This is a genomic window from Streptomyces sp. NPDC127119 (genome assembly GCF_042677425.1).
In the GTDB taxonomy this organism is placed as follows: Bacteria; Actinomycetota; Actinomycetes; order Streptomycetales; family Streptomycetaceae; genus Streptomyces.
On sequence record NZ_JBHXTO010000086.1, the window covers coordinates 1 to 41,232 of the forward strand.

The 41,232-nt window shown below is 69.1% G+C and carries 36 protein-coding genes and 1 pseudogene; 30 read left to right on the forward strand and 7 right to left on the reverse strand.

The features are described from left to right. Positions 1-163 precede the first annotated feature (163 nt). Positions 164-865, forward strand: coding sequence for an HAD-IA family hydrolase (locus ACFVH5_RS29210; RefSeq protein WP_384808426.1), 702 nt, complete (start codon positions 164-166; stop codon positions 863-865). 434 nt (positions 866-1,299) lie between these two features. After that, positions 1,300-2,907 (forward strand): ABC transporter substrate-binding protein, encoded by a 1,608-nt coding sequence (locus tag ACFVH5_RS29215; RefSeq protein ID WP_385836710.1) that lies wholly within the window; start codon positions 1,300-1,302, stop codon positions 2,905-2,907. 100 nt (positions 2,908-3,007) lie between these two features. Here ACFVH5_RS29215 and ACFVH5_RS29220 read toward each other — a convergent pair whose 3' ends face one another. Together ACFVH5_RS29220 and ACFVH5_RS29225 are read right to left on the reverse strand one after the other, a co-directional pair. Next, the gene (locus ACFVH5_RS29220) at positions 3,008-3,679 is read right to left on the reverse strand and encodes a response regulator transcription factor (RefSeq protein WP_107019862.1); all 672 of its coding nucleotides are present in this window, start codon (positions 3,677-3,679) and stop codon (positions 3,008-3,010) included. Between the two features lie 84 nt (positions 3,680-3,763). Then, a complete protein-coding gene (locus ACFVH5_RS29225; RefSeq protein WP_385836711.1) occupies positions 3,764-4,789 on the reverse strand; it encodes a RecB family exonuclease in 1,026 nt (341 codons plus the stop codon). A 182-nt stretch (positions 4,790-4,971) separates the two neighbouring features. Here ACFVH5_RS29225 and ACFVH5_RS29230 point away from each other — a divergent pair, with 182 nt between their 5' ends. From ACFVH5_RS29230 to ACFVH5_RS29240, 3 genes are all read left to right on the forward strand, one after another. Then, positions 4,972-6,537, forward strand: a complete 1,566-nt coding sequence (locus ACFVH5_RS29230; protein ID WP_385836732.1) for a site-2 protease family protein — start codon at positions 4,972-4,974, stop codon at positions 6,535-6,537. Positions 6,538-6,657: 120 nt separating this feature from the next. After that, positions 6,658-7,563: a tRNA (adenine-N1)-methyltransferase gene (locus tag ACFVH5_RS29235; protein ID WP_385836713.1), complete on the forward strand. Its 906-nt coding sequence runs from the start codon at positions 6,658-6,660 to the stop codon at positions 7,561-7,563. A 189-nt stretch (positions 7,564-7,752) separates the two neighbouring features. Continuing rightward, positions 7,753-8,328 carry a hypothetical protein gene (locus tag ACFVH5_RS29240; protein ID WP_385836714.1) on the forward strand — a complete coding sequence of 192 codons (576 nt, stop codon included), beginning with the start codon at positions 7,753-7,755 and terminating at the stop codon, positions 8,326-8,328. A 93-nt stretch (positions 8,329-8,421) separates the two neighbouring features. On the opposite strand, the gene ACFVH5_RS29245 is transcribed toward ACFVH5_RS29240, so the two are convergent. Then, the gene (locus ACFVH5_RS29245) at positions 8,422-8,727 is read right to left on the reverse strand and encodes a ferredoxin (protein ID WP_107019859.1); all 306 of its coding nucleotides are present in this window, start codon (positions 8,725-8,727) and stop codon (positions 8,422-8,424) included. Between the two features lie 251 nt (positions 8,728-8,978). On the opposite strand from ACFVH5_RS29245, the gene arc reads away from it, so the two are divergent. The 6 genes from arc (at position 8,979) to prcA (ending at position 15,095) form a co-directional block, all read left to right on the forward strand. Further along, positions 8,979-10,745: a proteasome ATPase gene (arc, locus tag ACFVH5_RS29250; RefSeq protein WP_107019858.1), complete on the forward strand. Its 1,767-nt coding sequence runs from the start codon at positions 8,979-8,981 to the stop codon at positions 10,743-10,745. A gap of 234 nt (positions 10,746-10,979) precedes the next feature. After that, a complete protein-coding gene (dop, locus tag ACFVH5_RS29255) occupies positions 10,980-12,491 on the forward strand; it encodes a depupylase/deamidase Dop (RefSeq protein WP_384808420.1) in 1,512 nt (503 codons plus the stop codon). Positions 12,492-12,647: 156 nt separating this feature from the next. Continuing rightward, positions 12,648-12,863 (forward strand): ubiquitin-like protein Pup, encoded by a 216-nt coding sequence (locus tag ACFVH5_RS29260; protein ID WP_107019856.1) that lies wholly within the window; start codon positions 12,648-12,650, stop codon positions 12,861-12,863. A gap of 128 nt (positions 12,864-12,991) precedes the next feature. Then, a complete protein-coding gene (locus tag ACFVH5_RS29265) occupies positions 12,992-13,495 on the forward strand; it encodes an endonuclease VII domain-containing protein (RefSeq protein WP_385836715.1) in 504 nt (167 codons plus the stop codon). Then, positions 13,447-14,292, forward strand: a complete 846-nt coding sequence (gene prcB, locus ACFVH5_RS29270) for a proteasome subunit beta (protein WP_385836716.1) — start codon at positions 13,447-13,449, stop codon at positions 14,290-14,292. The genes ACFVH5_RS29265 and prcB overlap by 49 nt, the downstream gene beginning before the upstream one ends. Positions 14,293-14,348: 56 nt before the next feature. Then, positions 14,349-15,095, forward strand: a complete 747-nt coding sequence (prcA, locus tag ACFVH5_RS29275; RefSeq protein WP_107019853.1) for a proteasome subunit alpha — start codon at positions 14,349-14,351, stop codon at positions 15,093-15,095. Between the two features lie 282 nt (positions 15,096-15,377). Here the strand turns inward: prcA and ACFVH5_RS29280 are convergent, their stop codons facing one another. Continuing rightward, positions 15,378-16,394, reverse strand: a complete 1,017-nt coding sequence (locus ACFVH5_RS29280) for a LacI family DNA-binding transcriptional regulator (RefSeq protein ID WP_385836717.1) — start codon at positions 16,392-16,394, stop codon at positions 15,378-15,380. A 169-nt stretch (positions 16,395-16,563) separates the two neighbouring features. Between ACFVH5_RS29280 and ACFVH5_RS29285 the strand changes: the two are divergent. The 17 genes and pseudogenes from ACFVH5_RS29285 (at position 16,564) to ACFVH5_RS29365 (ending at position 34,190) form a co-directional block, all read left to right on the forward strand. Then, positions 16,564-17,822, forward strand: a pseudogene (locus ACFVH5_RS29285) (MFS transporter). 9 nt (positions 17,823-17,831) lie between these two features. Continuing rightward, positions 17,832-19,193: a Pup--protein ligase gene (gene pafA / locus ACFVH5_RS29290; RefSeq protein ID WP_149512755.1), complete on the forward strand. Its 1,362-nt coding sequence runs from the start codon at positions 17,832-17,834 to the stop codon at positions 19,191-19,193. A 173-nt stretch (positions 19,194-19,366) separates the two neighbouring features. Next, positions 19,367-20,380 carry an FKBP-type peptidyl-prolyl cis-trans isomerase gene (locus ACFVH5_RS29295; RefSeq protein ID WP_385836718.1) on the forward strand — a complete coding sequence of 338 codons (1,014 nt, stop codon included), beginning with the start codon at positions 19,367-19,369 and terminating at the stop codon, positions 20,378-20,380. Positions 20,381-20,431: 51 nt separating this feature from the next. Continuing rightward, a complete protein-coding gene (locus tag ACFVH5_RS29300; protein WP_384808412.1) occupies positions 20,432-20,803 on the forward strand; it encodes an FKBP-type peptidyl-prolyl cis-trans isomerase in 372 nt (123 codons plus the stop codon). Between the two features lie 149 nt (positions 20,804-20,952). After that, positions 20,953-21,906 (forward strand): helix-turn-helix transcriptional regulator, encoded by a 954-nt coding sequence (locus tag ACFVH5_RS29305; RefSeq protein ID WP_385836719.1) that lies wholly within the window; start codon positions 20,953-20,955, stop codon positions 21,904-21,906. A 15-nt stretch (positions 21,907-21,921) separates the two neighbouring features. Further along, entirely contained in the window at positions 21,922-23,055 is a 1,134-nt protein-coding gene (locus ACFVH5_RS29310) for a helix-turn-helix transcriptional regulator (RefSeq protein WP_385836720.1), read from the forward strand. Positions 23,056-23,066: 11 nt separating this feature from the next. Next, positions 23,067-23,354: a hypothetical protein gene (locus tag ACFVH5_RS29315; RefSeq protein WP_385836721.1), complete on the forward strand. Its 288-nt coding sequence runs from the start codon at positions 23,067-23,069 to the stop codon at positions 23,352-23,354. A gap of 9 nt (positions 23,355-23,363) precedes the next feature. Next, on the forward strand, positions 23,364-23,558 hold the full coding sequence (locus tag ACFVH5_RS29320) for a hypothetical protein (protein WP_385836722.1): 195 nt from the start codon (positions 23,364-23,366) through the stop codon (positions 23,556-23,558). Between the two features lie 236 nt (positions 23,559-23,794). After that, a complete protein-coding gene (gene tatA, locus ACFVH5_RS29325; protein WP_107019846.1) occupies positions 23,795-24,079 on the forward strand; it encodes a Sec-independent protein translocase subunit TatA in 285 nt (94 codons plus the stop codon). A gap of 47 nt (positions 24,080-24,126) precedes the next feature. Then, the gene (tatC, locus tag ACFVH5_RS29330; RefSeq protein ID WP_384808399.1) at positions 24,127-25,083 is read left to right on the forward strand and encodes a twin-arginine translocase subunit TatC; all 957 of its coding nucleotides are present in this window, start codon (positions 24,127-24,129) and stop codon (positions 25,081-25,083) included. A 43-nt stretch (positions 25,084-25,126) separates the two neighbouring features. Further along, entirely contained in the window at positions 25,127-26,017 is an 891-nt protein-coding gene (locus ACFVH5_RS29335) for a diacylglycerol kinase (RefSeq protein WP_385836723.1), read from the forward strand. Positions 26,018-26,148: 131 nt separating this feature from the next. Next, positions 26,149-29,010 carry a DEAD/DEAH box helicase gene (locus ACFVH5_RS29340; RefSeq protein ID WP_385836724.1) on the forward strand — a complete coding sequence of 954 codons (2,862 nt, stop codon included), beginning with the start codon at positions 26,149-26,151 and terminating at the stop codon, positions 29,008-29,010. Between the two features lie 425 nt (positions 29,011-29,435). Further along, the gene (locus ACFVH5_RS29345; protein ID WP_385836726.1) at positions 29,436-31,043 is read left to right on the forward strand and encodes a sensor histidine kinase; all 1,608 of its coding nucleotides are present in this window, start codon (positions 29,436-29,438) and stop codon (positions 31,041-31,043) included. Next, a complete protein-coding gene (locus tag ACFVH5_RS29350) occupies positions 31,040-31,447 on the forward strand; it encodes a roadblock/LC7 domain-containing protein (protein WP_107019841.1) in 408 nt (135 codons plus the stop codon). Before ACFVH5_RS29345 ends, ACFVH5_RS29350 begins: the two co-directional genes overlap by 4 nt. Further along, complete coding sequence (locus ACFVH5_RS29355) at positions 31,444-31,884, forward strand: DUF742 domain-containing protein (protein WP_385836727.1); 441 nt, start codon at positions 31,444-31,446, stop codon at positions 31,882-31,884. Before ACFVH5_RS29350 ends, ACFVH5_RS29355 begins: the two co-directional genes overlap by 4 nt. Then, positions 31,865-32,479 (forward strand): ATP/GTP-binding protein, encoded by a 615-nt coding sequence (locus ACFVH5_RS29360; RefSeq protein ID WP_385836728.1) that lies wholly within the window; start codon positions 31,865-31,867, stop codon positions 32,477-32,479. The genes ACFVH5_RS29355 and ACFVH5_RS29360 overlap by 20 nt, the downstream gene beginning before the upstream one ends. Before the next feature lie 226 nt (positions 32,480-32,705). Next, complete coding sequence (locus ACFVH5_RS29365) at positions 32,706-34,190, forward strand: cytochrome P450 (RefSeq protein ID WP_385836729.1); 1,485 nt, start codon at positions 32,706-32,708, stop codon at positions 34,188-34,190. Here the strand turns inward: ACFVH5_RS29365 and ACFVH5_RS29370 are convergent. The 3 genes from ACFVH5_RS29370 to ACFVH5_RS29380 form a co-directional block, all read right to left on the reverse strand. After that, positions 34,184-35,140 carry an RluA family pseudouridine synthase gene (locus ACFVH5_RS29370; protein ID WP_385836730.1) on the reverse strand — a complete coding sequence of 319 codons (957 nt, stop codon included), beginning with the start codon at positions 35,138-35,140 and terminating at the stop codon, positions 34,184-34,186. The two genes, ACFVH5_RS29365 and ACFVH5_RS29370, sit on opposite strands and share 7 nt — an antisense overlap. A 132-nt stretch (positions 35,141-35,272) precedes the next feature. Then, a complete protein-coding gene (locus tag ACFVH5_RS29375) occupies positions 35,273-36,124 on the reverse strand; it encodes a siderophore-interacting protein (RefSeq protein WP_384808388.1) in 852 nt (283 codons plus the stop codon). A gap of 124 nt (positions 36,125-36,248) precedes the next feature. Continuing rightward, complete coding sequence (locus ACFVH5_RS29380; protein ID WP_384808446.1) at positions 36,249-37,196, reverse strand: 5'-3' exonuclease H3TH domain-containing protein; 948 nt, start codon at positions 37,194-37,196, stop codon at positions 36,249-36,251. Positions 37,197-37,491: 295 nt separating this feature from the next. On the opposite strand from ACFVH5_RS29380, the gene ACFVH5_RS29385 reads away from it, so the two are divergent. Further along, the gene (locus tag ACFVH5_RS29385) at positions 37,492-38,580 is read left to right on the forward strand and encodes a glycine betaine/L-proline ABC transporter ATP-binding protein (protein WP_384808387.1); all 1,089 of its coding nucleotides are present in this window, start codon (positions 37,492-37,494) and stop codon (positions 38,578-38,580) included. Then, complete coding sequence (locus ACFVH5_RS29390; RefSeq protein ID WP_385836731.1) at positions 38,573-41,188, forward strand: ABC transporter permease/substrate binding protein; 2,616 nt, start codon at positions 38,573-38,575, stop codon at positions 41,186-41,188. The genes ACFVH5_RS29385 and ACFVH5_RS29390 overlap by 8 nt, the downstream gene beginning before the upstream one ends. The last annotated feature ends 44 nt before the right edge of the window (positions 41,189-41,232 follow it).

Sequence of the window (41,232 nt, forward strand, 5' to 3'; positions counted from 1 at the left end):
CGAGCGGGGCGGCCGAGGCAGTCGCACCCCCCCCCCCCCCCCGACCCGCCCCCCAAAAACCAACGGCCGCCGGCGCCTGGGTTGACTTACTCGGGGGGGTCCGGCGCGGGCGTGACCCCGCTGTGGCTGGGGGCCTTCTCGTCCCTTAAACGGAGGTGCGCCTATGACCAGTACGGTCCCCCCACCAGGCACCCGTACAGCCGAAAGCTCCACCCTCCAGGCAGTTCTCCTCGACATGGACGGAACCCTCGTCGACACGGAGGGCTTCTGGTGGGACGCCGAGGTGGAGGTCTTCGCCCAGCTCGGCCACCGGCTGGACGACGCCTGGCGCCACGTGGTGGTCGGCGGCCCCATGACCCGCAGCGCCGGCTTCCTCATCGAAGCCACCGGCGCGACGATCACCCTCTCCGAACTCACCGTGCTGCTGAACGACGGGTTCGAGAACCGCATCGCCCGCTCCCTCCCGCTGATGCCCGGCGCCGCGAGACTCCTGGCAGAGCTGGCCGCGCACGGCATCCCCACCGCCCTGGTCTCGGCCTCGCACCGCCGCATCATCGACCGCGTCCTGCTCTCGCTCGGCGCGCGGAACTTCACCCTGACCGTCGCGGGCGACGAGGTGGAACGCACCAAGCCGTTCCCCGACCCGTATCTGATCGCGGCGGCCGGGCTCGGCGCGGATCCGGCCAGGTGCGCGGTCATCGAGGACACCGCGACGGGTGTGGCGGCCGCCGAGGCGGCGGGCTGCCAGGTCGTGGCCGTACCCTCCGTGGCACCGATCGCCCCGGCTGCCGGAAGGACCGTCGTACGATCCCTCGAACAGGTCGACCTGCCTTTTCTCCGGGGCCTGATGACGGAAAAGCGCTAATCGTTCACCCACGGTGCACGAGTGAATGCGGAAAAACTGCGTGGTCACTGCATCGAGTTAATTCGATCATCGGCCGCGCGCCTCGGATGGCCGAATTCCGGTACTCTCGCACACAGTTGAAGGTGTGACGTTCGCCACTGCCGAGGGGGTCGACAAGAAGCTCCCGGTGTGTGTGGCGAGCCATTGTGAGGGTCATGTGCGCGCCCTTGTGTCCTGATTCGTGGAAACCTGTACGAATCCTTCCACTGTCGGGTTTTCGGTGAGTCCACAGCCGGTCTCGCAGCGTGATGGGAACTCAACTCCGGTACCTGCGAACCGTCCTGCCGGTCCCGACTAATCTCATCGCGAGAACATCGCCGTAACCCCCGTGTACCCGACCGCAACACCCCGGCATGCCGGGCCCGCGGGATCGACAGCTCTGGAGAACTTCGAGCATGAACCGTAAGCCTTTGGTGCTGCCGGCCGCGATCGGTCTGCTCGCCTCTGTCCTCGCCGCGTGCGGCGGTTCCGACAGTGGAGGCGACGGCGGCGACGCAATCGTCGTCGGTACCACCGACCGGTTCACCGCCTCGAAGGAGGCACCGGCCCCGTTCGACCCGGCCTACGCGTACGACGTCGGCGCCTGGAACGTGCTGCGCCAGACGGTCCAGACCCTGATGGCCATGCCCAACGGCGGCGGCGACCCCACTCCGGAGGCCGCCGAGGAGTGCGGATTCACCGACTCCGGCAACGAGCGGTACGCCTGCACGCTGCGCAAGGACCTCAAGTTCTCCAACGGTGACCCCGTCACCGCCGAGGACGTGAAGTTCTCCATCGACCGCGCGCTGCAGATCAAGGCCGACACGGGCGTCTTCGCCCTGCTGTCGACCGTCGACGCCGTCGAGACCAAGGGCGACCGCGAGGTGATCTTCCACCTCAACAGCGCCGACGCCACCTTCCCGTTCAAGCTGTCCACGCCGGTCGCGGGCATCCTGAACCCCAAGGACTACGCCAAGAACAAGCTGCGGGACGGCTTCGACGTCAGCGGCTCGGGCCCGTACAGCCTCAAGGCCGAGACCAAGGGTGACGACGTCACCAAGGTCGTCTTCACCAAGAACCCGTATTACCAGGGGATCTCGGACGTCAAGAACGACAAGGTCGAGCTGCGGTCCTTCGAGGACACGGACTCCATGGGCGCCGCGATCGACAAGGGCGACATCGACATGATGACCCGCACCATGTCGCCCGAGCAGATCAAGAAGCTGCAGAACGCCAAGGACAGCAAGATCGATGTGATCGAGCAGCCCGGCCTCGAGATCCGCTACATCGGCTTCGACGTCGAGAAGCCGTCCCTGGAGGACAAGGCCGTCCGCCAGGCGATCGCCCACATCGTCAACCGCGGCGAACTGACCTCCAAGGTGTACGGCACCGGCGCCGACCCGCTGTACTCCATGGTCCCGGCCACCGTCACCGGCCACGCCAACTCGTTCTTCAACGAGTACGGCGAGCCCGACGTCACCGCGGCCAAGAACCTCCTCGCCGCGGCGAACGTCACCACGCCGGTGAAGTTCACGATGAACTACACGACGGACCACTACGGACCCGCCACCAAGACCGAGTTCGAGACGCTGCAGAAGCAGCTCAACGACACGGGCCTCTTCGACGTGGACATCAAGGGCGAGAAGTGGGACACCTACCGTCCCAAGCAGCGTGAGGGCAAGTTCGCGGCGTACGGCATGGGCTGGTTCCCCGACTTCCCGGACGCGGAGACCTTCCTCACGCCGTTCCTGGACAAGGACAACACCATCGCGTCGCCGTACGTGAACAAGCGCATCCGGGAGAACCTGATCCCGGAGTCCCGCCGCGAGGCCGACCGCCTCAGCGCCTCGAAGAGCATCGAGGAGATCCAGAGCATCGTCGCCAAGGACGTCCCGCTCCTGCCCCTGTGGCAGGGCAAGCAGTACGTCGCCGTACGGGACGACATCACCGGCGCCGAGTACGCGCTCAACTCGTCGGCCACGCTGCAGCTGTGGGAGCTGGGCCGCGGAGTCGGCAGCGACTGACGACCGGCACATGAGAACGGCCGCCCCCTTCCGGAAGGGGGCGGCCGTTCCTGTTGTGCCGCCGGTACCGTTTTCGGCCATCACCGCGGGCCGCGCACGGTCACTGCGCGCCGGGACGCACCAGACCGCTCTCGTACGCGTACACCGCGGCCTGCACCCGGTCCCGCAGCCCCAGCTTGGTCAGGACGTGGCCCACATGCGTCTTGACCGTGGTCTCGCTGACGAACAGATCGGCGGCGATCTCCGCGTTCGACAACCCGCGGGCCACCAGCTTCAACACCTCGACCTCACGCTCGGTCAGCGTGTGCAGGGTGTCCGGCACCGGCTCGTCGCCCGAGGGCAGATGACCCGCGTACTTGTCGAGCAGCCGACGGGTGATGCTCGGTGCCAGCATCGCCTCGCCCGCCGCCACCACCCGGATCGCCTGCACCAACTCGTTGGCCGGGGCGTCCTTCAGCAGGAAACCGCTGGCGCCGGCCCGCAGGGCCTCCACCACGTACTCGTCGAGATCGAAGGTCGTCAGCACCAGCACCTTCGCCGGACCGTCCCGGCCGGGACCGGTGATCTGACGGGTCGCCTCGACCCCGTCCATCCTCGGCATACGGATGTCCATCAGAACCACATCGGGCTGCAGGGCACGAACCTGATCGATCGCCTGGAGACCGTCACCGGCCTCGCCGACGACCGCGATGTCCTGCTCCGCCTCCAGAATCATCCGGAAGCCGGTGCGCAGCAGCGGCTGGTCGTCGACCAGTAGGACGCGGATGGCCACGTGAGTCTCCTTCGCTAGTCCGGCCCCATTCTGCCCTGCGGCGGTCACCCGCCACGCCCTCGGGGCACGCCGGCCGCCCCACGCTCAGACCGCGTCGGACCCGGGAGCACGCACCGCCAGCGGATACGGCGGGGGAGTACCGCCGAATTCCGGACAGACCGCCCGGTGATCGCACCAGCCGCACAGCTTCGTGGGCCGCGGACGCCAGTCACCGGTCTCCGTCGCGAGCCGGATCGCCTCCCACAACGAGTGCAACTTCCGCTCCACACGCTCCAGATCGGCCGGCACCGGGTCGTACGTGAGCACGTCACCACTGCCCAGATAGACCAGCTGGAGACGGCGCGGGACGACCTGTTTCAGCCGCCACACCACCAGGGCGTAGAACTTCATCTGGAACAGGGCGCCCTCCGCGTACTCCGGACGCGGGGCCTTGCCCGTCTTGTAGTCGACGATCCGCACCTCGCCCGAGGGCGCCACGTCCACCCGGTCGATGATGCCCCGCAGCTTCAGACCCGAGTCGAGCTGCGCCTCCACGAACAGCTCGCGCTCCGCAGGCTCCAGACGGGTCGGGTCCTCCAGAGTGAACCAGCGCTCGACCAGCCGCTCCGCCTCACCGAGCCAGCGCGTCAGCTTCTCGCCGGCCGTCTGCTCGTCGGAGTCCGCGAACAACTCGGCCAGCTCCGGCTTCGCCTCCCGCAGCCGGTCCCACTGACCGGGGATCAGCGACTTGGCGCGCGGCGCCGTCCGCTCGGTGGCCGGGGCGTCGAAGAGCCGCTCCAGCACCGCGTGCACCAGCGTCCCGCGCGTCGCCGCCTCACTCGGCTTCTCGGGCAGCTTGTCGATCACCCGGAAGCGGTACAGCAAAGGACACTGCATGAAGTCCCCGGCCCGCGACGGCGACAACGAGGTCGGAGGCGCGGGATCCCGCACCCGCCCGGACGGCCCGCCCGACCCGGTGACGGCGTCCGCGGGCCGGGGCACCACGGCTCCGGCCGGTCCGGCAGGGGAGGCCGCGGGCGACGCGGCCACGACGTCGGACGGCTGGACCGCATCGCCCGCCGGTACGGCTTCGGAGCCGTCCCGCGCGACGCCGTCGGTGCTGGTTTCCATGACGACAGACCTTACGGCTCGCCACTGACACCGCGACACACGGTGACCTGCGTGCCGTGCGCCCGCCCGGGAAACGGAGGGGGTGCCGGGGCCGAACACGCCGCGACGGCCGCATACCATCGACCACAAGACCTCTCGCGTGCATGATCGCGAGCGGGACACGCGTCGAACGAGGGGACATCGTGGACGAGAGCGGCGGGAGCGGGCAGCCGCGTTCCGGCACCGACGAGGCGGACGAGCTCCGCACGGGTCGGCCGCGACCCGGTGACCCGGCGACCACGACGGCCCGGCCGCCCTCCGACCAGCAGCCGCACGACGCCGCCACCCCGGCCGCACCGGAGAAGGCGGCCGACACGGCCCACCCCGGACCGGCCGACGGCCAGGACGGCGAAGAGCGGCCCCCCGCACCGCCCACCGACACGAGTGACTCAGCCGCTCCCGCTCCCGCCCCGTCTCCCACTCCGGCCCCGGCGGACACGCGAACCGACAGCCACACGCCCGAACCGCCGCACCCCACCCACAGGTCCGAGGCGCACACCCCCGCACCGCCCGGCGGCAAGAAGGGCAGGAAGGGCCCCGCCCCCAAGCGGGCCAAGGAACCCGGCGGCGGCCTCCTCATGGGACGCCCCTTCGGCGTACCCGTGTACGTGGCACCCAGCTGGTTCCTCGTCGCCGCACTCATCACCTGGGTCTTCGGCGGCCAGCTCGAACGCGTCCTGCCCGAACTGGGCATGGCCCGCTACCTCGTCTCCCTGTTCTTCGCGGTCGCCTTCTACGCCTCCGTACTCGTCCACGAACTGGCGCACACGGTCGCCGCCCTGCGCTTCAAGCTGCCCGTACGCCGGATCCAGCTGCAGTTCTTCGGCGGCGTCTCCGAGATCGAGAAGGAGTCCGAGACACCCGGACGCGAGTTCGTCCTCGCCTTCGTCGGCCCCCTGCTCTCCCTCGTCCTCGGCGGCGTCTTCTACCTCGCCCTCCAGACCGTCGAACCCGGCACCGTCCCCGGCGTCCTGCTGGGCGGCCTGATGATCTCCAACCTGATCGTCGCCGCGTTCAACCTCCTCCCCGGCCTGCCCCTCGACGGCGGCCGCATGCTCCGGGCCGTCGTCTGGAAGATCACCGGCAAACCCATGAGCGGCACCATCGCCGCCGCCTGGGTCGGCCGCGCCCTCGCGATCTCCGTACTCATCGGACTGCCCCTGCTCACCCACTCCGGCGGCCTCGGCACCGAAGCCCAGGACATCGGCGGCATGGACACCGTCATGGACGCCCTGCTCGCCGCGATCCTCGCCGGAATCATCTGGACCGGCGCCGGAAACAGCCTCCGCGTCGCCCGACTGCGTGAACACCTGCCCGAGCTGAGGGCCCGCGCCCTCACCCGGCGCGCGGTCCCCGTCGAGACCCACACCCCGCTCTCCGAAGCACTGCGCCGCGCCAACGAGGCCGGCGCACGCGCCCTGGTCGTCGTGGACGCCGACGGCGACCCCCTCTCCCTCGTCCGCGAGGCCGCCATCGTCGGCGTACCGGAACACCGCCGCCCCTGGGTCGCCGTCAGCGGACTCGCCCAGGACCTCACCGACGGCATGCGCGTCTCCGCCGAACTCGCCGGCGAGGACCTCCTGGAAGCCCTGCGCGCCACCCCGGCCACCGAATACCTCGTGGTCGAGGACTCCGGAGAGATCTACGGAGTCCTCTCGGCGGCGGACGTGGAGAAGGCCTTCGTCAAAGCCATGGCCCGCCCCAGCTGAGCGCCCGCAGGGGCGCGGGGAACCGCGCGCTCAGCCACGAAGCACCCGCAGCGAGCCACGCACCCGAGCACACCCGGACAGTGGTCGGACCCCGCCCCGGAGGCGGGTAGGCTGGCGCACATGTCCGAACCGACCGGTGCCGCCCGCCGACGCGGGCCCTTCAAGGTCGGGGACCAGGTACAGCTGACCGACCCCAAGGGCCGCCACTACACGTTCACGCTCGAAGCAGGGAAGAACTTCCACACCCACAAGGGTTCCTTCCCGCACGACGAGCTGATCGGCGCACCCGAGGGCAGCGTTGTCCGCACCACGGGGAACGTCGCCTATCTGGCGCTGCGCCCCCTGCTCCCCGACTACGTCCTGTCCATGCCCCGCGGCGCCGCCGTGGTCTACCCCAAGGACGCGGGGCAGATCCTGGCCTTCGCCGACATCTTCCCCGGCGTACGCGTCGTGGAAGCCGGCGTGGGCTCCGGCTCGCTCAGCACGTTCCTGCTCCGCGCCGTCGGCGACCAGGGCATGCTCCACTCGTACGAGCGCCGCGAGGACTTCGCCGAGATCGCCCAGCAGAACGTGGAGCGCTACTTCGGCGGCCCCCACCCCGCCTGGCAGCTCACCGTCGGCGACCTCCAGGACAACCTCTCGGACACCGAGGTCGACCGTGTCGTCCTCGACATGCTCGCCCCCTGGGAGTGCCTGGAAGCCGTCTCCAAGGCACTCGTCCCTGGCGGCATCGTCTGCTGCTACGTCGCGACCACCACCCAGCTCGCCCGGACCGTCGAGTCCATCCGCGAGATCGGCTGCTTCAACGAGCCGAGCGCCTGGGAGTCCATGGTCCGCAACTGGCACATCGAGGGCCTGGCCGTCCGCCCCGACCACCGGATGATCGGCCACACCGGCTTCCTGCTCACAGCCCGCCGCCTCGCGGACGGCGTCGAACCGCCCATGCGCCGCCGACGTCCCTCCAAGGGCGCCTACGGCGACGACTACACCGGCCCCAACGCCGACGGCGGAGCCCCCGGCCGCTGACGCGGCCCCGTACCGCACACAACGCGCAAGCACCGTGGCCGAGTTCCCGAGGACCCCTCGGAACTCGGCCACAGCGCATTTCCCTTGACGTTCCGCCAGTACCGTCCACCCCACCGTTCCCTCGCGGTGTGACGTGTGGCACCATTCTGGCCACCCCACCGGCACAGCCCTCACAGGAGACACTTCCTAGTGCAGCACTCCGCCGTCCCGGAACTGGCCCACACCCACACCCGCCCGATCCACTGGGTCGCCACGGCGGCAGCGCTCGCCGCGGTCGTCGCGGCCTCCGGCTTCCTCCAGCCCGACAAGGCCACGGCCGCCCAGCACGGCATCGAGGCCAAGGGCGCCCCCGCGGCCGCGACGCCCCCCGACCCCGCCCACGCCGACTACCCCCTGGACTGCGGCCCCGCGAAGGTCCTCGTCCAGAAGAAGGCCTCCGGCGACCTCGACGGCGACGGCCTCCCCGAGACGGTCGCCGTCGTCCGCTGCGACGCGGGATCCGGCACCCCGCCCAGCGGCGTCTACGTCCTCACCAAGACCGAGGGCACCCCGAAAGCCAGAGTCGTCGCCACCCTCGTGGACCCCGAGGAGCGACTCTCGGTCAAGGACTTCGCCCTCAGCGACGCCACCATCACCGCGACCCTGCTCGGCTACTCCTCGCCCGAGGTACCCAGTTGCTGCCCCGACGTGAACGAGAGCGCCAAGTGGCAGTGGAAGAACGGCGCCTTCGTACGCTCGACACCACCGGCGGCCCGCAGTATGTGAGACCGGGACACCGCAGCGGTTGAGCCCACGCATGTGAGAAGAAAGACAACCAGGAGGAACCGGGCACCCGCGTCACGCGAGGTGCCCGCACACTCACTCCGCGTCGGGGCCGTAGACCTCGACGCTGTCCGACACACGGCGTACATGGATGCAGTCGCCCGGACACTCCTTCGCGGAGTCGGCGACGTCACGCAGAAGCGTCAGCGGTACGGGGGTTGTCGCACCCGGGGTCTGCAGAAGCTCGTCACCCGGGCTCTTCACATAGGCCAGCCCGTCGATGTCCAGTTCGAACACCTCGGGCGCGTACTGGACGCAGATCCCGTCGCCGGTGCACAGATCCTGGTCGATCCAGACCTCAAGCGCCTCGCCGTCGACTCCGGCCTCCTGCTGCACGGTCATTTCTCCTGCCGTTTCCTGCGCAGAGCGGCCCGAAGACGGGGAATCGCGCCAGCTCTGACGGGTGTTGAACACTTCGACCCTACCTCCGTCGGCTTCCCGGGCATGTTCGGTGGGTATTCCACTGGCGTGAGGGAGAGCGCAAGGGTGAAGATCGGACACACCCCGACAGTCTTTTGATCTAGGGGTTTCAATCGACACCCACCCAGGTAGGGTCTGGAAGCGTCCAGCTCCCCTTGGAGGAGGTGAGGACCGTGGCAGCCCACGACGACGACATGAACCGCGGCATCCGCCCGGGACGAGGGTCCGACGACCCGTCCGGGCAGATTGCCTACCTTGAGCAGGAGATCGCCGTCCTGCGACGCAAGCTCGCCGACTCTCCGCGACACACGAGGATTCTCGAAGAGCGGATCGTCGAGCTGCAGACCAACCTGGCCGGCGTGTCCGCGCAGAACGAGCGGCTGGCCAACACCCTCCGAGAGGCCCGCGACCAGATCGTGGCACTCAAGGAGGAAGTCGACCGGCTCGCACAGCCGCCGGCCGGCTTCGGAGTCTTCCTCGCAGCGAACGAGGACGGCACCGCCGACATCTTCACCGGAGGCCGCAAACTCCGGGTGAACGTCAGCCCCAGCGTCGAACTCGAAGAGCTCCGACGCGGCCAGGAACTGATGCTCAACGAAGCTCTCAACGTGGTCGAGGCCATGGAGTACGAGAGCGTCGGCGACATCGTCACCCTCAAGGAGATCCTTGAGGACGGCGAGCGCGCCCTCGTACAGGGCCACACCGACGAGGAACGGGTGGTACGGCTCGCCGAACCACTCCTGGACGTAGTCATCCGTCCGGGCGACGCCCTCCTCCTCGAACCACGCTCCGGCTACGTCTACGAGGTCGTGCCCAAGAGCGAGGTCGAAGAACTCGTCCTCGAAGAGGTCCCCGACATCGGCTACGAGCAGATCGGCGGTCTGGGCGGCCAGATCGAAATGATCCGCGACGCGGTCGAGCTCCCCTACCTCTACCCCGACCTGTTCAAGGAGCACGAACTGCGCCCACCCAAGGGCGTACTCCTCTACGGGCCCCCCGGATGCGGCAAGACACTCATCGCCAAGGCCGTCGCCAACTCACTGGCCAAAAAGGTCGCGGAAGTGACCGGCCAGGCCACCGGCAAGAGCTTCTTCCTCAACATCAAGGGCCCCGAACTCCTCAACAAGTACGTCGGCGAGACCGAGCGGCAGATCCGCCTCGTCTTCCAGCGCGCCCGTGAAAAGGCCAGCGAGGGCACCCCCGTCATCGTCTTCTTCGACGAGATGGAATCCCTCTTCCGCACCCGCGGATCCGGCGTCAGCTCGGACGTGGAGAACACCATCGTCCCCCAGCTGCTCGCCGAGATCGACGGCGTGGAAGGCCTGCAGAACGTCGTGGTCATCGGCGCCTCCAACCGCGAGGACATGATCGACCCCGCCATCCTGCGCCCCGGCCGCCTCGACGTGAAGATCAAGATCGAGCGTCCGGACGCCGAAGCGGCCAAGGACATCTTCGCCAAGTACCTCACCGAGCGCCTCCCGCTGCACCCCGACGACGTCGGAGAGCACGGAGGCAGCAAGAGCACCACCGTCCAGAGCATGATCCAGACCGCCGTCGAGCACATGTACACCGAGTCCGAGGAAAACCGCTTCCTCGAAGTCACGTACGCCAACGGCGACAAGGAAGTCCTCTACTTCAAGGACTTCAACTCCGGCGCCATGATCGAGAACATCGTCGGCCGCGCCAAGAAGATGGCGATCAAGGACTTCCTCGAACACACCCAGAAGGGCCTGCGGGTCTCCCACCTGCTCCAGGCCTGCGTGGACGAGTTCAAGGAGAACGAGGACCTGCCGAACACCACCAACCCGGACGACTGGGCCCGCATCTCCGGAAAGAAGGGCGAACGGATCGTTTACATCCGGACACTCATCACCGGAAAGCAGGGCGCGGACACCGGACGCTCCATCGACACGGTGGCGAACACCGGTCAGTACCTGTAAAAGACAGGGTGGCTGCGGGTGCCCTCACCGGGTACCCGCAGCCAACTGTTTTCCAGGGCACAGCTGGAGCTGAGCAATGACGCAAATGATCTCCCCACCAGTGCAAAGGCGCTCTAGGCTCTTCGGTACCGCCGAGTCGCGCAGTGCGGGGACGGGCACCGCACACGCACCGGAGCGCCAGCGGTACTTGAGCGGCGTCCCCGACCGAGGACGCCGCCGGGCAAGGAGGGCCGCATGACCGTACGGCGAGTAATGGGCATCGAGACGGAGTACGGGATCTCCGTCCCCGGCCACCCCAACGCCAATGCCATGCTCACCTCGTCCCAGATCGTCAACGCCTACGCGGCGGCGATGCACCGGGCCCGGCGGGCCCGCTGGGACTTCGAGGAGGAGAACCCGCTGCGGGACGCGCGGGGCTTCGACCTCGCCCGCGAAGCCGCCGACTCCAGTCAGCTCACCGACGAGGACATCGGCCTCGCCAATGTCATCCTCACCAACGGGGCACGGCTGTACGTCGACCACGCACACCCCGAATACAGCTCCCCCGAAGTGACCAACCCACTGGACGCCGTCCTGTGGGACAAGGCCGGCGAACGCATCATGGCGGAGGCCGCCGAGCGCGCCGCCCAGCTCCCCGGCGCCCAGCCGATCCACCTCTACAAGAACAACACCGACAACAAGGGCGCCTCCTACGGCACGCACGAGAACTACCTGATGAAGCGGGAGACCCCCTTCTCGGACATCGTGCGCCACCTCACGCCGTTCTTCGTCTCCCGCCAGGTCGTCACCGGAGCGGGCCGCGTCGGCATCGGTCAGGACGGACACGAACACGGCTTCCAGCTCAGCCAGCGCGCCGACTACTTCGAGGTCGAGGTGGGCCTCGAAACCACCCTCAAGCGCCCCATCATCAACACCCGCGACGAGCCGCACGCGGACGCCGAGAAATACCGCCGCCTGCACGTGATCATCGGTGACGCGAACCTCTCCGAGATCTCGACCTACCTCAAGCTCGGCACCACCGCCCTCGTCCTGTCCATGATCGAGGACGGCTTCATCGCCGTGGACCTCGCCGTCGACCAGCCCGTGCGCACCCTGCACCAGGTCTCGCACGACCCCACCCTCAAGCGACTGATCACCCTCCGCAGCGGCCGGACACTCACCGCGGTCCAGCTCCAGATGGAGTACTTCGAACTGGCGCGCAAGTACGTCGAGGAACGCTACGGGGCCGACGCGGACGAGCAGACCAAGGACGTGCTGACCCGCTGGGAGGACGTCCTGGGCCGGCTGGAGACCGACCCGATGAGCCTGTCGGGCGAGCTGGACTGGGTGGCCAAGCGGGAACTCATGGAGGGCTACCGGCGCCGTGACGACCTCGACTGGGACGCCGCCCGGCTGCACCTGGTCGACCTCCAGTACGCCGACGTACGGCCCGACAAGGGCCTCTACAACCGCCTGGTGGCCCGCGGCCGCATCAAGCGGCTGCTGGACGAGACGGGCGTCGAGCGGGCCGAGACGAAGCCGCCGGAGGACACCCGCGCGTACTTCCGCGGGCGCTGCCTCGAACAGTACGCGGACGACGTCGCGGCGGCCTCCTGGGACTCGGTGATCTTCGATCTGCCGGGCCGGGACTCGCTCCAGCGCGTTCCAACCCTGGAGCCGCTTCGCGGAACGCGTAATCACGTGAAAGAGCTCCTCGACCGCTGTCGGACGGCAGAAGACCTGGTCAAGGTCCTGTCGGGCAACTGAAACGACCACCGGGCCGATCCGGCCCGACAGGGTGGAAAAGCCCCAGTCCGGGAATCATCGAGGTGGTTCCCGGACGTTGTGGCAACTGTGGGGCCGATGTCGGACCCTGCTTGTAGGGTCTGATCAAGAACGTCGAAACCGAGCGGGGTGAGGGTTATGGCGACCAAGGACACCGGCGGCGGACAGCAGAAGGCGACGCGCGAGACCGAGCAGGTCGAGGAAGCGCCCGAGGCACAGGCATCGGAGGACCTCAAGGAGCGCCAGGAAAAGCTGAGCGACGACGTCGACTCGGTCCTGGACGAGATTGATGATGTCCTAGAGGAGAACGCAGAGGATTTCGTTCGCTCCTTCGTGCAAAAAGGCGGCCAGTAGGTCACTTGACCTTCGAAACGAAGGCTTGCGGCCAACGGGGGATTCGAGTGCAAGAACAGCAAGGTGCGAAGAGTTGTCCGCGGTGCAAGGAAGTAAAGCCGCGGGCGGCCTTCGCAAGTAACAAGGCGATGCGTGATGGGCTTCAGGTCTATTGCCGAGAATGCGCGGCGGCGTACCACCAGGCACGGCAGGTAGCCAAGGGTCGTAACGTTCGACCGCGAGTGGATGTACCCGCTGGTCACAAATACTGCCGTACGTGCCACAAGACCAAACCGCACAGTGAGTGGACGCGAAACAGCAGCGCTTCGGATGGTTTGGCGACGCTCTGTAAGGCGACGAAAGGGCGCGCAGGCCACCTGAAGCGCCAGTACGGCATGACCGAAGCCGAGCGTGACGAGATGGTTGCCTCGCAGATGGGGCTCTGCGTGATCTGCCTGAAAGCTCCGGCTGTTCATGTGGATCACTGCCATGAGACGGGTAGGGTCCGAGGCGTACTGTGCTTCAACTGCAATTCGGCCATCGGCAAGTTGGGAGATGATCCCGACGCAGTTCGTCGGGCTGCCGCCTACTTGGAGGGATCCTCGTGGAAGCCAACACTCGTAGCACCGGGCGTCTACCAGCTGCCTTCCTGACGCCCGGGTCGTCGTCCTTCATGGACTTCCTGTCCGACCATCAGCCGGAGATGCTCCCGGGCAAGCGGCAGTTGCCGCCCACGCAGGGAGTCATCGAGGCCCCGCACGGCACGACCATCGTCGCCGTCACCTTCGCCGGTGGTGTCGTCCTCGCCGGCGACCGGCGGGCCACGATGGGCAATGTCATCGCGCAGCGGGACATCGAGAAGGTGTTCCCGGCGGACGAGTACTCGGCCGTCGGTATCGCCGGTACGGCAGGCCTGGCCGTCGAGATGGTGAAGCTGTTCCAGCTCGAGCTGGAGCACTTCGAGAAGGTGGAGGGCACCACGCTCTCCCTGGAGGGCAAGGCGAACCGCCTGTCCACGATGATCCGTTCGAACCTCGGTATGGCCATGCAGGGCCTCGCCGTGGTCCCGCTCTTCGCCGGGTTCGACGTCGACCGCGACAAGGGCCGCATCTTCTCCTACGACGTGACGGGCGGCCGTTCCGAGGAGCACGGCTTCGCGGCCACGGGCTCCGGTTCGCTCTTCGCGCGCGGTGCCATGAAGAAGCTGTACCACAAGGATCTGACGGAGGAGCAGGCCACGACGCTCGTCGTACAGGCGCTGTACGACGCGGCCGACGACGACTCGGCGACCGGTGGTCCCGATGTCGCCCGCCGGATCTACCCGATCGTCACCGTGATCACCGAGGACGGCTTCCGCCGGCTGACGGACGAGGAGTCCTCCGAAATCGCTCGCGCGATCATCGAGCGGCGCCTGGAGCAGCCCGACGGTCCGCGCGCCGCGCTGCTCTAGCAGCGGCCCGTTTTCCAGGTGATCCAGTGACTTCCACAGAAAGGGACGGATAGCCGGTGTCGACGCCGTTCTATGTATCACCCCAGCAGGCCATGGCCGACCGGGCGGAATACGCCCGCAAGGGCATCGCCCGTGGTCGCAGCCTCGTTGTGCTGCAGTTCGCCGACGGCATCGTGTTCGTCGGCGAGAACCCGTCCCGTGCGCTGCACAAGTTCAGCGAGATCTATGACCGGATCGGCTTCGCGGCCGCCGGCAAGTACAACGAGTACGAGAATCTGCGGATCGGCGGTGTGCGCTATGCCGATCTGCGGGGTTACACGTACGACCGTGACGATGTGACCGCCCGTGGTCTCGCCAACGTCTATGCCCAGACGCTGGGCACGATCTTCTCGTCGGCGGCGGAGAAGCCGTACGAGGTGGAGCTGGTGGTCGCCGAGGTGGGGGAGACCCCCGAGGGTGACCAGATCTACCGGCTGCCGCACGACGGCTCGATCGTGGACGAGCACGGTTCGGTGGCGGTCGGCGGGAACGCCGAGACGATCAGTACGTATCTCGATCAGCGGCACGAGGACGGGATGTCCTTGGCCGAGGCGCTCAAGCTGGCCGTTCAGGCGTTGTCGCGTGACACGAACGGCAGTGAGCGGGAGATTCCGGCGGAGCGGCTGGAGGTCGCTGTGCTGGACCGGACGCGGCCGCAGGCGCGGAAGTTCAAGCGGATCGTCGGGCGGCAGCTCGGGCGGTTGCTGGAGGAAGGTGGGGCTTCCACCGCTGCGGAGGCGGAGGATCCTGACGACGAGGAGTGACCTCCTCGGTCTCCTCGACCTTCTTGGCTCCTGCGTGCCCCTGGCCTCTCCGGCCGGGGGCACGCGGCGTTGTGCGGGCCCGGTGGGGGCTGGTCGCGCAGTTCCCCGCGCCCCTTACAAGCGACAAGCGACAGGATTGCGCCGTTCCCCGCGCCCCCTGAAGGCCAAAAGCCGCGCCGTTTCCCGTGCCCCCTAAAGACCAAAGACTGCGCCGTTCCCCGCGCCCCTGAAGGGCGAAGAGGCTCGCCGTACCTCGCGCCCTTGGCGGTGAAGAACCGCCCCCTACAAGGCCCCCGGTCGCGCTGTGGAGCCTCGTACGACCAAGGTGACCGGGATGTCGCCCGGGGTGGGGGCGTGGGACTCCAGGACCGCCAGGAGCGCTTGCATGCCGCGTTCGCCGAAGAGTTCGGCGTCCAGGCGGACCGTGGTGAGTTCGGGGTCGAGGGCGGTGGCGAGGGCCAGGTCGTCGAGGCCGGTGACGGAGAGGTCGTCGGGGATGCGCAGGCCGAGGCGGCGGGCGGCCTTGTAGGCGCCGGCGGCCAGTTTGTCGTCGTCGCAGACGAGGGCCGTGGGGCGCGGTCCGGGGGCGGAGAGGGCGGTTTCCGCGGCGGCCCGTGCGTCGTCGATCGAGATAGGGGCGGCGGCCGTGCGCAGTTCGGTGCCGGGGACGGCGGCCAGGCGTGCGGCGAGTTCGCGGGCGCGAATGTCGAAGGTCCAGGACGGGATGTCCGCCGCGAGGTGCAGGAAGCGGCGGTGGCCCAGGGCCAGGAGGTGTTCGGCGACCTGTCGGACGCCGTCGCGGATGTCGAGGTTGACGGTCGCCGCGCCGGTGCTGCCCGCGGGGTCGCTGTCGAGCATGACGAGGGGGAGTTGGTCGCCGCGGATGGCGGTGAGGGCGTCGGCGGCCATGGAGGAGGCGATGACGCCGTCGAGGGCGGCCTGTGCGGAGGCGAAGGGGTCGCGGGCCGGGCCGATGCCTTCGGGGGAGGGGTAGAGCAGTACGCCGAATCCGTGTGCGGCGGCGACGCGGGCCGCGCCGGTGTACACACCCGCGAAGAATTCCGTGGTGAGGGCGGGTACCACCAGGAGCACGGTGCGGGTGCTGCCGAGGCGGAGGTTGCGGGCGGCGAGGTTGGGGCGGTAGCCGAGTTCCCGGGCGGCTTCGCGTACGCGTTCGGCGGTGCGTTCGGCGACCCGTCCGCGCCATTTGTCGCCGAGCACGAGGGAGACGGCCGCCTGGGACACCCCGGCGGCCTGGGCGACGTCACGGCTCGTGGGGCGGGGGCTGCCTGCTGCCACCGTCGACCTGTCTTTCTGCTGGACTCACGGACTGCGCACATGGTACGTATGACGAGCGACGTTATACGTAAAACGTCCGACGCTCGCGGCGACACGGACAAGGAAGCCGAACAGGAAAGCCGCACAAGAAAGCCGGATCAGTCAGCCGGACGGGACAGAGGGGCGGGACATGGCCGCGGGGTACCTGGAGATCCTCCGGACGAGACATGCCGCACGGCTGCTCGCGGGCACTCTGGTGGGCCGTCTGCCGAACGCCGCGGGTGCCATCGCCGTCGTGCTCTTCGTGCGCGCGGAGGGCGGCAGCTACAGCCTGGCGGGGGCGCTGACCGCGGTCTACGGAGTGTCCAACGCCGTGGGGCAGCCGCTGCTCGGCCGTCTGGTGGACCTGCACGGGCAGCCGCGGATCCAGCTGCCCGCCGCGCTCGTCTCCGCCCTGGGGGTGACCGTGTTCGCCCTCACGGGCCTGCAGTCGCTCCCGCTCGCGTACGCCCTCATGGTGGTCGCCGGATTCTTCACGCCGCCGCTGGAGGGCGGTCTGCGGGCGCTGTGGCCGTCGGTCCTGCGCAAGGAGGGCCAGGTGCACACGGCGTACGCGATGGACGCCGTGGCGCAGGAAGTCATGTTCACCGTCGGGCCGTTGCTGGTGACGCTGTGCGTGGCCCTGTGGTCCGCGCAGGCGGCGCTGGTCGTCATCAACGTCATCGGTGTCCTGGGTGCCCTCTCCGTAGTGGTGTCGGGGCCCTCGCGCGCGTGGCGTTCGGCGCCCCGGGAGGCGCACTGGCTCGGCGCGTTGCGCTCGCGCGGGCTCATCGCGCTGCTGGGGGCGTTCCTTTTTGTGGGTATGGCGCTCGGGTCCATCACGGTCGCGGGTGTGTCGTACGCGGACGACCACGGGGGTGACGCGACGTACGGCTGGCTGATGGCGGCGCTGGGGCTGGGTGCGCTCGTCGGGGGCACGGTCTACGGGGCGCGGCAGTGGAGTGGTGCGCCGGAGCGGCGACTGCGGGTGCTCGTGGCGCTTCTGGCGCTGTGTTATCTGCCGCTGATGCTCATGCCGGGCGCGGTGGCGATGACGGGGCTGGTGGCGCTGGCGGGTGTCTTCCTGGCGCCGTGCATCGCGTGTGCGTTCATCATCGTCGACCGGCATGCTCCGAGGGGCACGGTCACCGAGGCGTTCTCCTGGCTGGTGACGACGTTCACCGTGGGTGCGTCGGTCGGAACGGGCCTCGCGGGGCCGGTCGTCGAGTGGGGCGGAGCGGTGCGGGGCTTCGCCGTACCGGGGGTGGCGGGGGGTGCCGCGCTGCTGGTTCTGCTGGCCACGGGGCGGGTCCTCGCAGCTACGGGCGGGGGTGCGGTGGTGGAGTCAAGTTCGGAAATGATCGAAACGTAGGAGCCGAACCCCGTTTCAGCACAGTCCATCAGGCGTAATGTTCAGTCATGGACCGCCGCATTTTCGGGCTGGAGAACGAGTACGGCGTCACGTGTACGTTCAGGGGACAGCGGCGCCTGTCTCCCGACGAGGTGGCGCGGTACCTCTTCCGCCGTGTCGTGTCATGGGGCCGCAGCAGCAATGTCTTTCTGCGAAACGGTGCCCGCCTCTATCTAGACGTGGGATCACATCCGGAATATGCCACTCCCGAATGTGACAACCTGACGGAACTCGTCACCCACGACAAGGCCGGCGAACGCATTCTGGAAGGACTCCTGGTAGACGCGGAACGACGCCTGCACGAGGAAGGAATCGCGGGCGACGTCTACCTCTTCAAGAACAACACCGACTCGGCGGGCAACTCCTACGGCTGCCACGAGAACTATCTGGTGGCCCGTCACGGGGAGTTCTCCCGGCTCGCGGACATTCTCATTCCCTTCCTCGTCACGAGGCAGCTCCTCTGCGGTGCCGGAAAGGTGCTGCAGACCCCGCGGGGCGCGGTGTACTGCGTCAGTCAGCGGGCGGAGCACATCTGGGAGGGCGTCTCCTCGGCGACGACCCGTTCCCGGCCGATCATCAACACCAGGGACGAACCGCACGCGGACGCCGAGCGCTACCGCAGGCTGCACGTCATCGTCGGTGACTCGAACATGTCCGAGACGACCATGCTCCTGAAGGTCGGTGCCACCGATCTCGTGCTGCGCATGATCGAGGCGGGCACGGTGATGCGTGACCTGACCCTGGAGAACCCGATCCGGGCGATCCGCGAGGTCAGCCATGACATCACGGGCCGCCGCAAGGTGCGCCTGGCCAGTGGCCGGGAGGCATCCGCGCTGGAGGTGCAGCGCGAGTACTACGAGAAGGCCGTGGACTTCGTGGAGCGCCGCGGTATCCGTACGGGCGTCGTGGACCAGGTTCTGGAGCTGTGGGGCCGCACGCTGGATTCGATCGAGTCCGAGGACCTCGACCGGATCGGTACCGAGATCGACTGGGTGATGAAGTACAAGCTCATCGAGCGGTATCGCGCCAAGCACAACATGACGATGTCGCATCCGCGCGTCGCCCAGATAGACCTCGCCTACCACGACATCCACCGTCGCCGGGGTCTCTACTACCTGCTGGAGAAGCGGGGTCAGGCCGCGAGGATCTGCAACGACTTGAAGATCTTCGAGGGCAAGTCCGTTCCGCCGCAGACCACTCGGGCCCGGCTGCGGGGTGACTTCATCCGGCGTGCGCAGGAGCAGCGCCGTGATTTCACTGTCGACTGGGTGCATCTGAAGCTCAACGACCAGGCGCAGCGCACGGTGTTGTGCAAGGACCCGTTCCGGTCCGTCGACGATCGAGTGGAGAAGCTGATCGCCGGCATGTAGGGGTTCGTCGGCATGGCAGGGGTCCTGTGCACCGCGGGTGTGCGGGACCCCTGTCATGTCCTGTGTTACGTCCTCCGTATGTCTCGGTCGGTACGGTCGGTTCCGCCTGCCCCGGCCCGGTGGTGCGAGGGCCTAGAGTGGCCGGACCCCATTCGAGCGACCTGAGGATCGATGTGCGACGCCGACTTGCTGCTCTCCTGATCGTGCCTGCCCTGGCGCTGACCGCGTCCGCCTGCGGAAGTGACGACGACAAGGGCGACAAGGACAAGGCCGATCCGTCGGCGTCGTCCTCCGCGTCCAACGCCGCGGCGCCGAAGCCGGTGGACTCGGCGTCGCCGATGCCCGCGGTGAAGGGTGCCTTCGGTAAGAAGGCGACGATCGAGGTGCCCAAGGGCGACCCGACGGACAAGTTCGTCGTGCACACGGTCTCCGAGGGTGACGGCTCGGTGGTGAAGAAGGACGACCTGGTGTCGATGAACTTCACCGGGAAGGTCTGGAAGAGCGGCAAGGACCTCGGTTCCTCGTACCAGGAGGGCGGGGCGCCGCAGTTGATCACGGCGGGTTCCGAGACGGTCATTCCGGCGTTCTCGCAGGCGCTCGTGGGTCAGAAGGAGGGCAGCCGCGTCCTGGTGGTCGCGCCGCCGGCGGCCGGGTTCGGCAGTCAGGGCAACCAGCAGGCCGGGGTCACGGGCACCGACACCCTGGTCTTCGCGCTGGACGTGGGCGATGTCGTCCCGAACAAGGTCGAGGGCAAGCAGGCCACGATCCCGTCGGACCTGCCGCAGATCAAGGCCGACGACGAGGCGCCCGCCACGATCTCCGTGCCGAAGAACGACCCGCCGGCCAAGCTCGTCGACCAGGTCCTCATCGAGGGCAAGGGTGCCGAGGTGAAGAGCGGCCAGTCGGTCACCATGCAGTACAGCGGTGCCGCGTGGAAGCTCAACGAGGGCAAGGCGAAGGCCACGCTCTTCGACTCGTCGTGGAAGACGGGCCAGCCCTTCAGCACCGTCATCGGTCAGGGTCAGGTCATCGCGGGCTGGGACAAGGGGCTCGTCGGCAAGCACGTCGGGGACCGGGTGCTGCTGGTGATTCCGCCGGCCCAGGCGTACGGCGACGAGGCCAAGGGCGAGGAGCTGCCGGCCAAGTCCACCCTCGTGTTCGTGGTCGACATCCTGGCCGCGAGCTGAGGATGGCAGACTGTCCGGGTTGTCCCACCGAGAACGAGCAGGAGCACTGACGTGAGCATCGAGAAGCCCGAGATCGACTTCCCGGGCGGCGAGCCCCCCAAGGACCTCGAAGTCAAGGACATCTGGGAGGGTGACGGCCCGGTGGCCAAGGCGGGCGACACCGTCTCGGTCCACTACGTCGGTGTGGCCTTCTCCACCGGCGAGGAGTTCGACGCGTCCTGGAACCGGGGTACGCCGCTGCAGTTCAAGCTGGGCGTCGGTCAGGTCATCGCGGGCTGGGACCAGGGTGTGCAGGGCATGAAGGTCGGCGGCCGTCGCCAGCTGGTCATCCCCTCGCACCTCGCGTACGGCGACCGTGGTGCGGGTGGCCGTATCGGCCCCGGCGAGACGCTGATCTTCGTCTGTGACCTCGTAGGGGTCTGACGTTCCGATTTTCGTAGGTCGTGTGATCGCGGTCCGACTGGATTTGATCACTTGGGGTCCATGCCTGTCCGGGCATGGGCCCTCGGCTTTTGCCACGACACCCCGGGGCGGTACGGTCATCGGTCGGAAGCATCATAGGAAGGGCGTCGATGGCCATTGCCAAGGCAGAGCGGCTGATGAACCTGGCGCTGTGTCTGCTCGGGACGCGGCGACCGCTCAGCAAGCGCGAACTCCGTGAGTCCATCGAGGCCTATCTGGAGGCCGGCTCGGACGACTCCTTCAACCGGATGTTCGAGCGGGACAAGGACGATCTGCGCGAACTCGGCCTGGTCATCGAGACGGTGGAGAACCTCGACGGCGAGGTCGGCTATCTGGCCCGCCGCGACAGCAACCGGCTGCCGCCCATCACGCTGGACGCCGAGGAGGCCGCGGCCCTCGGGCTGGCCGCCAAGGTCTGGCAGCAGGCCCGGCTCGCGGGCGCGGCGAGCGGCGCCCTGCAGAAGCTGCGCGCCGCGGGACTGCCCGAGGGCGTCGACCCGTACGAGCCCCATGGGGCCCTGGAGCCGCGCATCCCCGTGCACGAGGCGGCCTTCGAGCCGCTGATGCTCGCCTGCCGCGACCGCCGTCCCGTCACCTTCGACTACCGCAAGGCGACCGCGGCCCGCCCAGGGCCCCGCCATGTGGAGCCCTGGGCCCTGGAGTGCTGGCGCGGCCACTGGTACCTGGCCGGCTGGGACCGCGACCGGGGGGCCGAGCGCGTCTTCCGGCTGTCCCGGATCACCGGAAAGGTCCGTACCCGCAGTGGCAAGTACACGGCGGAGGTGCCCGACGTCGTCACCGTGCGGGAGACCGTCGCGGGCTGGGCGGGGGACATCACCGACCGTTCCGCGCTGATCCGGCTGCGGACGGGCTCGGGGTACCCGCTGCGCGCCAAGGCGGCGTCCGTGCGGGAACTCGGTGACGGGTGGGACGAGTTGGAGGTTCCGTACGGGCACGGTCTGGACGCCTGGCTGGTGGAGTTCGGGCCCGACGTGGTGGTCCTGGAGCCGGCCGAGCTGCGGGCCGACGTCGTGGACCGGCTGCGCGCTGTGGCCAAGGGCTGAGGGGGACGTAGGAAAGTGGCAGGAAAACCGGCCAGGCCCACGAACGCGATCGACCAGACGCGGCGGATGCTGTCCCTGGTGACGTATCTGCGCGAGCGCCCCGGCGCCCGGATCGAGGACGTGGCGCGGGCCTTCGGGATCACCGAGGACGAGCTGATCTCCGACCTCGACGTGCTGCCGCTGTGCGGGACCAGTTTCCGCGGCGGCGACCTGCTCGACATCGACACCGACGGCGACCGGATCTGGTGGCACAACCCGGACGACGTCGCGGAGCCGCTGCGGATCGCCGCCGACGAGGCGACCGCGCTCCTGGTGGCCGCGCGGGCCGTGTCGACCCTGCCGGGCCTGCGCGAGGGAGACCGGCAGGCGCTGCTGCGGGCCACCGCGAAGGTGGAGGCCGCCTCCGGTGAGGCGGCGAGCGCCAGCTCCCGGCTGTCGGTCACCTTCGAGGCGGAGGGCGGGGTCTTCGCCGACGTCGACCGGGCCATCTCCGAGCGGCGCAGGCTGTGGATCCGCTACTACTCGCCGTCGCGGGACGAGCTGAGCGAGCGCGAGATCGACCCGATCCGCCTGGTCAGCGTCGGGCACACGTACGTGGAGGCCTGGTGCCGCCGCTCGGAGGCCCGGCGCACCTTCCGGCTGGACCGGGTCGCCGAGATCAAGATCCTCGACGAGCCGTCCGCGCCGCCCGAGATCGAACTGCGGGACCTCTCGGAGGGGCTGGTGCAGCCGGCCGCCGAGGACCCCGAGGTGGTCGTGGAGGTCGGCCCCGGCGGACGCTGGGTCGCCGAGTACTACCCCCACGACAGCGCCGAGGAGCTGCCGGACGGCGGGCTGCGCATCACGCTGCGCACCCCGGACCCGGCGTCGCTGCGCCGGCTGGCCCTGCGGCTCGGGCGCGACGGCCGGATCGTCTCGCCGCCGGAGGTCGCCGACAGCGCCCGCCGGGCGGCGCGTGAGGCGCTCGCGGCCTACGACGGACCACTGGACGCGTACGACGCCGGGAGCGGGCCGCAGGCCCCCTCACAGGCGTCTCGCGACGGTGTCACGGATGCTCCCTCCGGTGGTGACGGGGGAGTGCGGCACCCGCAGGACGGGCCGCACGGAGTTCATGACGGGCTGTACGGCAGGCAGGAGCAAGGGCTGTGAGCGGGTCGGCAATGTCTGGTACGAGTGAGATGTCCGTGGCGTCCGCGTTCTCCGGGATGACGAGAGTGGACCCCGTGCTGTTCAAGGCCGCGTGCCCGGACTGCCGGGGAGGCTTCGAGCTCGCCGCGAGCGCCCTGCGCCTGGTCGTCGGCGCCACACATCGGACCACTTTCTACTCCTTCACCTGTCCGCAGTGCCGCACGGCGGTGCGCAAACCGGCCGGGGAGCGCATCGTCGAGCTGCTCACCGGAGGAGGGGTGCGGGCCCTGCGTCTGCAGGGCACGGCCCGGGGGGCTTAGGGTCGAGCCATGTTCTGGCCGATGATCGCGATCGCTGTGGGTTTCCTGGGAATCGCCGTGCTCGGCGTGCTCGCCGTCCGTGTCTTCCTGGAAGCGGAACGGCTGGGCAGGCAGGTCGACGAATCCGCACGCCGGATCAGCCGCGCGGCCGAGGATCTGGAGCACGCGTCGGTCGGAGCGGCCCGTTCCGCGGACGCCCTCTGAGCCATCCTGTGCCGGGGCTTTGAGTCACTCTGACCTGTCAACTTCGCAGGGTCGGAAGGTACGCTGCAGGTCGCGGACCGGAGAGTGAGGCGCCGACCGCGAACTGGAGTACGCACAGGGATTGCCTCGCGTTCACCCCTGAGCGTTACGATCGCTGCCAGCGCGACCCTCGGACAGACGTCCGACCGGTCGGGCAGCAACCCAACCACGCCGCCTCGGTGAGAAGGTAAAAGCTTATGTTCGGAAGGCTCGGCGCTCCCGAGATCATTCTCATCCTCGTCGTCGTCATCCTGCTGTTCGGCGCGAAGAAGCTTCCCGACATGGCCCGCTCCCTGGGGAAGTCCGCCCGCATCCTCAAGAGCGAGGCCAAGGCGATGAAGAGCGAGGGCAAGGACGACGCCGCCGCTCCGGCCGCGCCGCCCCAGGACGACCAGCAGCCCCACCGCACCATCCAGGCCGCGCCCGGTGACGTGACCAGCTCCCGCCCGGTCACCGAGCCCACGGACACGACCAAGCGCTGACGCAGGGCCGGTGACCGCCGGCCCCCTGCACGAGATGGGAACGTGGGTTGCTGAAGTCTGTCCGTCAGAAGGAAGAGAAGGATCCGGAGGGGCGGATGCCCCTCGCGGAACACCTTCGCGAGCTCCGCAACCGGCTCGCGAAGGCGATGCTGGCCATCGTCCTCGTGACGATCGTCGCCGCCTTCTTCTACAACGACATCATCAACTTCTTCACGGAGCCGATCCTCAAAGAGGTCGGCTGCGACAAGACCTTCCAGCAGCTGGCGAAGTCGTCGTCCGACGACCCCTGCGCGCAGATCACGATCAACGGTCTGCTGACGCCCTTCACGCTGGCCCTGAAGGTCTCGCTGATGGCCGGTGTCGTACTGGCCTCGCCGGTCTGGCTGTACCAGCTCTGGGCGTTCGTCGCGCCGGGTCTGCACCGCAGCGAGAAGAAGTACGCGTACGCGTTCGTCGCGTCGGGTGTCCCGCTCTTCCTCGGTGGCGCCTTCTTCGCCTACAAGGTGCTCCCCACCACCGCGAAGGTCCTGATCGAGTTCACGCCGTTCGGCGTCGACAACCTGCTGCCGCTGGACGATCTGCTCGACCTCGTGACCCGCATGGTCGTCGTCTTCGGTCTCTCCTTCGAGTTGCCGCTGCTCCTGGTGATGCTCAACATGACCGGTGTGATCACCGGCAAGCGCATGGCCGGCTGGTGGCGCGGCATGATCATGGGCATCACCGTCTTCGCCGCCGTCGCCACGCCCAGTACGGACCCGCTGACGATGCTGGCGCTCGCCGGGCCCATCTGGGTCCTGTACTTCGCGGCCACCGCCTTCTCCGTGCTGAACGACCGCCGCAGGGACCGTCGTGAGGCCGAGGGCCCCGACGACGACGAGGCCTCCGAACTCGACCTCACCCCCGAGGACATCGGTGAGATCGAACCCGTGACGGCCAACCGCGCGCTGCCCGCGCAGCCGGACGGCGAGCGGGACCGGATCAACGGTTACGACGACGTGACCTGACGACGTGACCTGAGCCGGGCACAGGCCTTGTAGGGTCCGGGCCGTGACCAGCGAGATCACCCTCTTCGTCAATCCCACCGCGGGACGCGGCCGGGGCGCCCGCGCGGCGCAGCCGGCCGCTTCCGCTCTCCGGGCCGCGGGCTTCTCCGTGCGTACGGTCCTCGGCGAGAACGCCCGGGACGCCCTCACGCGCGCGCGTGCCGCCGTCGCAGCCGGTACCGGCGCCCTGGTGGCCGTCGGGGGCGACGGCATGGCAGGCCTCGCTCTGCAGGCCGTCGCAGGGACGGACACGCCGTTGGGGCTGGTCGCCGTCGGTACCGGGAACGACTTCGCGCGGGCCCTGGGGCTGCCGGTACGGGACCCGGCCGCCGCGGGACGGACGGTCGCCGAGGCGCTCAAGGGGGCCCGGGTGCGCGACATCGACCTCGGCCGGGTGGGCGGCACGTGGTTCGGCACGGTCCTCGCCTCCGGCTTCGACTCACGGGTCAACGACCGCGGCAACCGCATGCGTTGGCCCAGCGGCCGGTTCAGGTACGACCTCGCGATGCTCGCCGAACTCGCCGCCTTCAAGCCCTTCCCGTACCGGATCACCCTGGACGACGGCGAGGTCCGGGAGATCGAGGCGACGCTGGTGGCCGTCGGCAACGGGCCCTCCTACGGAGGAGGCATGCGGATCTGCGCGGACGCCGACCTCACCGACGGACTCTTCGACATCACGGTGGTCGGCCCGTGCAGCCGCGCCTCGCTGCTACGGGTCTTCCCCCAGGTCTACAAGGGCACCCACCTGAACCACCCCATGATCACCACGCACCGCGCCACGAAGGTCGAACTGGCCGCGGAGACCATCACGGGCTACGCGGACGGCGAACGCCTGGGACCTCTCCCGCTGACGGCGGAATGCGTACGGGGAGCGGTCCGCGTCGCGGGGCCCTGAACGGGCCTCCGGCCGAGTTTTCGGACGGGCCCCTGATCGCGCCCCTGGGAGGCGGCGGAGTGCCTCCGGGAGCGGGGTGGACACACCGGACGGAACCGGGTCGAGGTGGATCCGCGAACTCCGATCGGATAATGATCGTCCTGTTGTCAGTGGTGGCCGGTAGTCTCGAAAGCACGATGACAGACGACCTCTCACCGGCCGAGCGGTACGCGGCAGCACGGAAGCGCGCTGTCGAGCAGGCCACCGCGCTCGCGGGCTTCCGCGAGATGTACGACTTCGGCCTCGACCCCTTCCAGATCGAGGCCTGCAAAGCTCTTGAAGGGGGCAAAGGAGTCCTGGTGGCCGCGCCCACCGGCTCGGGCAAGACGATCGTGGGCGAGTTCGCCGTCCATCTCGCCCTCCAGCAGGGCAAGAAGTGCTTCTACACGACACCCATCAAGGCCCTGTCGAACCAGAAGTACGCGGACCTGTCCCGCCGTTACGGCGCGGACAAGGTGGGCCTGCTCACCGGCGACAACAGCGTCAACAGTGACGCCCCGGTCGTCGTGATGACCACCGAGGTGCTGCGCAACATGCTGTACGCGGGCTCGCAGACCCTCCTCGGCCTCGGGTACGTCGTCATGGACGAGGTGCACTACCTCTCGGACCGTTTCCGCGGCGCCGTGTGGGAGGAAGTGATCATCCACCTCCCCGAGTCGGTCACGCTGGTGTCGCTGTCGGCGACCGTGTCGAACGCGGAGGAGTTCGGGGACTGGCTCGACACCGTGCGCGGCGACACCGAGGTGATCGTCTCCGAGCACCGGCCCGTCCCGCTGTTCCAGCACGTGCTCGGCGGCCGGCGGATGTACGACCTCTTCGAGGAGGGCGAGGGCCACAAGAAGGCCGTCAACCCCGACCTCACGCGCATGGCGCGCATGGAGGCCAGCCGTCCGTCGTACCAGGACCGCAAGCGCGGCCGTGCGATGCGCGACGCGGACCGGGAGCGCGAGCGCAGGCAGCGGTCCCGGGTGTGGACGCCCGGCCGGCCCGAGGTCATCGAGCGGCTCGACTCCGAAGGGCTGCTGCCCGCCATCACGTTCATCTTCAGCCGCGCGGCCTGCGAGGCGGCCGTCCAGCAGTGCCTGTACGCGGGCCTGCGGCTGAACGACGAGGACGCCCGGGAACGGGTGCGTGCCCTCGTGGAGGAGCGCACGGCGTCCATCCCGGACGAGGACCTGCACGTCCTGGGCTACTACGAGTGGCTGGAAGGCCTGGAGCGCGGCATCGCGGCCCACCACGCGGGCATGCTGCCGACGTTCAAGGAGGTCGTCGAGGAACTGTTCGTGCGCGGCCTGGTGAAGGCCGTGTTCGCCACCGAGACCCTCGCGCTGGGCATCAACATGCCCGCCCGTTCGGTGGTCCTGGAGAAGCTCGTCAAGTGGAACGGCGAGCAGCACGCGGACATCACCCCCGGCGAGTACACCCAGCTCACCGGGCGGGCGGGCCGCCGTGGCATCGATGTCGAGGGCCACGCCGTGGTGCTGTGGCAGCGCGGGATGAACCCCGACCACCTCGCGGGACTGGCCGGCACGCGCACGTACCCGCTGCGCTCCAGCTTCAAGCCGTCCTACAACATGGCGGTCAACCTCGTCGAGCAGTTCGGGCGGCACCGCTCGCGCGAGCTGCTCGAGACGTCCTTCGCGCAGTTCCAGGCCGACAAGTCGGTCGTCGGGATCTCCCGCCAGGTGCAGCGCAACGAGGAGGGACTTGAGGGCTACAAGGAGTCGATGACCTGCCACCTCGGGGACTTCGACGAGTACGCGCGACTGCGGCGCGAGCTGAAGGACCGGGAGACCGAACTGGCCAAGCAGGGCGCCTCCCAGCGGCGCGCCGAGGCGGCCGTCGCGCTGGAGAAGCTCAAGCCGGGCGACATCATCCACGTGCCCACCGGCAAGTTCGCGGGGCTCGCCCTGGTCCTCGACCCGGGGCTGCCCGCGGGGCGGTCCAACGGCCACCGCGGCTTCGAGCAGCACGACGGGCCCCGCCCGCTGGTGCTCACCGCCGAGCGGCAGGTCAAGCGGCTCGCGTCGATGGACTTCCCGGTGCCCGTGGAGGCCCTGGAGCGGATGCGCATCCCGAAGTCGTTCAACGCGCGCTCACCGCAGTCGCGCCGCGATCTGGCCTCCGCGCTGCGGACCAAGGCCGGGCACATCGTGCCCGACCGGCACCGCAAGAAGCGGGCCGAAGCCGCCGACGACCGCGAGATCGCCCGGCTGCGGACCGCGATCAGGGCCCACCCCTGCCACGGGTGCAGCGACCGCGAGGACCACGCCCGCTGGGCCGAGCGCTACCACCGGCTGAAGCGTGACACCGCACAGCTGGAGCAGCGCATCGAGGGCCGGACGAACACCATCGCCCGCACCTTCGACCGCATCGTGGCGCTGCTCACCGAGATGGACTACCTGCGCAACGACGAGGTCACCGAACACGGCAAGCGGCTCGCCCGGTTGTACGGCGAGATGGACCTCCTCTCCAGCGAATGCCTGCGCGAGGGAGTGTGGGAGGGCCTGGGACCGGCCGAACTGGCCGCGTGCGTCTCGGCGTTGGTGTACGAGTCACGGGCCGCCGACGACGCGATGGCGCCCAAGCTGCCGTCCGGCAGGGCGAAGGCCGCGCTGGGCGAGATGGTCCGCATCTGGGGCCGTCTCGACGCCCTGGAGGAGGACTTCCGCATCACCCAGACCGAGGGCGTGGGCCAGCGCGAGCCCGACCTGGGCTTCGCCTGGGCGGCGCACGAGTGGGCGTCGGGCAAGGGCCTCGACGAGGTGCTGCGCGAGGCGGAGATGCCCGCCGGTGACTTCGTACGCTGGTGCAAGCAGGTCATCGACGTGCTCGGGCAGATCTCGGCGGCGGCGCCGACGTCGTCCGCCGCGAGTTCGACGGTGGCGAAGAACGCCCGCAAGGCGGTCGACCAACTGCTGCGCGGAGTGGTGGCGTACTCGTCGGTGGGCTGACACGACCCGGACGCTGACACGACTCGGACGCTGAGACGCCGGGACGCTGAATCCGCTCGACGGCTGGACGGCCCCGGGGCCCTGGCAGTGAGGGCGCCCGGGTCCGGATTGTCCGGGTCCGGGCACGTGTCGCAGCGCCGCGAAAGCCCCCATCACCCCTTGTGGTGAGGGGTTTTCGCATGCCCGTACGCTGTCACGCTGGGTGTTCGTTCGGATGCGTGGCGTGTAAATGGGGCTGAGCGTACTCCTGTTGCGAGGGCGATTTCAGGTGGTTGCTGAATATGACACAGCGATGATCCGGTCGGACTAAGCTCGCCCGCAGCGCACCGAGTTGAGATGAATTCGTGCGCTTGTTCCCCCAAGTTCTGAAGATCCAGATACCTCCCCCCCCCCGACCTCCAGTCGACTTGTCTCAGAGGGCATACATGGTGAGTGTTCAATTGCCTCCCGGTGGCCGTGACGTTCCCTACGCGCGCGTGCTGTTGCTGCCGGCCATAGTGATGGCCGTCGCGACCGGCACCGCCGTCGCCCTGGTGACGCAGCCGGCTCGCGCGGCCGTCGGCTGGTGCGGAGCCGTCGCGACCCTGCTCGTGATCGCCACAGCGGCGGAAGCGGTCCGACGCGGCCGGGTCATCCGCGCGGCACGGGCCGAACTCGCCCGCCGCACAGAGTCCATGGAACGGCGCGTCTCCCTGCACGACGCGGAGATCGACCACCTCCGCGAGCACCTGCTGCCCACCGTGCTCAAGGCGATGCGCGGCGGCCGCTCCCCCCAGGAGACGGTCCGGCGGCTCGTCGACAACGACCCCGCCCAGCGGAACATCCCCCGCTCCCAGCGCGCACTCCTGATCGAACTGCTGCGGATCATCGACAACGAGGAACTGCAGCGCGAGGCCGCGCAGCGCTCCTTCGTCAACATCGCCCGCCGCGTCCAGGCGATCGTCCACCAGCAGAACGTGGAACTCCGCGAGATGGAGGAGGACCACGGGCGCAACCCCGAGGTCTTCGACGACCTGCTGCGCATCGACCACGGCACCGCGCTGATCGGCCGCCTCGCCGACTCCATCGCCGTCCTCGGCGGCGGCCGTCCCGGCCGCCAGTGGCCCGCGCCGGTCCCGCTGTACAGCGTGCTGCGCGGTGCCATGTCCCGCATCCTGGAGTACCGGCGCATCGAACTGCACTCCATCGCCAAGGTGAGCGTCGACGGCATCCACGTCGAGCCGGTCATCCACGCCGCCGCCGAACTCCTCGACAACGCCACGCGCTACTCGCCGCCGCACACCAAGGTCCACGTCACCGCGGTCGAGGTGCAGACCGGTGTGGCCATCGAGATCGAGGACGCCGGAGTCAGCCTCAGCGAGGAGGCCCGCACCCGGGCCGAGCGCATGCTCGAGCAGGCGGCGAAGGGCCCCGACCTCAACCAGCTCGGTGAGGACCCCCGGCTCGGCCTCGCCGTCGTCGGCCGTCTCATGGACATGTACGACATGCAGGTCTCCCTGCGCCAGTCCGCGTACGGCGGCGTACGCGCGGTCCTCGTCGTACCGCGCAAGCTGCTCACCGAGGACAATGCCCCCGGTCTCGCCCACGGCATCGGCGCGGCGGCCGTGCCCAAGGTCGACTTCGACGGCGTCGAGGGCCCCCAGCGCGTCGAGAAGAAGCGCCGCCCCACCACCGGACCCCGTACCTCCAAGCCGGACGAGATGGAGGACGACGTCCCCGAGGTCACCGAGTGGACGGCCAACGGGCTGCCGCAGCGCCGCAGCCGGGTCACGGTCCCCTACAGCCAGCGGGTGAAGGAGGCCAGGGCCGCCGCGGCGGAGGCCGAGGCCGCGCGCAAGGAGGGCCGCCCCGTCATCGACTGGACCAGGTCGTCCACCCAGGTGCCCAAGAAGAAGAAGGAAGAGAAGGAACCCGGGCTGTGGGTCGAGGCGTTCATGGCCGGCCTCAAAGGCGACGGCGACCAGCAGCAGACGCCCGGAGCGACGAACAGTCCGGCCCGCACCGAGGCCGACGACGAGGGGGACCTCAAGTGATCCAGCAGCGCGCCAATTTCGACTGGATGCTCAAGGAGCTGTCCGACGGGGTGTACGGCACCCGGCAGGTCGTCGTCCTCTCCGCCGACGGTCTGCGCATCGCCCGGTACGGCGGCGACCCCGACGCCGCCGACCGCATCGCCGCGGCCTGCGCCGGCCTCCAGAGCCTCGCCGGGGCCGTCGCCACCGAGATCCCCGACACCGACGGCAAGATGCGCATGGTCATCATCGAGATGGAGGGCGGCTACTTCTACATGATGGCCGCGGGCCCCAACGCCTATCTCGCGGTGCTGGCGGAGGCCCACGTCGACGCCGGACTGATGAGCGCCCGGATGCGTGACCTCGTCGTCCGGATCGGCGCGCATCTCACGAGTCCGCCCCGGCGGAACGGGCAGACCGTATGAGCCCTCCCCAACGACGCCGCCGCCTGCCCAAGGCGGCGCACAAACCGAAACCCGCGCCCCCGCCGGAAGGGCCCGGCGGACACGCCGGGCCGGGCGGGCCGGGCCGGCCCCGCGAGCCGGAACGGCTGTATGTCGTCACCGGCCAGGTCGAGGGCGGCGACCGCGCCGAACTCGACCTGGTGACCTTAATCGTGGCGTGCGCCGATGCCCCGCCCACCGCCCAGCCGGAACAGTCGGCGCTGCTCCGGCTCTGCCAGGCCCCCATGTCCGTGGCCGAGGTCTCGGCCTATCTCAATCTGCCGTTCAGCGTGGTGACCGTACTGCTGACGGAGCTGCTGACGGCCGAACTGGTACAGGCGCGCGCTCCGATGGTCCGCGCGGAGTTGCCCGACCGTTCCCTTCTCGAAGCGGTGATGCATGGACTTCAAAAGCTCTGACACCGTCCCGGGGCCCCGCGCCGAGGACCATCTCCCGCAGACGGCGACCGCCGCGGTGAAGATCGTGATCGTGGGCGGGTTCGGGGTCGGCAAGACGACGATGGTGGGCTCCGTCAGCGAGATCAGGCCGCTGACCACCGAAGAGACCATGACGCAGGCCGGCATCGGGGTCGACGACAACTACGGCTCCGACACGAAGACGGCCACCACCGTCGCGATGGACTTCGGCCGCATCAGCATCACCGAACAGCTGGTGCTGTACCTGTTCGGCACCCCCGGTCAGGAACGCTTCTGGTTCCTGTGGAACGGCCTGTTCGAGGGCGCCCTGGGCGCGGTCGTCCTGGTCGACACCCGGCGCCTGGAGGTCAGCTTCGACGTCATCGGACGCCTGGAGGAGCGCGGGGTGCCGTTCGTGGTCGCCGTCAACGACTTTCCGGACGGGCCCCGTTACCCCATGGAGGACCTGCGGGCGGCGCTCGATCTGTCCGAGGAGATTCCCATGATGACGTGCGATGCGCGGCGGCGGGCTTCCAGCCGGGACGTTCTGATGACGTTGATGCGGTTTCTGCACTCGATGGCGATGGCCTCGGCGTAGACGTTCCACGTCGGCGCTCCGCTTTGGGCGCGGTGACATCTGCGGTTCCGGTGGGGGCTGGTCGCGCCCACGCGGCGGAGCCGCAGATCGACACAGCCCCGCGCCCCTGAAGACGGGGCTGCGCCCCTGTCTTCAGCCTGCCGCGCCCCGGTCATCCAGCCTGCCGCCGCATCCATTCGCCCGACATCCCCGACCCCGGCTCAACCCCTTCCCGAAAGCGATCACCGTGACGCCTGAATCTCATTCTCCGACCGATACCGACGAGCCTGTGGCCGGGCCGCCGCCGGGCTGTCCGGCCCATGGCACGGGGCCCGGCGGGCTGCGCCGGCTGTACGGACCCGACGCGCAGGATCTGGCGGGGCTGTACGAGAAGCTGCGCGCCGAGCACGGCGCCGTCGCGCCCGTGCTGCTCCACAACGACGTGCCCATCTGGATGGTCCTCGGACACGGCGAGAACCTCCACATGATCAGCAACCCCTCGGTCTACACCCGCGACAGCCGGATCTGGACCCCCCTCCTGGACGGCACGGCGGGTCCCGACCACCCGCTGATGCCGCTCATCACCTGGCAGCCCATCTGCTCCCACGCCGAGGGCGACGAACACCAGCGGCTGCGCGGCTCCGTGATGGGCGCCATGTCGACCATCAACTCCCGTGACCTGCGCCGCCACATCAGCCACTGGACCCAGGAGCTGGTCAACCACTTCTGCCATCGCGGCACCGCCGACCTGGTCTCCCAGTTCGCCGAACATCTGCCGATGGCCGTGCTGTGCGAGATCCTCGGCATGCCCGAGGAGTACGACGACCGGATGGTGCAGGCCACCCGCGACCTCCTCAAGGGCACCGAGACCGCGATCGCCAGCAACGAGTACGTCATGAGCGTGCTGATGCGGCTCACGGTCCGCCGCCGGGCCGAGCCCGCCGAGGACTTCACCAGCCATCTCATCAACCATCCGGCCGGACTCACCGACGAGGAGGTGGGCCAGCACCTGCGGGTCGTCCTCCTCGCCGCGTACGAGGCCACGGCGAACCTCCTGGCCAACGTGCTGCGCGTGGTCCTCACCGACCCGGGCTTCCGCGCCCAGCTCAACGGCGGCCAGATGACGGTGCCCCAGGCGGTGGAGCAGTCCCTGTGGAACGAGCCGCCGTTCAGCAACGTCCTCGGCTACTTCGCCAAGCAGGACACGGAGCTGGGCGGGCAGCGCATCCGCAAGGGTGACGGGCTGCTCCTCGGGATGGCGGCGGGCAACGTCGACCCGCACGTCCGCCCGGACCTCAAGGCGAACATGATGGGCAACCGCTCGCATCTCGCCTTCGGCGGCGGCCCGCACGAGTGCCCCGGCCAGGACATCGGCCGTGCCATCGCGGACGTCGGCGTCGACGCGCTCCTCAAGCGGCTCCCTGACGTCCAGCTCTCCGTGGACGAGGACGACCTGGCGTGGACCGCGTCGATCTCCTCGCGGCACCTGGCGGAACTTCCCGTCGTGTTCGCCCCGGCCTCGCCGCAGGACGTCATGGAGCGGCCCGGCGTCAGCGACGTGCCCCGCCCGCGTCCCGACTGGGACGTCTCCGACCCGTCCCCGGACGCCGCCCCGGTGCCGCGTCCCACGATCGACCTGCCGGAGTACCCGGCCGCCGACCCGGCCACCGGAGCGGGAGGACAGCGGCTCGGCGCCTGGCAGCGCTTCGTGCGCTGGTGGCGAGGCTACTGAGCCCGGCCGTCACCGGACCAGTCGTCGTGCGCGGACCAGGCCCCGAGGGTCCGCGCGCTGCGGAACGAATGCCTGTGCCCCGTGACCGGATCGGTGAACTCCAGCACCCGTGCGAGCAGTTGGAGCGGGCGTCGGAAGTCACCGGCCGGCACGGGGCCGGTGACCACGGGATACAGCGGGTCGCCGAGGATCGGCACACCCAACGCGTTCATGTGCACCCGCAGTTGATGGGTCTGCCCGGTGTGCGGCAGCAGCCGGTAGTGGGCCAGGCCCTCCCGGTGCTCCATCAGCTCGACCCGGGTCTCGGCGTTCGGCTCGCCCGGCACCTCCTGGGCGGCGAGCACACCCCGCTCCTTCAGGATGCGGCTGCGGACCGTCACGGGCAGGTCCAGCTCCGGCGCGTACGCCGCCACCGCCTCGTACTCCTTGCGTACGAGCCGGTCGCGGAACAGCGACTGGTACGCGCCCCGTTCCTCGGGGCGCACCGTGAACAGCACGAGCCCGGCGGTGAGCCGGTCGAGCCGGTGCGCGGCGCCCAGCGCCGGCAGCCCGAGTTCCCGCCGCAGCCGTGCGAGGACCGTCTCGGTGACATGGCTGCCCCGGGGGGTCGTGGCGATGAAGTGCGGTTTGTCGGCGACCACGATGTGCTCGTCGCGGTGGACGACCTCGACGGTGAACGGCACCCGCTCCTCGTCGGGCAGTTCCCGGTGGAACCACACGAACATGCCCGGCACGTAGGCCGTGTCCGCCGTCACCGGCCGCCCGTCCGCGTCCACGATCTGTCCCGCGGCGAGCATCCCCTCGATCACCGCGGCCCGCGGTGCGAGCCGCTCCAGCAGATGCTCCCGTACGGTGCTCCAGGCGCCGTCGGCCGGCAGCCGCATCCGCACCGGATCCACCCCTTCGCGCTGGGGCAGGGGAGAGGGCGGAATCCTGCTTTTGCGTCTCACCTGGTCAGCGTACGCAGAGGGGCGCGGGGCTGTGTCGATCCTGCGGCTCCGCCGCGTGGGCGCGACCGGGCCCCACCCGCAGCCGCAATCCGAGCCCCGGCCCGGAGGGGCCCCGTCGTGGAGAGGATCCGTTCAGGCAGAGGTGACAGGGGGCGCAGCCTCCTGCTCGGCCTCGACCTGCGCGTTCCAGTCGCGCTTCGCGGCCTGCCACCCGTCCTCGTTGTGGCCCAGCCGCCAGTACCCGGAGATGGAGATGTCCTCACGCGGAATCTCCTTCTCGACGCGCAGCAGCCGCCGCAGCTCCTTCACGAAGCCCGCCTCACCGTGCACGAACGCGTGCACCCGGCCCGCCGGGAACTCCAGTGCCTGGACGGCCGCCACCAGGGCCTCGCCGACCGGACGGTCACCGCGGTGCAGCCAGACGACCTCCACGGCCGAGTCGAACTTCTGCTCCTCCTCCGGCCCGGAGACCTCCACGAAGGCACGCACCTGTGCTCCGTGGGGCATGCCCTCCAGCGAGGCGGCGATGGCGGGCAGCGCGCTCTCGTCGCCGGCCAGGAGATGCCAGTCGGCTTCGGCGTCGGGGGCGTACGCCCCGCCAGGCCCGAGGAAACGCACGAGCTCGCCCGCTTGCACGTGGGCGGCCCAGGGCCCGGCAAGTCCCTCGTCGCCGTGGATCACGAAGTCGAGGGTCAGTTCACGCTGCTCGGGGTCCCAGGCGCGCACGGTGTACGTACGTGTGACGGGCCACTGCTCACGGGGGAACTCCTCGCGGATCCGCGCCATGTCGAAGGGCTCCGGATACGTCACGCCCTCGGCGGCGAACAGCAGCTTCACGTAATGGTCGGTGCTGGTGCCCGCGGTGAAGTCGGCGAGCCCCTCGCCTCCGAGGACCACCCGCTGCATGTGCGGTGTCAGCCGCTCCGTACGGACCACTCGCGCGGAGTGCGGCTTGGGAGCCTTGCGTGCCGGACGCTCTGCCATAACGGCCTCCTGGATAAGTTCGCTAAGGCTTACCTAAGTTAGCACCTCTCCCTAGGCCACACCTCGTGACACGCCTCAGGTGAACGGGAACCCGTGACGCGACCCCACACGTCCAGTGTCCCTCTCAGGACCCCAGAGTCGACAACAAGCGCGTCAAGGAACCGCCGAGACCCCAGCGCGCCGCCAGCGCGTCGACGGCCGCCGGATCGCGCGGCGTGTGCGGCAGCGCGGTGTCCACCGGCGGCAGGGGCACGTCACCGGCCACCCTGACGACCTTCGGCGCGACCGACACGTACGGCCGCGACTCGTCCAGGCGCCTGCGCTGCGAGGGGGTCAGCTTGGCCTTAGGGTCGTCCACCGCCGCCATGATCCCGGCCAGGTCCCCGAACTCGGCCAGCAGCTTGGCGGCCGTCTTCTCACCGATGCCCGGCACGCCCGGCAGTCCGTCGCTGGGGTCGCCGCGCAGCAGCGCCAGATCCACGTACCCCGGCCCGTCCACGCCGTACCTCTCGCGCAGCCAGGCCTCGTCCGTGAGCTGGAGGGAGCCGACGCCCTTGAGCGGGTACAGCACGCGGACGCCCCGCTCGTCGTCCACCAGTTGGTACAGGTCGCGGTCGCCGGTGACGATGTCGACCGGGCCCGTGGCGCGGCCGGCGAACGTGCCGATCACGTCGTCCGCCTCGTACCCCTCGACGCCCACGCGCGCGATGCCCAGCGCGTCCAGGATCTCCTCGATGACCGGCACCTGCGGCGAGAGGGTGTCGGGCACCTCCTCCTCGTCCGGGCCCGTCTCGGTCTCCTGGGCCACGCGGTGCGCCTTGTAGGAGGGGATCAGGTCGACCCGCCACTGCGGGCGCCAGTCGGCGTCCATGCAGGCCACCAGGTCGTCCGGCCGGTGGTCCTTCACCAGGCGGTCGATGAACTCGAGAAGTCCCCGTACGGCGTTCACAGGAGTGCCGTCCGGGGCCTTCACGGATTCCGGCACCCCGAAGTAGGCGCGAAAGTACAGGGATGCGGTGTCGAGGAGCATGGTTCGCCGGGGCTGCTGAGTCTGCTGCGTCACGTCTCGCATCATGCCGTACGGCACTGACAGTCACCGCCCGGCGCGGACGGTGCGCGAAAGGCCGCGCACGGTGAGGCGGGCGAAGGCGAGTTCCGCAACCGTCGGGAAGTAAACAAAATGTGAACTGGGACACGGTCGGGTTTGCGCCAAGGGAGTCGGGGCAGGGGCGCAACCGGAGCGAACCCGGTCGCATTTTCAACCACACCTGAACATGCGCGGACCGGATGAGCGGGCGGAACCCGCATCGCTCCACGGCCCGCCGGCGGGGGAGGCGGGCCGTCTTCGTTCGACCGGAGAGGTACTTGTGTCATCCAGGCTGCAGGCGGAAAAGCTCTACAAAGTGTTCGGAAGACGACCCGGCGAGGCCGTCGAGCGACTGCGAGGGGGAGCCGACCGCGAGGAACTGCGCGCCGACGGAATCACGGCCGCGGTGATCGACGCCTCCTTCACGGTGGAACCCGGCGAGATCTTCGTCGTGATGGGACTCTCGGGATCCGGCAAGTCCACACTGCTGCGCATGCTCAACGGGCTTCTGGAGCCCACCGAGGGACGCGTGGTCTTCGACGGGCAGGACCTGACCGCGCTGAACGACCGTGAGATGCGCGAGGTCCGCTCCCGCAAGGTGAGCATGGTCTTCCAGCACTTCGCGCTCTTCCCGCACCGCAGCGTCCTGGAGAACGCCGCGTACGGCCTTGAGGTGCAGGGGGTGCCGCGCGCCGAACGTCACGAGCGCGCCAACAAGGCCCTGATCCTGGCCGGCCTCGCCGGCTGGGAGAAGTCCTGGCCCGACGAACTGTCCGGCGGTATGCAGCAGCGCGTGGGCCTCGCCCGCGCGCTCGCCACCGACGCCGACCTGCTGCTGATGGACGAGTCGTTCAGCGCGCTCGACCCGCTGATCCGCCGCGACATGCAGGACCAGCTGATCGAACTGCAGAAGAAACTCAAGAAGACCATCGTGTTCATCACCCACGACCTCAACGAGGCCATGCGCCTGGGCGACCGCATCGCCGTCATGCGGGACGGCCGGATCGTACAGATAGGCACCGCCGAGGACATCCTCGTGCGCCCCGCGAACGACTACGTGGCCTCCTTCACCCAGGACGTCGACCGCTCCCGCGTCCTCACCGCGGCCTCCGTCATGGACACGGAACTGCGCGGCGACGAGGCGGACTGCGGCTGCGAGACCGCCCGGCCCGACTCGTCGTTCGGTGAGCTGTGCGCGATCAGCGCGCGGCTGACGCATCCCGTCGCCGTCGTCGACAAGAAGGGGAAGCTGGTCGGAGTCGTGCCACGGCGGCGGCTCGTCGGCTTCCTCGGTGACGAACAGGGGGAACCCGCGCCCTGCGACTCTCCCGGCGGCAAGACCCTCGGGGCGGTGAAGACCGATGCCTAGAGTCCCCTTCGGCGACTGGGTCAACGACGCGGTCGACTGGCTGCTGAACCACATGGCGTGGCTCTTCGACTTCTTCAAGACCGTCTTCCTGGGCGCCTACGACGGCATCAACGCCGTCCTCCAGGCCCCCGAACCGCTCCTCCTCGCGGGCATCTTCGCGGTCATCGCGTTCTGGCTGCGCGGCACCTCGGCAGGTCTGCTCACCTTCGTGGGATTCGCGTTCATCGACTCCCTCGAACTGTGGGAGAACGCGATGGTGACCCTGTCGCTCGTCCTGGTGGCGACGATCATCGCGCTCGTCATCTCGGTGCCCGTCGGCATCTGGGCGGCACGCTCGGACCGGGTCAGCAGCATCGTGCGGCCCGTGCTCGACTTCATGCAGACGCTGCCGGCGATGATCTACCTGATCCCGGCGATCCTGTTCTTCGGCACCGGCGCCCCCGCGGGCATCGTGGCCACCCTGATCTTCGCGCTGGCACCCGGCGTCCGGATGACCGAGCTGGGCATCCGGCAGGTCGACAAGGAACTGGTCGAGGCCGCCGACGCGTTCGGCACCACCCCCGGCAACATCCTGCTGCGCGTCCAGCTGCCGCTGGCCCTGCCCACCGTCATGGCGGGCGTCAACCAGGTCATCATGCTGGGTCTGTCCATGGCCGCCATCGCGGGGATGGTCGGCACCGGCGGGCTCGGCGGTGACGTGAACGAGGCGATCGGCCAGCTGAACGTCGGCCTCGGCTCCGAGGCGGGCGTCGCCATCGTCATCCTCGCCATCTACCTGGACCGGATGACCAGCGCGCTGGGCACCCAGGTCTCGCCGCTCGGCCGCCGCGCCGCCGCCAAGCTGCGCGCCGCACAGGGCCTGAAGATCTGGACCTACCGTCCGCAGCCCACCGTGGCCGTGGTCGGTGTCGTCGTGCTGGCGCTCGTCGCGGGCGGCATGGGCATGTTCGGCTCCGACGACACCGAGACGGCCGCGTCCGACTCCAAGAACGTCGGCCAGGGCAAGAAGATCACCATCGGCTACATCCCCTGGGACGAGGGCGTCGCCTCCACCTTCCTGTGGAAGGAGATCCTGGAGCAGCGCGGCTACAAGGTCGACGTCAAGCAGTTCGACGCGGGCCCCCTCTACACCTCCCTCGCGCAGGGCGACATCGACTTCCAGACCGACTCCTGGCTGCCCGTCACCCACGCGGAGTACTGGAAGAAGTACGGCAAGCAGCTCGACGACATGGGCTCCTGGTTCGGCCCGACGTCCCTGGAGCTGAGCGTGCCCGCCTACATGGACGACATCGAGACCCTGGAGGACCTCAAGGGCAAGGCCGGGGAGTTCGACGGCAAGATCACCGGCATCGAGTCCAGCGCCGGAATGATGGGTCTTCTCAAGAAGAAGGTCCTCAAGGAGTACGGGCTCGACAAGGAGTACAAGGTCGTCGACAGTTCGACGCCCGCGATGCTCGCCGAGCTGAAGCGCGCGTACGCCAAGAAGGAGCCGTTCGTCGGCACGCTCTGGTCGCCGCACTGGGCGTACAGCGAGTACAAGCTGAAGAAGCTCAAGGACACCAAGAACGCCTGGGGCAAGGGCGACGGTGTGCACACGCTGTCCCGCAAGGGGTTCGCGAAGGACGACCCGGTCGTCGGCAAGTGGCTCAAGAACTTCAAGATGACCGAGGACCAGCTCACCGGTCTTGAGGCGGAGATCAACAAGGCCGGCAAGGGCGCTCAGCAGGACGCCGTGCGCACCTGGCTGAAGAGCAACTCCAAGGTCGTCGACGAGCTGGCCCCGGTGGCGGGTTCCTCCTCCGGCACCCCGGCCGAGGCGAAGAAGGCCATCGACGTCGCCTGGTTCCCGTGGGACGAGGACGTCGCCGTCACGTACCTGTGGAAGAACGTCCTGGCCCGGCGCGGCTACACGCTGAACCTGAAGCAGATGGACGTCGGCCCGGTCTACACGGGCCTCGCCTCCGGTGACATCGACCTCAACTTCGACGCCTGGCTCCCGTACGCGCAGTCGAACTACTGGAACAAGCACAAGGACAACCTGACGGACCTCGGCACCTGGTACGAGCCGACGTCCCTGGAGGTCGCGGTGCCCTCCTACGTCAAGGACGTCAAGTCCCTGGCGGACCTCAAGGGCAAGGCCGACACCTTCGACGGCAGGATCATCGGCATCGAGCCGGGCACCGGCGAGATGAACCTCCTGAAGAAGGACGTGCTTCCGGGCTACGGCCTCGACAAGGAGTACAAGGTCGTCGACGGCTCCACGCCCGCGATGCTCGCCGAGCTGAAGCGCGCGTACGCCAAGAAGGAGCCCGTCGCCGTCACCCTGTGGTCCCCGCACTGGGCCTACAGCGAGTACAAGCTGACGAAGCTCTCGGACGAGAAGAAGCTGTTCGGTGAGGGCAACACGATCCGGACCATCTCCAACAAGAAGTTCCCCGGCGAGTATCCGCAGCTCACCAAGTGGATCAAGAACTTCAAGATGAGCGAGGACGAACTCGGCAGCCTGGAGGCCGAGATCAAGGACCAGGGCCAGGGACACGAGGAGGACGCCGTGGCCGCGTGGCTCAAGGAGCACCCGGACATGGTGGAACGCATGACTCCGCAGTAGCGGACGAGCAGGACGAGCGAGGGGCGGACGGCACCGTACGGTGC

What these genes read in the sequence shown, in the direction of transcription:
- ACFVH5_RS29210 (WP_384808426.1), top strand. Translation starts at nt 164, where the DNA reads ATGACCAGTACGGTCCCCCCACCAGGCACCCGTACAGCCGAAAGCTCC.
- ACFVH5_RS29215 (WP_385836710.1), top strand. Translation starts at nt 1,300, where the DNA reads ATGAACCGTAAGCCTTTGGTGCTGCCGGCCGCGATCGGTCTGCTCGCC.
- ACFVH5_RS29225 (WP_385836711.1), bottom strand. Translation starts at nt 4,789, where the DNA reads ATGGAAACCAGCACCGACGGCGTCGCGCGGGACGGCTCCGAAGCCGTA.
- ACFVH5_RS29235 (WP_385836713.1), top strand. Translation starts at nt 6,658, where the DNA reads ATGTCCGAACCGACCGGTGCCGCCCGCCGACGCGGGCCCTTCAAGGTC.
- ACFVH5_RS29245 (WP_107019859.1), bottom strand. Translation starts at nt 8,727, where the DNA reads ATGACCGTGCAGCAGGAGGCCGGAGTCGACGGCGAGGCGCTTGAGGTC.
- dop (WP_384808420.1), top strand. Translation starts at nt 10,980, where the DNA reads ATGACCGTACGGCGAGTAATGGGCATCGAGACGGAGTACGGGATCTCC.
- ACFVH5_RS29260 (WP_107019856.1), top strand. Translation starts at nt 12,648, where the DNA reads ATGGCGACCAAGGACACCGGCGGCGGACAGCAGAAGGCGACGCGCGAG.
- ACFVH5_RS29265 (WP_385836715.1), top strand. Translation starts at nt 12,992, where the DNA reads ATGCGTGATGGGCTTCAGGTCTATTGCCGAGAATGCGCGGCGGCGTAC.
- pafA (WP_149512755.1), top strand. Translation starts at nt 17,832, where the DNA reads ATGGACCGCCGCATTTTCGGGCTGGAGAACGAGTACGGCGTCACGTGT.
- ACFVH5_RS29305 (WP_385836719.1), top strand. Translation starts at nt 20,953, where the DNA reads ATGGCCATTGCCAAGGCAGAGCGGCTGATGAACCTGGCGCTGTGTCTG.
- ACFVH5_RS29315 (WP_385836721.1), top strand. Translation starts at nt 23,067, where the DNA reads ATGTCTGGTACGAGTGAGATGTCCGTGGCGTCCGCGTTCTCCGGGATG.
- ACFVH5_RS29320 (WP_385836722.1), top strand. Translation starts at nt 23,364, where the DNA reads ATGTTCTGGCCGATGATCGCGATCGCTGTGGGTTTCCTGGGAATCGCC.
- tatA (WP_107019846.1), top strand. Translation starts at nt 23,795, where the DNA reads ATGTTCGGAAGGCTCGGCGCTCCCGAGATCATTCTCATCCTCGTCGTC.
- ACFVH5_RS29340 (WP_385836724.1), top strand. Translation starts at nt 26,149, where the DNA reads ATGATCGTCCTGTTGTCAGTGGTGGCCGGTAGTCTCGAAAGCACGATG.
- ACFVH5_RS29345 (WP_385836726.1), top strand. Translation starts at nt 29,436, where the DNA reads ATGGTGAGTGTTCAATTGCCTCCCGGTGGCCGTGACGTTCCCTACGCG.
- ACFVH5_RS29355 (WP_385836727.1), top strand. Translation starts at nt 31,444, where the DNA reads ATGAGCCCTCCCCAACGACGCCGCCGCCTGCCCAAGGCGGCGCACAAA.
- ACFVH5_RS29360 (WP_385836728.1), top strand. Translation starts at nt 31,865, where the DNA reads ATGGACTTCAAAAGCTCTGACACCGTCCCGGGGCCCCGCGCCGAGGAC.
- ACFVH5_RS29375 (WP_384808388.1), bottom strand. Translation starts at nt 36,124, where the DNA reads ATGGCAGAGCGTCCGGCACGCAAGGCTCCCAAGCCGCACTCCGCGCGA.
- ACFVH5_RS29380 (WP_384808446.1), bottom strand. Translation starts at nt 37,196, where the DNA reads ATGCGAGACGTGACGCAGCAGACTCAGCAGCCCCGGCGAACCATGCTC.
- ACFVH5_RS29390 (WP_385836731.1), top strand. Translation starts at nt 38,573, where the DNA reads ATGCCTAGAGTCCCCTTCGGCGACTGGGTCAACGACGCGGTCGACTGG.